Source organism: Azohydromonas sp. (assembly GCF_035325925.1).
GTDB lineage: Bacteria > Pseudomonadota > Gammaproteobacteria > Burkholderiales > Burkholderiaceae_C > Calidifontimicrobium.
Map to the genome: position 1 here is coordinate 3599 of NZ_DAOKZA010000020.1, position 54537 is coordinate 58135.

The following is a 54537-nucleotide window of genomic DNA, read 5'->3' on the forward strand; positions in this document are numbered from 1 at the left end:
CCCCTTCGGCCCGTCCAAGCCCGCGCAGGCGGGCTCGGAGCCGCGGGCCTCAGCCTTGCAGGCCGCGGCCTCGCAGAGCTCGGCCCCTTCGGCCCGTCCAAGCCCGCGCAGGCGGGCTCGGAGCCGCGGGCCTCAGCCCAGCAGGTTGGCGAGGGTCAGCAGCGCGAGCAGCAGCAGCCACAGCACCACCGAGCGCCAGACCAGCGCGACGACGCTTTGCAGGTGGGCGAGCTGCGGCGACATGCCGGGGGTCGAGCCGGCCGCGCCCTCGGCTTCGGCGCCGGCGCCACGCGTGAAGGTCTTTGAACGGTCGGGTGTGACGCCCGGCGCGGCGCTGCCGCCGAGCTGGACCCCCACCGCACCGGCAGCGGCCGCGAGGATGATTCCCTCGTTGTGGTGCGCCCACAGGCCCGCGTCGCGGCGCCAGCCACCCACCGCCTCCTCGAAGTTGCCGACCACCGCGAAGCCGAAGGCGGTCAGCCGCGCCGGCACATGGTCGATCCAGCTGAACAGCTGCTGCGACAGCGCCTTGAGCTGTTCGTTGACCGGAACATCGAGGGTGCGGCTGCGAAATGCCCAGTAGCGGCTCGCGAACTCGGCCATGCGGTAGAGCACCGCGCCGATCGGCCCCAACCCAAGCGCCGACAGCAGCACGAACCAGAAGAACACGCCGAACACGTGCCGATGTGCGGCCAGCAGCGCGTGCTCCAGCACGTGGCGCAGCAACTCGGCGCGCGGCAGCTCGCTGGCATCCAGGTGCCGCCACTCGGCCAGCAGCGCGCGCGCCGCGGCTTCGTCGCCGCGTTCGAGGTGGTCACGAATGCCGCTGAAGTAGTGGCTGAAAGGCCGGAATCCGAGCGTCACGTACAGCACCGCGACGTCCAGCGCCAGCGTGGCCAGCGAACCGAACGGCCGCAGGGCCAGGTGCGCCACCAGCACCAGCAGCGCCGGCGCGCAGACCGCGATCACCCACACCAGCACCGTGTGGTGCCTGCGGCCGGCGTCGAAGTTGCGCCCGGTCCAGCCGACCCAGGCGATCAGCGCGTGGTGCACCCGGTTGTCGCGCGGCAGCGGCTTGAGCTGCTCGAGCACGAGGGCCAGCACGACGGCAAAGAAGCTCATCCGCGTCGATGATAGCGGCGCGCCTCGCACCGCCCGCGCTAGTCGGCGAGGAAGCGGTACAGGTTGCGCAGCATCGCCGCCGTGGCGCCCCAGATGAAGTAGTGCCGTTCGCCGCCCGGTGGCAGCCACGGCATCGACAGGAACTGGCGGCGCACACCGGCAAGCTCGAAGGCGTGGCGGCGGTGGTGAGCCGGCGTCATCAGGAACGACAGCGGCACCTCGAACACCTCGGCGACCTCGAACGGATCCGGCGCCAGCGCGAAGCCCGGGCGAATCAGCGCGACGACCGGAGTCACCTGGTAGCCGGTGATCGTCGTGTACACCGGCAGGCGGCCGACCACCTCGACCTGGGTGCGCGCCAGGCCGACCTCTTCCTCGGCCTCGCGCAGCGCCGCGGCGACGGCGTCGGCGTCGGCCCGCTCCTGCCGCCCGCCGGGAAAGCTGATCTGGCCCGCGTGGTCACGCAGGTGGTCGGTGCGCCGGGTCAGCAGCACCGACAGGCCATGGTCGTGTTCCACCAGCGGCACGAGCACCGCCGCCGGCGACGGCGCGTGCGTGAGTAACTCGCGTGCGTCACCGGCGAGCTCGGGCTGCCAGTCGCGCGGCGCGGCGAAGCGCTCGCGCAGCGCCGACGGCAGCAGGCGCTGGGCCGGCACCGGCGCCAGATGCGCGTCGGTGCCGACGACCGGCACCGACTCGGGATCGAGGATGCGCGCAAACGCAGCGCCGCGCGGCCCCGGCGCGCGCGATCCTTCGTCGTGGCCGGACATGCTGGGAACGCCCGCGCGTGAATCCATAGCCGCGTGGGCGAGGCGGCCGAGGGCCCGGCCCGGGGTCAGGCCAGCTTTTCCTTGATGCGCGCCGACTTGCCGCTGCGCTCGCGCAGGTAGTACAGCTTGGCGCGACGCACGTCCCCGCGGCGCTTGACCTCGATGCCGGCGATCAGCGGGCTGTACAGCTGGAACGTGCGCTCGACGCCCTCGCCGCTGGAGATCTTGCGCACGATGAAGCTGCTGTTCAGCCCGCGGTTGCGCTTGGCGATCACCACGCCTTCGTAGGCCTGCACGCGCTTGCGTGTGCCTTCGACGACGTTGACGCTGACCACCACCGTGTCGCCGGGGGCGAAGGCGGGGATGGTCTTGTTCAGGCGAGCGATTTCTTCCTGCTCGAGGGTGGCGATCAGATCCATGGGTTCTCCGAGACGATCGTGCGGGCGCGGTGGGGAAGTAAGGTGGCGGTCATCGCGCCGGCGCCGGTGGCTGCCGGCAGGCGCTGGCCGCGGTAGTCGCCCCGCAGAGGATCGGAAAGCCTGCCATTATAGGCCGACAGACGCGAGAAAGCGCTCGTCGTCGGCGTCGAGGTGCCCCTGCGCTCGGGCGGCGGCGATCAGGTCCGGCCGGCGGCGCGCCGTCAGTTCGAGCGCGCGTTCGCGCCGCCAGCGTGCGACGCGGGCATGGTGGCCCGACAGCAGCACTTCGGGCACAACGCGGTCACCCTGGTCGGTGTGCAGCACCTCGGGACGCGTGTACTGCGGCCCTTCGAGCAGTCCCCCTTCGACGTCGAAGCTGTCTTGCACGTGCGACCGTGCGTCGTGCAGCACGCCAGGCTGCAGCCGGGCGACGGCGTCGAGCAGCGCGAGCGCCGGCAACTCGCCGCCCGACAGCACGAAGTCGCCCAGGCTGATCTCGAGGTCGACCTCGGCGTCGACGAAGCGCTGGTCGACGCCTTCGTAGCGGCCGCACAGCAGCACCGCACCGGGTCCGTCAGCGAGGCAGCGCACCAGCGCCTGGTCGAGCCGGCGTCCGGTGGGCGTGAAGTGCACCAGCGGCGCCGGGGCGGCCTCGCCGCGGTCGGCGCGCACGTCGGCCAGCGCCCGCAGCAGGGGCACGGCGCGCATGACCATGCCGGGCCCGCCGCCGAACGGGCGGTCGTCGACACGGCGGTACCGCCCTTCGCCGTAGTCGCGCAATGGCCACAACCGCACCTGCACCGGCCCGCCGGCATCGAAGGCGCGACGCGTAACGCCCAGCGACAGATGCGGCGCGAACAATTGAGGAAACAGCGTGATGACGTCGAAGCGCATGCGGCGCGCGATCGCAACGTCAGAAGTCGCCCGACCAGTCGACACCGATGCGCCGCGCGACCAGGTCGACGTCGTCGACGTAGGCGGCGACGAACGGGATCAGGCGCTCGTCGGCGTCCGGTGCGTCCGGACGCACCTGCAGCACCGCGTGGGGTCCGAGGTCCATCAGCCCGTCGACCCGACCCAGGTCGACGCCCTCGCGGTTGACCACGCGGCAGCCGATCAGATCGACCCAGTAGTACTCGCCGGCGCCGGGTTTCGGGAAGCTGGCACGCGAAACGAACACCCGTGCGCCGCGCAATGCCTGCGCGGCATCGCGGTCGCCGATGCCTTCAGCGCCGGCGACGATCGCGTCACCCTGTGCGCGCGCCGACGTGATGCGCAGCTGCGGCACGGTCGCCGCGCCGGGCCCTTCGGCGGGGCGCAGGAACCAGCGCCGACACGACAGCAGCACCTGCGGGGTGGCGGCGTGCGGCTGCACGCGCAGTGCCCCTTTCACGCCCCACGCACCGGCGATGCGGCCGACCTCGACCGCATCGCTCGGAAAGCCATCGCTGCCCGCGTCGTGCGGCACGTCCATCGTGCGCGGACCGCGGGCGCGCCGGCTGTCAGGCGGCGCTGGCCTTGGCCTGTTCGACCAGGCGCGCCACCGTGGGCGACAGCTGCGCGCCGACACCGGTCCAGTAACCGATGCGGTCCATCGCCACGCGCAGCCCCTGTTCGCCACCGGCGGCCACCGGGTTGTAGAAGCCCACGCGCTCGATGAAGCGGCCGTCGCGGCGCGAGCGTGCGTCGGCGACGACGATGTTGAAGAACGGGCGCTTCTTCGCGCCGCCACGTGCCAGTCGGATGACGACCATGTGAGTTGACCTCGATGCGTTCGATGCGTCCGCCGCGCCAGGAGACACGCAGGCCAGGCGGATCTGACCGCGAGCGGCGCACAGCCGGCACGCGGAGGGCTACGGTGTCGTAGATACGCCGCCGCTGCCGCTCGATGTCACTCTCGCGAAGGCGTGGCCGCCACCGAAACCGCTCATTATAAACTCGCGCGCCTTGCCGACACCTGCACCGCCGATGCCTGCCCTCTTGATCCGTCCCAGCGTCGACGGCGACGTCGACGCGATCGCGGCCATCTACGCGCACCACGTGCTCCACGGCAGCGGCACCTTCGAGACCGAGGCGCCCGACCCGATCGAAATGCGGCGACGCCGCGACGACGTGCACGCCAAGGGGCTGCCGTGGCTGGTTGCCGACGATGGCGGCGTGGTCGTCGGCTACGCGTACGCCAACCACTTCCGCCCGCGCCACGCCTACCGCTATTGCCTCGAAGACTCGATCTACCTTCGTCCCGACGCCGCGGGGCGCGGCGTCGGGCGAGCCCTGCTCGCCGAGCTGATCGCGCGGTGCACCGCAGCCGGAGCGCGGCAGGTGCTGGCGTTGATCGGCGATAGCGCCAATCTGGCGTCGATCGGACTGCACCGCGCCTGCGGCTTCGTGTCCTGCGGCCGGATCGACGCCGCGGGCTGGAAGTTCGGCCGCTGGATCGACGTCGTGCTGATGCAGCGCCCGCTCGGCGACGGTGCGCGCAGCCACCCGGGCGAGGCCGCGTGAGCGAGGTGACGCACCGCCGCTCGAAGACGCTGGCGACCTGGGTCGCGGTGGTCGGCGGCACCCTGGGCCTGCACCGCTTCTACCTGTACGGGTTCCGAGACGTGCTCGGCTGGCTGCATCCGCTGCCCACGCTGCTCGGGTTGTGGGGCCTCGAACGCGTCGAGGTCTTCGGCCACGACGACCGCGTCGCCTGGCTGCTGCTGCCGCTGCTCGGGCTGATGGTGTCGCTGGCGATGCTCAGCGCGATCGTCTACGGCCTGACACCCGACGAGAAGTGGGCGGCGCGCCACCACCCCGGCGAGCCGCCACAGCGCACCGGCTGGGGCCCGGTGCTCGGTGTGATTGTCGCGCTGATGGTCGGCGCGGCGGCGCTGATGAGCACGATCGCGTTCGGCGGCCAGCGCTTCTTCGAGTGGCAGGCCGAGCAGGCACGCTCGATCGCCCGCTGATCCACCCTCATCCGGGCAGACGTTCGACGTCCTGCCCGGACACGGCCGCCAGCAGCGTGCGTGCCGCGCCGCGCCCGGGCACCTCGGCGTCGGGCCAGACGTCGACCAGCGGCGCGAGCACGAACGCACGACGGTGCATGCGCGGGTGCGGCACCTGCAGGCCCGGCTCGTCGATCACCGCGCGTCCGTACAGCAGCAGGTCGAGGTCGAGCCGGCGCGGCGCGTTGCGGTACGGCCGCTCACGACCGTGCGCCTGCTCGACCGCGTGCAGTTGCCCGAGCAGTTGCGAAGCCGGCAGCGTGGTCTCGACGACCGCGACCGCGTTGGCGTAGTCGGGGCCGTCGGCGTCCTGCGGCGCGCTGCGGTATGTCGGCGACAGGCGCAGGCCGGCGACGCCGGGCAGCCGCGCGATCGCGTCGGCCGCGGCGAGCAGCGTGGCGCGTGCGTCGCCGAGGTTCGCCCCCAGCCCGATCGCCGCGCGCGTCATCGCACCGGCGTCGTCCCACCGCCGGCGGCGTCGGGCTGCCCTGCTTGTCCTCCGGCGGCCGGCTTGCGGCGTCGACGGCGACGACGCTTCGGTGCCGCAGCGGCGTCGCTGCCGCACTCGGGCGCGTCGGCCGGCGCATGGGCCACCGGCGCGTTCGACGTCGCCGGCTTCGACCGCGCGGCACGACGCGGTGCACCGCGCACCGCTGCCAGCAGCGCCTCGCGCTCCTCGACCGTCCCCAGCGCATAGTCCTCCCACCACTCGGCCAGTTCGGCGTCGACCTCGCCGACGTCGGCGCGCAGGCGCAGGAAGTCGTAGCCCGCGCGAAAGCGCGGCTGCTCGACCAGCGACGCCGCGGTGTTGGCCGCGCGGCGCTCGAAGCGCGGCTGCATCATCCAGACCTCGCGCATGTCGGCGGCCAGCTTGCCGCGGCCGGACACGTCGCCGATGCGCGCGTCGAACACCGCGTCGATGGCCTGCTGCAGGGCAGGCACCGGGTGCTCGCCTTCGGTGCGCCGCTGCGCCCAGCGCGCCTGCACGTCGTGCCACAGCAAGCACGCGAGCAGGAAGCTGGGCGCCACCGCGCGGCCCTCGGCGACGCGCCGGTCGGTGTCTTCGAGCGCGAGGCGGATGAACGCCTGACGGCGCTCGTGCGCCTGGTCGAGCAGCGCGGCGTCGAGGATCGGGAACACGCCGGGCACCAGGCCGTGGCGGCGCAGTTCCTCGACGCTGCGCAGCGCGTGGCCGGTCTGCAGCAGCTTGAACATCTCGTCGAACAGCCGCGACGCCGGCACACCGGCCAGCAGCGGCACCATGCCGGCGATCGGCGCGCGCGTGCGCGGCTCGATCTCGAAGCCCAGCTTGGCCGCGAAACGCACGACGCGCACGATGCGCACCGGGTCCTCGCGGTAGCGCTGCGCCGCGTCGCCGATCATTCGCAGCACGCGCTGGCGCACGTCGGCCAGGCCGCCGTGGTAGTCGACGACGATCTGCGTCGTCGGGTCGTAGTACATCGCGTTGATCGTGAAGTCGCGCCGCGCCGCGTCCTCGACCTGCGGGCCCCAGACGTTGTCGCGCAGCACGCGCCCGCTGGCGTCGACCGCGTGGTGCTTGTCGGCCAGCGCCGCCCGCGAGGTCTTCTCGCCGCCCTCGAGCGCCTCGGCGACGGCGGGGTCGAGGTACGCGCGAAAGGTCGAGACCTCGATCACCTCGTGGTCGCGGCCGCGGCCGAAGATCACGTGCACGATGCGGAAGCGCCGCCCGATGATGAAGGCGCGGCGAAACAGCGCCTTGACCTGCTCGGGCGTCGCGTCGGTGGCGACGTCGAAGTCCTTCGGCCGCACGCCGATCAGCAGGTCGCGCACCGCGCCGCCGACGATGTACGCCGCGTGGCCGGCGTCCTGCAGCGCGCGCACCACCTTCAGCGCGCGCTCGTCGACCAGGTGCGGGTCGATGCCGTGCTCCGCCGCCGGCACTTCGACGCGGCGGCCGAGCGGGATCACCGGCGCCGGTGGGTCGGCCGGCGTCGCGGGCGCGCGCTTGCCGAGCAGCTTGTCGATGAATTTCTTGATCATGCGAAGAGGTTCAGGACGTGCCAGCCGCGTTCCTGCGCGATCGCGGCCAGCGCCGGCGTCGGGTTGGTGGCCACCGGGCGGCTGGCGCGCTCGAGCAGCGGCAGGTCGTTGGTGGAGTCGCTGTAGAAGCTGACCTCGTCGAACTCGCCCCAGCGGCGGCCCAGTCCGGCGAGCCAGTCGTCGACGCGGCGCACCTTGCCTTCGCGAAACGACGGGACGCCGCGCACGCGCCCGGTGACGGCGCCCGTGGCGTCGCGTTCGAGTTCGACGGCGATCAGGTGCTCGACGCCGAACGCGGCGGCGATCGGTGCGGTGACGAACTCGTTGGTCGCGGTGACGATGGCGATCAGGTCGCCTGCGTCGCGGTGCCGGCGCACCAGCGCAAGCGCAGCGTCGTGCAGTTGCGGCGCGACGACCTCCTGCATGAAGCGCTCGCGCGCCGCCAGCGACTCGTCCGGCGGCCGGGCGCGCCAGGCCGAGGTCGCGAAGTCGACGTAGGCGTCGATGTCCAGGCACCCAGCGAGGTAGTCGGCGTAGAAGTTGTCGTTGCGCGCACGCCAGGCCACGCCGTCGGCCCAGCCGATGGCCACCATGAACTCGCCGAACGCGTGGTCCGAATCGACCGGCAGCAGCGTGCCATCGAGGTCGAACAGCGCCAGCCTCATCGTGGCACCTCGCCGGCGTCGGCCAGCACGCGCCGCAGCAGCGGCAGCGTGACGCCGCCGCGCTTCTCGACCCAGGCGTAGTCGTCGAGCCGGTCGAGCCAGTGCACCAGGTGCTTCATGTCGCGGCTGAACCTCGTGAGCAGGTAGTCGATGACCTCGTCACCCAGCGCGATGCCACGCTGCTGCGCGTGCCGGCGCAGCGCCGTGCGCGCCTCGGCGTCGGACAGCGGCTGCAGCGCAAACACCGGCCCCCACCCCAGGCGGGTGCGTAGGTCGTCGCGCAGCGGCAGGTCGACCGGCGGCGCGCGGCCGGCCGCGGCAACCGGCACACCCGCACCCGACGCCTCGACGAACAGCGTGAACGCGGCGTGCTGTCGTTCGGCGTCGAGCGCCTGGCAGTCGTCGATCAGCACCAGGGTCGCCGACGCACCGAGCGTCCACGGCAACGGCGACGCAGCGTCGAAACCCGTGGCGCCATCGCCGTGCGCGTCGGCCAGCGCACGCAGCAGGTGCGTCTTGCCGCAGCCCGCCGGCCCCCACAGGTACACCGGCGCCGACCGTGCACTGGGGCGTGCGAGTTGCCGCAGGACGTGCAGCGCCGCCGCGTTGGCCCCGGGCACGAAGTTCTCGAGGGTCGGACGCGGCGCGGTGCCGATCGGCAGCGGGATCTGCTTCATCGCGGGCGCCGCGCTCATCCGGTGAACAGCGGGCTGTCGACGTACAGGCGGCGCAGGCGGCGCAGCGCGACCAGCCCGACCGCGCTGACCGGCAACGCCACGAGCACGCCGACGAAGCCGAACAGGTGGCCGAACGCGAGCAGCGCGAAGATCACCGCTAGCGGGTTCAGCCCGATGCGCTCGCCGACCATGTACGGCGTGAGCAGGAAGCTCTCGACGAGCTGGCCGAGGCCGTAGACCACCGCGACGGCGGCGACGCCGTACCAGCTGGCGAACTGCAGCAGCCCGGCGAGCAGCGCCATCGCCAGCCCGAGCCCGAAACCGAGGTACGGGATGAATACCGCCAGTCCGGTGAACACGCCCACGGGCAGCGCCAAGTCGAAGCCGAACAGCGCCAGGCCGGCGCTGTAGTAGACGGCCAGGATCAGCATCACGAGCAGCTGGCCGCGCAAGTACTGGCCAAGCACCGCGTCGCACTCGTCGAGAAAGCCGATGGTGCGCTCGCGCAGGCGCGGCGGGATCAGCGCCTGCAGGCGCTGCACCAGGTGCGGCCAGTCCATCAGCAGGAAGAACAGCACGACCGGGATCAGGACGGCATTGCCGATCACGGTCAGCAGGAAGCTGCCACCGATGCGCGCCGATTCCAGCACCGTCGCGGCCCAGTCCTCGACGCGCCCCTCGAACAGGCGCGCGGCCAGGTCCTTCGCGCTCGCCGCGTCGAGGCTGAAGTCGAAGCCGTGCTGCGCCAGCCACGGCGAGACATGCTCGTTGAAGCGCGCGGCCAGCAGCGGCAACTGCTCGCGCAGCAGCGGCACCTCCTTGGTGATCACCGGCACCATCAGCAGCAGCAGCGCAAGCACCGCGACCACGGCCAGCGTCTCCACCAGCAACACCGCCAGCACGCGCGGCCAGCGCCGACGCGCCAGCGCCTCGACCAGCGGGTGAAGTGCGTAGGCCAGCACCGCACCGACGATGAACGGCATCAGCACCGGCGCGAGCAGCCACAGCAGCGCCACGGCCAAGGCGGCCAGCGCGATCCAGCTCAGGGTCTGACGGCGGAACGGGGTACGGGTCATCGGGGGCGATGCGGGCGTCGCGCCGGACGCGGCGGCCACCGGTCGGTGCACGGCGCGTGCGGCCAGGCGCACGCCGGCGCGGATTGTAGGGGCCGGCCTGCAAGCCGGGCGGGCCGTGGCCTGATCAGTGCAGCCGGGGCTGACCCAGTCGACGCAGCTCGAGCAGGCGTTCGCGCAGCGCCGTGGCGTCGTCGGCGCGCGCGCGCTGCCGCAGGTAGATCTCCAGATCGTCGGCCGCTTCGCTGTGGCGGCCCAGCTCGGCGAGCACCAGTGCGCGGTCGCGGCGCTCCTCCCAGGCCTGCGGCAGCAGCACCACCAGCCGCTGCTGCACCGCCAGCAGGCGCGGCCAATCCTCGGCGGTGCGGTGGATCTCCTTGAGGTTGCGCAGCATGCGCGCGACCACCTCGCGCGGCGGCGCTGCCTGCAGGAACAGCCCCAGCGGAACCTCGTCGTCGCCGACCAGACCGTGCTGCCGACGGTACGGCGCGAGCCGCTCGTCCAGTTCCTCGCGCGACAGCGAGCGCCCGCTGAACGGGTCGATGATCACCTCGCCGCGTGGCAGCCGCAGCTTGACCAGGAAGTGCCCGGGAAACGACACGCCACGCGCCACCAGGCCGACCTGCGTGGCCAGTTCGACGTACAGCACCGCGAGCGTGATCGGGATGCCGCGGCGGCGCGCGAGCACGTCGTTGACGTAGCTGTTGCGCGCGTCGTAGTAGTCGTTGAGGTTGCCGGCGAAGCCGAGCTCGTGGAAGAAGTAGCGGTTGAGCAGGCGCAGCCGCTGCAGCGGCGGCGCGTCGGCCGGCAGGCGGCGGCGCAAGCGCTCCGCCAGCGCGTCGACCTCGGCCAGCACGGCCTGCGGATCGAGCTGCGGGTACTCGTCCTGGGCGATCGACACGGCGGCCTCGAACAGCGCAAAGCCCTCGTCGTCGGCGACCAGGCTGGCGAAGTAGGCCAGCGGCGTCACCTCGAAGCGCATCGGCTTGCTCATCGAAGACAGTCTATGCGCGAACCCGGCCGGCGTCAGCCGCGGCGCACGAACTGCCGCAGCCGCAACCCGCCGGCGGCGAGCGCGGCGAAGTACAGCAGCGCGACCCCGCCGAGCACCAGTGCCATCGCGCCGGCACGCTGCCAGGGCTGCGCGCGCAGGCCGATCCAGTCGATGCCCTGCGCCGCCCAGACGAGGGCCAAGGTCAGCACCGCGGTGGCCCCGACGACGCGCAGCGTGAACCCCCCCCAGCCCGGCGCCGGCTGGTACAGGCCGCGTCGGCGCAGCCCGACGTACAGCCAGCCGGCGTTGACCAGCGCGCCCAACCCGATCGACAGCGCCAGGCCGGCGTGGCCGAACAGCGGCACGAACACCGCGTTCATCGCCTGCGTGGCCGCCAGCACCACCACCGCGATCTTCACCGGCGTGCGGATGTCCTGCTGCGCGTAGAACCCTGGCGCCAGCACCTTGACCGCAATCAGCCCGAGCAACCCGACGCCGTAGCCGCGCAGCGCCCACACCGTCTGCGCGACGTCGTGCGCGGAGAACCGACCGTAGTGGTAGAGCACGGCAACGAGCGCCTGCGGGAACACGATCAGCGCTGCCGCACAGGGCAACGCGAGCATCAGCACCAGACGCAGGCCCCAGTCGAGCATCCCCGAGTAGGCGCCGAGGTCGTCACGCGCCTGCGCCGCCGAAAGCTGCGGCAGCAGCACCACGCCGAGCGCGACGCCGAGCAGCGCGGTCGGGAACTCCATCAGGCGGTCGGCATAGGTGAGCCACGACACCGCGCCGACGCCCACGTGCGACGCGATCTGCGTGTTGATCAGCAACGACAGCTGCGCCACCGACACGCCCAGCAGCGCCGGTGCCATCTGCCGCAGCACACGGCGCACGCCCGGGTGGTGCCAGGCGGCACGCAGGCGCGACGGCGCCAGTCCGAAGCGCGGCACGACGCCGATGCGCCGCAGCGCCGGCCACTGCACGGCCAGCTGCAGCAGGCCACCGGCCATGACGCCGACGGCCATGGCGTGGATCGGCACCAGCCCCCAGGCGGCGAAGCGCGGGGCGAGCCACCACGCAGCGGCGATCATCGACAGGTTCAGCAGCACGGGCGTGACCGCCGGCACCGCGAAGCGCTTCCAGGTGTTGAGGATGCCCGCGCACAGCGCGACCAGCGACATGCAGGCGATGTACGGGAACATCAGCCGCGTCATCACCACCGCGTCGTCGAACTGCGACAGGCCGGCGGCCATCAGCCACACCAGCAGCGGCGCCCCGGCGACGCCGACGACCACGGTGGCCAGCAGCGCCCACAGCAGCACGGTGCCCACCGCATCGACGAGCGCGTGCGTCGCGGCGTCGCCGTCGCGCGCCCGCACGGCGGCCAGGATCGGCACGAACGCCTGCGAGAACGCCCCCTCGGCGAACAGCCGGCGCAGCAGGTTCGGGATGCGGAACGCGACGTTGAACGCGTCGGTGGCCGCGCTGGCGCCGAAGCTGGCCGCGATCAGCTGTTCGCGCACCAGGCCGGTGACGCGCGACGCCAGCGTGAGCAGGGAGACGGTGGAGGCGGCCTTGAGCAGGTTCATCGCGGGCGCCGCGGCGTTCGGGGCGGAGGCGGCGGCCGGCGCGAAGGCCGGGTGCGGCGCGCGATTATAGGAAGCGGCCCGGTCCCTGCGCCGTGCCTGCAGGCCGTTGCGGCAGTGCGTGCTAGAATGCGCGGCTTTCCACCCCGGAACCCCTTACAGCATGGCCACATCGTCCCGCGCCAAGAAGAGAACCGTCCGCATCGCGTCGGGCCGCAAGCGCGCGCGCCAGAACGTGAAGCTCAACGCGGCCAACACCGCGCTGCGTTCGAAGTTCCGCACCGTCGTGAAGAACGTGCAGAAGGCTGTCGCCGCCGGCGACAAGGCCAAGGCCACCGAATTGTTCCAGCACGCGCAGAGCGTGATCGACTCGGTGGCGGACAAGGGCATCTTCCACAAGAACAAGGCTGCCCGCCACAAGAGCCGCCTGGCCGCGAAGGTCAAGGCGCTGGCGACGGCTGCCGCCTGATCCGGACACCGGGTGGAACGACGAAGGGCCTGCACTGCAGGCCCTTCGCCATTTCGGGCACGCGGCGTCAGTCGGGTGGCTCGTCGGGCAGCAGGCAGGCCTCGACGGTCTGCAGTTCGTTGTCGCGGGCGAAGTTCAGCACGAAGTCCCACGCCATCGGCTCGACCGCGCGCAGCGCCTCGCTGACGATCACGCACTTCACGCCGTTGATGACGCGCGGCACGCACAGCGGCGAGTAGCCGATGTGCGCGCCGACGCCGGTGCGTGCGCCGCCCGGACGGAACGGCGACATGACGCCGCACAGCCGCTCGGCCCAGTCGCTGGGGCGGAAGGTGCGCCCGTCGCGGGTCACGCCCTGGATGAAGATCTGGCGGGGTTTGGCGGCGGGCAGCGGCATCGGTCGTCGGTGGCCGCAGGCCCGGCAGAGGGACGTCGCGGCGGGGCGTATTGTGCGCGCGAAGTATTGCGCTGCAGCATGGCGCGAGGCTGACGGCGTGTGCCGCGACACCGTCCTCTAGAATCGACTTCGGTCGGCACGGCATCCCGCCGGGGTGAGGTGGCCGGCCGTTGTCGTTAATGGAGCGCCGCCGATGACCGCCTCGCCGCTGATGAACACCTACGGCCGCCTGCCGATCGCGCTGTCGCACGGCCGCGGCTGCCGCGTGTGGGACACCGACGGCCGCGAGTACCTCGACGCGCTGGGCGGCATCGCGGTCAACACGCTCGGCCACGCGCACCCGCGGCTGGTGGGCGCGCTGCAGGACCAGGTCGCCAAGCTGATCCACACGTCCAACTACTACCGCGTGCCGCTGCAGGAGCAACTGGCGGCGAAGCTGGTCGAGATCTCGGGACTGACCAACGTCTTCTTCTGCAACAGCGGCCTCGAAGCCAACGAGGGCGCGCTGAAGATCGCGCGCAAGTTCGGCCACGACAAGGGCATCGATCGGCCGGAGATCGTCGTCTACGAGAAGGCCTTCCACGGCCGCTCGATCGCGACGCTGTCGGCCACCGGCAACCCCAAGGTGCAGGCCGGCTTCGGACCGCTGGTCGAGGGCTTCGTGCGCGTGCCGCTGAACGACCTCGCCGCCGTCGACGAGGTCGCGCGCTCGCGGCCGAACGTGGTCGCGGTGTTCCTCGAGACGATCCAGGGCGAAGGCGGCATCAACCCGGCGCGCTGGGAGTACCTGCAGGGCCTGCGCGCGCTGTGCGACCGCCACGACTGGCTGCTGATGCTCGACGAGGTGCAGTGCGGCATCGGCCGCACCGGCAAGTGGTTCGCGCACCAGTGGGCCGGCATCCGGCCCGACGTGATGCCGCTGGCCAAGGGCCTCGGCTCGGGCGTGCCGGTGGGTGCGATCGTCTGCGGCGAGCGCGCGGCAGGCGTGCTGCAGCCGGGCAACCACGGCACCACGTTCGGCGGCAACCCGCTGGCGATGCGCGCCGGCGTCGAGACCCTGCGCGTGATGGAAGACGACGGTCTGCTCGACAACGCCGCGTGCGTCGGCGCGGCACTGAAGGCCGGGCTCGAGCGCGGACTCGCCGGCGTGACCGGCGTCGTCGAGATCCGCGGCCAGGGGCTGATGCTCGGCATCGAGCTCGACCGCCCCTGCGGCGCGCTGCTGACGCAGGCGATGGAAGCCGGCCTGCTGATCAGCGTCACCGCCGACCGCGTGATCCGCCTGGTGCCGCCGTTGATCATGAACGCCGACGAGGCGGCGCAGGTGGTCGAGCGGCTGTGCCCGCTGATCGAGGCGTTCGTCGCGACGCCCCGGCCATGAAACCCGGCTCGACCCTGATGAAGCACTACCTGCAGTTCAAGGACCTGCGCGTCGAGGAGTACGCCTACCTGCTCGAGCGCACGCGCATCATCAAGACGCGCTTCAAGAACTACGAGAAGTACCAGCCGCTGGCGGATCGCACGCTGGCGATGATCTTCGAGAAGGCCAGCACGCGCACGCGCGTGAGCTTCGAGGCCGGCATGTACCAGATGGGCGGCTCGGTGGTGCACCTGACCACCGGCGACAGCCAGCTCGGCCGCGCCGAGCCGATCGAGGACAGCGCGCGCGTGATCAGCCGCATGGTCGACCTGGTGATGATCCGCACCTACGAGCAGGCCAAGCTCGAGCGCTTCGCGGCGTACTCGCGGGTGCCGGTGATCAACGGGCTGACGAACGAGTTCCACCCCTGCCAGATCCTCGCCGACGTCTACACCTACATCGAGCACCGCGGCCCGATCCGGGGCAAGGTCGTGGCCTGGGTCGGCGACGGCAACAACATGGCCAACACCTGGCTGCAGGCCGCCGAGATCCTGGGTTTCACGGTGCACGTCAGCACGCCGCGCGGCTACGAGGTCGACCCCGCGCTGGCCGGCATCACCGACCGCGGCTGCTACAGAGTCTTCAAGGACCCGATGGACGCCTGCCGCGACGCCCACCTGGTGACCACCGACGTGTGGACCAGCATGGGTTTCGAGGCCGAGAACGAGGCGCGGCAGAAGGCCTTCGCCGACTGGTGCGTCGACGCCGAGATGATGGCCGTCGCGCAGCCCGACGCGCTGTTCATGCACTGCCTTCCGGCCCACCGCGGCGAGGAGGTCACGGCCGAGGTCATCGACGGGGCGCAGTCGGTCGTCTGGGACGAGGCCGAGAACCGCATGCACGTGCAGAAGGCGCTGATGGAGTACCTGCTGCTCGGGCGCATCGGCTGAGCCGCGGTTCGCGGGCCTCGGCGGCGTTCCGTGCTGTCGAGGAGAGCGAGCCCCGCCCCGACGTGGCCCGCAAGCGCGTGGCGTCCCGGGTCGCCCGTCCTGTGGTGGTCAGTCGACCAGGCGGATCTCGACGCGCCGGGCGTGTTCGGCGGTGCCGTCGCCGGTGGTCGACTCGGGGCGGCGCAGCAGCACCTGGTCGGCGAGCGCGCCGCCCGCGCGCAGCGCGTCGCGCACCGCCAGCGCGCGCTGCCTGGCCAGTTCGGCGTTGGCCGCGGGGTCCCCGCTGGCATCGTGAAAACCCGACAGCATCAGCCGGCGCGTCGGCGTCGCCGCCAGCGCCTGCAACGCCTGACCCACGGGTACGTGCGCATCGGCAGGCAGGTCGGCCTGGCCGACCGCGAAGTACAGCGTGGCCACCAGTTCGCCGCCGAGCGGCGCGTCGACCAGCGCGTCGGCGTCGGACGCCTGCGACGCCGTCCCCGCCGGTGCGGCCGCCGCGGCCGCGGCGGGCTTGCCGTGCATGTGGCGCAGCACGACGCCGCCGACGATGCCGACGAGCACGAAGAACAGCACCCCGATCACGACCCACAGGCCAATGCGCGTGCCTTCGTCTTCCTGTTCGAACATGGTGTCTTTCGCTCTGCCGCGTGGCGGCCCGACGGGGAAATTCGACGGGGCGCGATTCTAGCCACCGCCGTGTCGCGGCCGCGAGACAATCGCCGGCCCCGACACTGCAACGACGAGGAAGCGGCGTGACTCCATCGATGGCCTGGACGATCCTGTTGCTGGCCGGCCTGCTCGAGGTGGTGTGGGCGATCGGGCTGAAGTACACGGCGGGCTTCACGCGGCCGCTGCCGACGCTGGTCACTGTCGCCGCGATGGTCGCCAGCGTCGCGCTGCTCGGGCTGGCGATGAAGTCGCTGCCGGTGGGCACCGCGTACGCGGTGTGGGTCGGCGTCGGCGCGGTGGGCACGGTGGTCCTGGGCATCGTGCTGTTCGGCGACCCGGTCAATCTCGTGCGCATGGTCAGCGTCGCGCTGATCGTTGCCGGCATCGTCGGGCTCAAGCTCGCGCCCGCATGAGCGCGCCGGGCCGCTCCCAAGCGCTCATCCGGCAGTGCGCAGCGCGGAGGGCCGTGCCATGAGCGCAGCGCCGGCGGCCCTTGCGGTCACAATGGGGGACGGCGGCGCCCCCGGTCGTCGAACCGTCCACTGACTAGAGGAAGACCCGCTGCATGGCCAAGCCCAACTACTCGTTCGAGAAGCGACAACGCGAACTGGCCAAGAAGAAGAAGAAGGAAGAGAAGGAAGCCGAGAAGCGCGCGCGCAAGGCGGCGGGCGCCGGCGGAGAAGGCGCGGCGGACGACGCCGCCGACACCGGTGACGACGACGGCGGCGACCGCCCCGACGCCCCCGACGCCGGCCAGACCGGCGCCGATCGCCTCGAAGGCGGCGACGTCGAGCGCCAGGGCGGCTGAACGCCGCGCGGCTTTCGCCGGTTCAGCCGAACCGGCCGTGCAGGCGCCAGCCGCCGCCATCGCCTGCGGCCAGCGGCAGCCGCGTGCGGCAGATCCACACCAACACCCCGTCGGCAGTCTGCGCGACGAAGCAGTCGCGCGCCACCGGCGTACCCTGCTCCCACCAGCCGGCTTCGATGCGCTCGGGGCCGGCCAGCAGTTGCAGCGGTGCGCCGTCGAGCCAGGGCACGCCGCCGCGCTCGGGCAGCGGCAGCGGCTCGGGACACAGCCACGACGGGTGGTGAAGAGCCGGCATCGCGGCCGGCGCGGCGGCGTCGGCCTGTGCCGCGAGCGCGCGCGTGGCGTGCTCCGGCCGGTGGTCGGCCACCGCCTCGAGCCGCTGCACGCCCTCGTCGCCCAGGCGTGCACGCAGGCGCTCGAGTAGGCGCACCAACCCTTCGCGCTCGCCGGCGCGGGTCGGGAACAGCTCGCCGCTGGGCGGCGTGCCCGGCACCAGCTGCTGGCAGTGCAGCCGCAGTTCGAGCGTCGGCGCGGGCAGCGTGGTGCGGGCCAGGTGCTCGCGCAGCAGCGTGCGCAGATGGTCGGCGTCGGCGCTCGGCGTGGCCAGCGCGACGTCGAGCGCAGTGTGCGCCGGCTGATCGCGATCGCGGTGGCGCGGCTCGTGCAGCATGCACAACGTGAAGCCGGCCACGCGCGCGTGCTGCGCCTGCGCCCAGGCCACCAGCCGCGCGAGCAGCACGTCGGCGGCGTGCAGCAGCTGTTCGCTGCCATCGGCGCGCGTGGCGAGCTCGAGCCGTGCGTCGAAGCGCGGCGGCAGCGTGACCCATTCGCGCGGGTCGGGGCGCTCGCCGCGGGCGCGGTCGACCTCGTCGAGCAGCGCTTCGCCGAAGCGCCGCGACAGCCCCGCGCGCGGCAGTGCGCGCAAGTCGGCCAGCGTCGCCAGCCCCATGCCCTGCAGCGTCGCCGCGTGCGCGCGCGCGGCGCCGAGCAGCGCCAGCGGCGCCGCGTCGAGCAGTGCACGCAGCGCCGCCATGTCGTGCGCGTGCGGGCCCCGCGCCGGGTCGTCGCGCCAGCGTGCGAGCAGCGCGGCGCCGGCAGCGGTCGGCGCGGCGGCCACCTGCACCCGATGACCGAGCGGTGCCAGCGCCTGGCGCAGCCGCTGCACCAGGCGCTGCAGGCCACCGAACAGGCGCAGGCTGGCGCCCACCTCGAGCAGCACCAGCGCGTCGGCGGCATCGAGTGCAACCGACGGCGTGAACGCCAGCGCCGCGTGCGCGACCGCCGTCAGCGCCTGCGCGTCGCGCCGGGCGCAAGCCTGGCCCAGCCGCAGCTCGGGGGCCAGCGCGAGCGCGGTGGCGCGCCGCAGCCCCGGCTCGATGCCGCGCGCGCGCGCCGCCTCGTTCGCCGCCGCGATGCGCTGCGCGCCGAGCAGCGCCAGCGGCTGCGCGGCGGCGTCAGCGGGCAGGCTGGCCGCGAACGCCTCGAGCGACAGCTGCGGCAGGTGCAGGGCCAGCCACTGCATGTCCCACGCCCTGCGACTTTTCAGGCGACGACGCTGTCGGCGTCGCCGACGCGAACGGCGGCTGCGGAACCCGCGCCCGGCACGACGCGCCGCTGCGCCGCCCGCGACCGTGCCGCCGGCGACAGCACCGGCGGCAGTGCGAGCTGCAGCGTGTGCTGCAGCGGTGCTGCGCGGCGCTTGAGCACGCGCAGCGCGAGCCGGTCGGCACCACCGGCGGCCAGCAGCAGCCGCAGCGGCGCCGGGCTGGGTTGCCGGCACGCGTCGACCTCGCGCAGCACGAAGGCCGGGCCGTCGTGCGCCTGCGCCGCCAGCTGCAGGCGGCGCAGCGTGTCGGCACGCAGCCGCTGCGGCAGCCACGCGAGCACCGCTCCGACATGGCCGCTGCGCAGCGCCTGCTCGAGCGCCCACAGCGTGTCGGCGGCCGGCAGCCGCGCACGCGCGCGGCCACGTGCGCCGTCGCGGCTGCGCACCAGCACCAGCCGCTCGGTGGCGATGCCCAGCGCACGCAAGGTCCAGGCGCAGGGCACGGCCGGTGGGTCGAACCAGACCAGGCTGCGTCCGGCGGCGCCGACCGCGGCCAGCGCCGGCGCGAGCAGCCGCAGTTCGCCGATGCCGGGTTGCGGCAGCAGCAGCTCGGTCAACGCCCGCGCCGGCCAGCCGCCACCGGGCAGTTCGGCGTCGAGCGCAGCGAACCCGGTGGGCAGCGCCGCGCCGTCATGCCGACCGAGCTGGTGCGCGCGCCACAGCGCCGGGTGCAGCGCCTCGGGCGCACACGCCGCAGCGCCCGACGCGGCCACGGCCGGGGGGATGAGGTTGGAGATCGACAGCACCAGAATACTGTAAATTCATACAGTATTCCAGGCAAGTCATCCCCCGGCGTCGGCGTCCAGGCCCACCACCGGGATCAGCCGAGCGCGCGCCGCAGCGCCGCGGCGCACAGCGCCACCGCGGTGTTCGCCTCGTCGATCACGCGCCCCATCGTGATGAAGCCGTGGATCTGGCGTTCGAAGCACACGTACTGCGCCGGCGTGCCGGCACCCGACAGCGCGTCGGCGTACTGCCGGCCCTCGTCGCGCAGCGGGTCGAATCCGGCGGTGAGCACCAGCGCCGGCGGCAGCCGCCCGTGATCGTCGGCCAGCAGCGGCGAGGCGCGCGCGTCGGTCCACTGTGCCGCGTCGGCAATGTAGTGATCGCGGTAGAACGCGATGCTGTCGGCGGTCAGCAGGTAACCCTGGCCATTGCTCGTGTGCGACGGTGCGACCGCACGCATGTCGGTGGCCGGGTAGATCAGCAGTTGGAACGCCGGCAGCGCCTCGCCGGCGTCGCGCAGCACCAGGCACACCACCGCGGCCAGGTTGCCGCCGGCGCTGTCGCCGCCCACCGCCAGCCGCCGCGGGTCGACGCCCAGCGACGCCGCCTGCGCGCGCACCCAGCGCGTGGCCGCCACGCAGTCGTCGACCGCGGCGGGGAACGGGTGCTCGGGGCCCATGCGGTAGTCGACCGCGACCACCGCGCAGCCGCCGGCGTTGGCCAGTTCGCGGCACAGCACGTCGTGCGTATCGAGGTCACCGATGGTCCAGCCGCCGCCGTGGAAGTACACCAGCACCGGCAGCACCGCACCCGGCACACTGCCCGCCGGGCGATACAGGCGCAGCGGGGTCGGCCCGTGCGGACCGTCGGCGTGCAGGTCGCGCGACTGCGCCACCGGCGGCGGGTCGGGCTGCGTGAAGAAGCGGCGCTCGCGGTAGTAGCGGCGCGCCTCGGCGGGCGCCAGCGTGTGCACCGGCGGGATCGCGCGCTCGACGAGCAGGTCGAGCAGCGCGCGGGCTTGGGGGTCGAGCATGGGGTCGGGAGCGGAATCGGCGGGCAGCCGCAGTGTAGGTGCCGCCCCGCCGGGTTCGGCGATGATCGCGCCGATGCCTGCCGACCACCGCGCCTGCCCCTGCGGCAGCACCCTGCCCTATGCACGCTGCTGCGGCCGCTGGCACGCCGGCGCCGAGCGGCTGCGAGCCCCCGACGCCGAGGTGCTGATGCGCTCGCGCTACAGCGCCTACGTGCTCGGCCTGACCGACTACCTGCGCGACACCTGGCACCCGCGCACGCGTCCGCCGACGATCGCACCCGGCGAACCGGGCCTCAAGTGGCTCGGGCTCGAGGTGCGCCGCCACGAGCGCACCGACGCCGACCACGCCTGCGTCGAGTTCGTCGCGCGCAGCCGGCTGCACGGCCGTGCGCACCGCCTGCACGAGACGAGCCGCTTCGAACGCGATGCCGACGGACGCTGGCTCTACGTCGACGGCGACCTGCACCGAAGCGCGGCGCCGGATGCGCTCAGGCGAATTCCTGCCGCACCGCCGGCGACATCAGTCGACGGATGATCCACACCAGCAGCGCGCAGGCGCCGAGCGTGACGACGACGGCCATCACGCGCGCCGCCGTGACGAAGCCGCCGAACACGTCGGCCGCCTGCGGCGGCAGCGGCGCGCCACGCAGTGTGCTGTCGACCACCGACTGCACCACCTCGTGCTGGATCCACAGGCCCATCAGGTTGGCCGCCACGGCGAGCACCAGCAGGCCGATGAACGCGCGTCGCGCCCAGTCCAGGCGCAGCAGCAGGCCCGCCGCGGTGGCCAGCGTCGCCAGCGACAGCGCCAGCCCGGCGCCGACGACCCACGGCAGGTAGCCCATCAGCAGCCCGGTGACCAGCGGCAGCGGCTGGCGCTGCACCGCCGCGTGCGCTCCCGCCATCGAGGCGACCTCGGCGTTCTGCAGCAGCGCCGACACGCTGGCCAGCGCGGCCAGCACGATGAACACCCAGGCGGTGACCGTGACGAACCGTGATCGCGCTCCGACGTTGAGGGTCTGGGTCATGGCGGCGACTCCTGCTGGGGCCGCCCGATGATGCGTGGCGGCCGTGACAGGGATTTTTCGGCTCGCCACGGCCCGCGTCAGTCCCTCGGATGGGTGAAAAGCCCCCGCCGCGTGCGTTATGCCGCGCGCGCCGTGGTCGCATCGACCCGGGCGCAGCCTGCGCACACGCGGCTTAGACTCGCCCCATCCCCATCGCCACCGGACTGCTGCCATGGACCACCGTCGCGCCCCGCACCCGGCCGACCTCGACGTCGACGGCTTCGCCCGGCGCCTGCGCCGCAACCGCTTGCGCCGACGCGACACGCTGTGGCTGTTCGGCGCGGCCACCGCGGTGCCCGCGCTGTCGGGTTGCGCCACGTCGCCGGTCACCGGCGAGACCATCCTCGCCGGCATGACGCCCGAGCAGGAGCGCGCCGTCGACCGGCAGCACGCGCCGCACCAGTTCTCGCAGGACCTCGGCGCGGTGCAGGACGCGGGGATCAACGCCTACGTCGCCGAGGTCGGGTCGCAGCTGCACGCCAACGTGCACCGTCGCGACATGCCCTACAGCTATCGTGTGCTGAACGCGAACTACGTCAACGCCTACACCTTCCCGGGCGGCGCGATGGGCGTCACGCGCGGCATCGTCGCCGAGCTCGACGACGAATCCGAGCTCGCCGCGCTGCTCGGCCACGAACTCGGCCACGTGAACGCGCGCCACGCCGCGCAGCGGCAGGGGCAGGCGCTGCTGGCGCAGGTGGCGGTGGTCGGACTCACCGTGGGCGCGGTCGCGGCCGACTCCGACTGGGCGCCGCTGATCGGCCTGGGCGGACAGATCGGCGCCAGCGCGCTGCTGGCCAGCTACTCGCGCGACAACGAGCGCGAGGCCGATGCGCTCGGGCAGGAGTACATGGTGCGCGCCGGCTACCCGGCGCAGGGCATGGTCGGGCTGCACCGGCTGCTGGTCGAGCAGCACGAGCGCGCGCCGGGGCTGCTCGAGACGATGTTCTCGTCGCACCCGATGAGCCGCGAACGCATGGACACCGCGCAGCGCCTGGCGCAGACGCGCTTCGCGGCCAGCGGCGGCGCGGCGACGCGGCGCGAGCGCTTCATGGACCGCACCGCCGCGCTGCGTGCGCTCAAGCCGGCGATCCAGGCCTGCCAGGCCGGCGAGACGGCGATGGCGAAGAAGGACCTGAACGCCGCGCAGGACCGCTTCGCCGCCGCGCTGCGCCACGCGCCGCGCGACTACGCGGCCAACCTGCGCATGGCGCAGTGCCTGCAGGCGCAGCGCAAGCCGGCCGAGGCGCGCCGCTACGCCGATGCGGCACGCCGCATCTACCCCGAGGAGGCGCAGGCGATGAAGCTGGCCGCCACGCTCAAGCTCGGCGCCGGCGAACCGGCGGCGGCTTTCGACGACCTGCAGCGTTACGACCGCGCGCTGCCGGGCGACCCGGGCATCACCTTCCTGAAAGGCGTCGCGCTCGAGGGCATGGGCAACCAGCGCGCGTCGGCCGAGCACTACGCGGGTTACCTGCGCGTCACGCAGCAGGGGCAGGCAGCGCAGTACGCGGCGTCGCGGCTGCGCAGTTGGGGCTACCTGCGCTGAGCCTGTGGCGCGGCCTTGGCGTCGCCGACGGCGTCGGCCGCGTGCTCGTACCGGCGGCAAGCTCCAGAGCCGCGGCGTCAGCGCGTCCGTCACGACGCCGACGCAGCCGAAGGGAATCGCCGCGCCAGCGAGCATCGGGTTGAGCAGCCCAAAGTACCGCGAGCGAGATGCCCACCGCGTTGTGGGCGAAAGGCCAGGAACGGGTTCTGATCGATCTTGCGACAGGCGCGCCGGGTGATGTCGATCGCCGCGGCCACCAGCGCCGGGTCGCTGCGTATCAGCCTCACGCCTGCTGCGTGCATCCCCACGTCGGTGGCGGTGCTTGTCGCGATGCCGACGTGGGCGGCTGCCAGTGCCGGCGAGCCGATGGCGCCGTCGCCGCCACGCTCGAACTCGTCGGACAACGCCGCCCTGTGCCCCGGGAACACCGCGACGTCGACGCCGTCGATGCCCAGCACACGATCGGCCGCGGCGGTGTTGCCACCTTTGTCGCCGATGTCCATCACCGCCATCACGCCGACGCCGTGAAAGGCCTCGACGGCGTCGCTCGCCGAACGCTTCAGCGTGCCGCCGAAGGTCAGCTGGCCCAGCAGCCTGGGCGCGGCCGCCGCCTTGGCAAGCCACGACACCGTGCGGCCCCCGGCCTGCGGTTCGTCAGCGCGCCCCTCCAGCGTCGACGGGTACACATCAAGCTCGCTCATGAACGAGTGCGACCTAGCCGCGGGTCGCGCCTCTGCACCTTCGCCGCTGTGCCGCGCCGGGCGACGGCACGCGGGTCGCTGGCAGAGAGGCGCGGTCGCGAACGCCACCTTGGCGGTCGCGAGCACCGCCTTCGGCAGTGGGCTTTCGCTGCCACGCTGGACCGCCGCGCCCGCCGCCAGCGCGCGCTGCGGTCGCCGACGGCGAACTTCGCGGCGACGAGTCGCGGCCGGCCCTCGGTCAGCGCCCCGGTCTTGTCGAAGGCGAAGGCGACCGTGCCGAGGCGGTGTGCGACCTCGAGCGCCTCGACGTCCTTGATCAGGATGCCGTGGCGCGCGGCTGCACCGGTGCCCGGCATGATCGCCGCCGGTGTCACCGGACCTGGCGCGCAGCGGCGGTCGATCCCGCGCACGGCCACGGCGTTCAGGCTGACCCACCTCCAGTCGCCGGTCGCGACGCCCCAGCCGGACCCCAGGGTCGTGGCAAGGTCAAGCGGCTGCTGCAGTTCACCCCTCGCTGCGAACGGCGACGTGAGGCGCGAGCGCAACTTCGCTCGCGCAGATGCACCATGTGGTGCAGGCCGGCAGTGCCCTGCGTCCGGGCTTTGCATCGACGGCGGCACGACCGGTGCGGATGCTGGACGCTTCTTGGCCGCGGCGGCGACTCGCCAGCCACGGCCGTGTCTGGCCTACCTGGGCGCCAAGGTGCGGCCGCCCGTCGTGGCCGACAGGATCACCGAGACCGCTTCGGCGTCGGGCAGAAAACGAGCACCCAGCGCGCGCTGCAGCGCCACGATCCGCTGCTGCTGACTCGTCAAGGCCGCAGACAGACCGATCTCGGACTGCTGCGCAGAGCGTTCGGCGTCGAGCAGTTCGAGCAGGTCGGTTCCTCCAGCTTCGTAACGCTTGCGCGCGAGTTGCTCGGCAACGACCGCTTGGCGCGCGCGCTCCTGTAGCAGGGCCAGCCGAAACTGACCCTGCCGCACCTGGGCGAGCGCGCTCTCGACTTCCTCGGTGGCGAGCAGCACGCGCTGCCGATAGGCCAGAAGGGCTTCGCGCTCGCCGGCCTGCGCGACATGCAGCCGCGCGTTGATGCGGGCGTGGTCGAACAGCGGCAGTGACAGTGTCGGTGCGGCAAACCAAGAGACGGCGCCGGCCGCCCCGATCCCCGACACGGACCCTGCCACGACGCCGAGCACGCCTGCGATCGACAAACGGGGCATGAACTCGGCCCGCACCGCTTCGACGTCGAGGGCCAGGGCACGCAAGCGCGCCTCGGCGGCTTGCAGGTCCGGACGTTGCGCTGCCCACTGCGCAGGTTCGGGCAGACGCAACGCCACCGGGCGCGGCGACGTGTCAGCCGCCGAAGGTGCGTCGTAGCCCGACGGCGACACACCCAGCAGGACCGCCAGTCGATGACCCGAAACGGCCAGTGCCGCCTCGAGCGCCGGCAGTTCGGCCTCGGCCCCCGCGAGCGCGGCGCGGGCACGTGCCTCGTCGAGCGGCGCCGAATAGCCTGCCGCCACGCGGCGCAGCACCAGGTCCAGCGTTTCGCGGCGGTTGTCGACCACCCGGCGCGCCAGTGCGACCTGCGTGCGCGTGCCATTCAGCGCGAACCACGCCTGGGCGATCTCGGCGCCGATGGCCAGGCGCATCGCCGCGGCATCGGCCTCGACCGCCTGCGCGCGGGCATCCGCCGCCTGCGCGGCATGGCGCAGCCGGCCGAACAGATCGACTTCCCACGACAGGCTCGCGCCGGCGGAAACGCTCTCGCTGCGCCGGTCGTCGGCCGACGCACCGGGCGCCTCGAAGCGGCTGAGCTGCTGCGCTCGCGCCCCGAGGCCCACGCCACCGGACGGCCCGCGCTCGGCCTGCGCCCCGGCGACAAGGGCGCGCGAGCGCTGCACACGCTCGGCGGCCTGCCGCAGGTCCAGGTTGGCCTCGAGGCCGCGGCGCACCAGCACGTCGAGCACCGGGTCGTCGAACACGGCCCACCAGTCGGGCTGGGCCACGTGGCCGGGCGCGAGGCCCTGCCCCTGGGCGAAGCTCGGCGCCACCTCGGCCGACGTCACCTGGAGCGGCGTCGCCGTGCCGCAGGCCGCCAGCAAGGCGGCCAGCGCGACAGCGGTCAGGCTCGTCTTGATCATGTCCATCTCCTCATTGCACCGTGGCCAGCGCGGCCGCGCGGCGCGCACGGCGCCGCTGCAGCAGCACGTAGAACATCGGCGTGAACAGCAGGCCGGCCACGGTGACGGCCAGCATCCCGGCGAACACCGCCACGCCGACCGCCTGCCGCATCTCGGCGCCGGCCCCGCTGGCGAACACCAGCGGCAGCACGCCCATCACGAAGGCCAGCGAGGTCATCAGGATCGGGCGCAGCCGCAGCCGGGCCGCCTCGACCACGGCCTCCACTGCGTTGGCGCCCTCCTGCTGGCGGCGGCGTGCGAACTCGACGATCAGGATCGCGTTCTTCGTCGCCAGCCCCACCAGCACCACCAGGCCCACCTGCGTGAACAGGTTGTTGTCGCCGCCGGCCAGCCACACGCCGCCCAGGGCGCCCAGGATCACGGTCGGCACGATCGCCAGCACCGCCAGCGGCAGGCCCCAGCTCCCGTAGGCCGCGGCCAGCAGCAGGAAGGCCAGGGCGACCGCGAGAGGGAACACCCACAGGCCGCTGGATCCCTCCTGGATCTGCTGGTAGCTCAGGTCGGTCCACTCGTGGTCGAAGCCCTCGGGCAGGTGCCGCGCGAGGATGGCCTCCATCGCCGCCACCGCCTCGCCCGAGCTGACGCCCGGCGCCGGCATGCCCGACAGATCGGCCGACGCGAAGCCGTTGTAGCGGCCCACCGGGTCGGGGCCGGTGGTCGGATGGCTCGTCACCAGCGCCGCCAGCGGCACCATCTGCCCCTGCGTATTGCGCGTCCACAGCCGGTCCAGCGCGGTGGCGTCGGCACGGAAGGGTGCGTCGGCCTGCACGTTGACCTGCCAGGCGCGGCCCAGGAAGTTGAAGTCGTTCACGTACAGCGAGCCCAGGTAGACCTGCAGCGACTGATAGATCGATTCCAGCGGCACGCCCATCGCGAGCGCCTTCTCGCGGTCGACGTTCAGTGCCAGTTGCGGCACGCCGACCTGGTAGCCGGAGAACAGGCCGACCAGGCGCGGGTCCTTGGCGGCCTCGGCCATCACCGCGCCGAGGGCGGCGTTGAGCGACTCGTGGCCCTGCTGGCGGCGGTCCCGGATCTGCAGCTTGAAGCCACCGGCCTGGCCCAGGCCGGGCACCGGCGGCGGCGGGAACATCGCGACAAAGCCCTCGTCGATGCCCTGGAACCGGCCGTTCAGCGCGCCGGCGATGGCGCCGGCGGCCAGGCTCGCGTCCTTGCGCTGCTCGAACGGGTCGAGCATCGTGAAGATCACGGCGGCGTTCGGGCTGTTGACGAAGCCGTTGATGGAGATGCCAGGGAAGGCGACCACGCTCTCGACGCCGGCTTGCGCCAGCGCGATCTCGGTCACGCGCTTCGTCACCGCCTCGGTGCGGTCCAGCGACGCCCCCGGCGGCAGCTGCACGATGCCGACCAGGTAGTACTTGTCCTGGGCCGGCACGAAGCCCGACGGCACGGTCTTGAAGCTCCACACCGCGCCAGCCACCAGCACGGCGTACAGCACCAAGAGGCGCAGGCCCCGCTGCACGCCGGTGCGTGTGAGCACGCCGTAGCGTTCCGATGCGCGCTCGAAGGCGCGGTTGAACCCGCCGAAGAAACGCTGCAGCGCACCGTGGCCGCCCGTGGCGTGCGGCTTGAGCCACATCGCCGCCAGCGCCGGGCTCGGCGTCAGCGAGTTGATGGCCGACAGCACGGTGGAGATCGCGATCGTCAGCGCGAACTGCCGGTAGAACTGGCCGGACAGCCCGCCCATGAACGCGGTCGGGATGAACACCGCGGCGAGCACGGCGGTGATCACGAGGATCGGTCCGGTCACCTCCTGCATCGCGGTCAGCGCCGCCTCGCGCGGCTTCAGGCCCCGCGCGAGGTGACGCTCGACGTTCTCGACGACGACGATCGCGTCGTCCACGACGATGCCGATCGACAGCACGAGGCCGAACAGGCTCAGCGTGTTCAGCGTGAAGCCGGCCGCGTGCATCACCGCGAGCGTGCCGATCAGCGACACCGGCACCGCCGCGATCGGGATCAGCGACGCGCGCCAGCTCTGCAGGAACAGCAGGACGACGAGCACGACCAGGACCATCGCCTCGGCCAGCGTCTGCACCACGTTCCGGATTGACGCCTTGACGAACAGCGTCGGGTCGTAGGCGATGCGGTGCTCGATGTCCTGCGGGAAGCCCTGCTGCAGCTTCTTCATTTCGGCGCGCACCGCGGCGGCCACCTCGACGGCGCTGGCCGCCGGGTCCTGCACGATCTGGATGCCGACGGCGGGCTGGCCGTCGAGCAGGCTGCGCAGCGAATACGAGCTGGCGCCGAGCTCGGCGCGGGCCACGTCCTTCAGCCGCAGCTGCTCGCCATTCGCGCCGCTCTTCAGCACGATGTCGCCGAAGGCCTCGGGCGAGGTCAGGCGCCCGGCCACCGTCAGCGGCAGCTGGTGCGCGCTGCGCGCGTCGGGCTGCTGGCCGACCGAGCCGGCGGCCACCTGCAGGTTCTGCGCGCGGATCGCGTCGACGACATCGCCGGCCACCAGGCCGCGCGCGGCCATGCGGTCGGGGTCGAGCCACACGCGCAGGCTGTAGTCGCCCGCGCCCCAGACCACGACCTTGCTGACCCCCGGCACGCGCAGCAGCGCGTCGCGCACCTGCAGCTGGGCGAAGTTGGACAGATGCAGCAGGTCGTAGCGGCCCTGCGGCGAGTGCAGGTGAACGACCATCAGCATGTCGGGCGCGACGCTTTCGCTGACCACGCCGAGCTTCTGCACCTCGGCCGGCAGGCGCGGCAGCGCACGCGCGACGCGGTTCTGCGTGTCGGTCTCGGCGCGTGCCGGGTCGGTGTCGGCCGAGAAGGTCAGCGTCAGCAGGTAGCGGCCGTCGCCGCTGGCGTTCGAGCCCATGTACTGCAGGCCCGGCAGGCCGGTGAGCTCGGTCTCCAGCGGCGTGGCCACGGTGTCGGCGATCACCTGTGGGTTGGCGCCGGGGTACGCCGCGCGCACCTGCACGGTGGTCGGCATCACGTTGGGGTACTCGGTCAGCGGCAGCTTGCCCATGGCGAGCAGGCCGGCCAGCAGCAGCACCAGCGACAGCACGATCGCGACGATCGGGCGGTCGACGAAGAGTCTCGCAAGTCGGTTCATGGCAATGCGCTCCGCGGGGGACTAGGAACGGTCGGGCGCGGGGCCCTGCGGCGTCTGCGCGGCCGCGGCGTCGGCCGACTGCGGCTGCACCGTCATGCCCGGGCGCACGCGCATCAGGCCGGAGACGATCACCCGCTCGCCGGCCTGGAGGCCCTCGGTGACGATGCGCTCGCTGCCCTGCGCGGCACCGATGCCGACCGGGCGGTACTCGACCTGGCCCGCCGCATCGACCACCAGCACGAAGCGGCGGCCCTGGTCGGTGCCGATGGCCTTGTCCGGCACCAGCAGCGCCGGCTGCGCGGCGCCGCTGGTGACCTGGGCGCGCACGTATTGCCCCGGCATCAGTCCGGCCACCGGCGCATCGATGCGGGCGCGCAGACGGACGGTGCCGGTCGCAGCGTCGATCGAGTGGTTGCTGAAGTCGATGGGCGCCAGCGCGAGCTCACGCTGGCCGCTGGCGTCGAAGACGCGTGCCTTCCATCCCTTCGCGCCGCGGGACTCGGCCAGGCGCTGCAGCAGGTCGCGGTCGGCCACGTCGATGTGCACGTGCGGCGGGGCGACGCTGACCAGCGTGGTCAGTGCGGTCCCCGTCGCACCGGCCGCGACGACATTGCCGGCGGTTACCAGGGCGCGGCCGACACGGCCGTCGATGGGCGCACGCACGACCGTGAAGTCGCGCTCCAGCTGCGCGGTCTGAACCGCGGCCTCGGCCGCCGCCCGGCGGGCCTGGGCCTCGGCATGCGCCGCGGTGCGGCGCTCGAGTTCCTCGGCGGCGATGGCGCGGTCGGCGTGCAGCGCACGCGCGCGCTCGGCCTCGCCGCTGGTGAGCGACTCGCGGGCCTTCGCAAGCTGCAGCTCGGCGCGTGCACGCGCCAGCGCCGCGTCGTACGGCCGTGGGTCGATCTGGAACAGGGGCTGGCCGGCGCGCACCACGTCGCCTTCCCGGAACAGCACGCCGTCGATCGGCCCGGCCACTCGCGCCCGCAGTTCGACCTGCTGGGCAGCCTCGACACGTGCCACTTGGGTCGACCCGGCATCCACGGTGGTGGCGCGCACGGCTACGACCGGGACCGACGGCGCCGAAGGTGCGGCGACGGTGGCGGCCTGGACATCGGGCACCGCGGGCTGGCACGCCACGAGCACGGCAGCTGCCGCGACGGCAATGGCAGCGACAGCCAGCGTGCCGGAGAAGCTGCGCTGGCGCGAGTTTGAGCTTGTCATGTCGGGCTCCTGAAGGTGGAATGCCGGGATGCTGCGAATTGACGCAATGGCAAGGTCAAGGCCCCGCGTGCCATCGACGAAGTGGTCGCCGCCGCCTGTCGGCGCCGGCCTGCCCTTGACGCCATGACAGCGCGAAGACACCCACGGCAGAGCATCGAAAGCAGCATGACGCCTGCCCCGAGGACCGGCTCCGACGTTCGACCGCCTCGAAACGCACGGCGCGGCGCGCACGGTTGAGCGGTCCGTGCACGCCGTGTCGCGGCCCTTGGTCTCCGAACTTCGCGGGGTCCGCGAAGGCGGCGCGCCGGTCGTCGAGTGCGAAGCATCCATCGGGTACTCCTTGCGCCCGTGGGCCGGCCGCATGACGACGAGTTTGCGTCGACGGCACGGCGCGCACGCGACGATCCGGTCCCGGATCACGCTCGCAGGCGACCCGCGGGCGTCCCCGCGTGGCAGCCTGGAGGACGACCAAAACGGACAGCGTGGCGACACTTTCGGACAAAAATGCAGGCGATGCGCAGGATCGTTCTCACCGGTGTGCCGCCGTTCGAGGTTCAAGACCTTGCCGGCCCACTGGAGGTGTTCGCCCAGTGCGACTACGAGATCGAACTGGTATCGCCGGAGCGCGATGGCTCGACAGCCATCAATCGGGGGCTGCGAGTCACCGGCGGCACCGACTTCCGCAGATTCGATCGTCCCATCGACACGCTCTGGGTGGTGGGCGGGCCGGAGGCTCCCTCGGGCCGTTACGACCCGGTCTACCTGCGCTGGCTGAAGGAGATGTCGTCGCAAGCGCGTCGCGTCGGCGCCAGTTGCCTCGGCACGTTCATCCTCGCCGCATCGGGTGTGCTGGAAGGCCGGCGCGCGGTCACGCACTGGCAGTGGTGCGATCACCTCGCCGAGCGCTACCCGCGCATCGAGCTCGTGCGCGGTTCGATCTTCGTGAAGGACGGCCACATCTACACGTCCGCCGGCATCACCACCGGCATCGACCTCGCTCTGCTCTTTGTCGAAGAGGACTTCGGGCCGCGCAAGGCGCTGACGATCGCGCAGTGGCTCGTGCTCTTCGTGCGGCGGACCGGGAGCTACTCGCAGATCAGCAAGCTGCTCGCCCTTCAATCCAGTGCGATCAAGCCCTTCGACGACCTGGAGAACTGGATCTTCGAGCACCTTGCCGAAGACATCAGCGTCGAGCGCATGGCCGCCAACATGCACATGAGCGCGCGCCAGTTCACTCGCGTCTTTCGCGACGAGAAGGGCACGACGCCGGCTCGCTTCGTCGAGCGCGTGCGTGTCGAGGTGGCACGCAGCCTGCTCGAAGCATCGGGCGTGGGCGTGAAGTCGGTGGCCGCCAAGTGCGGTTTCGGCAGCGCCGACTCGATGCGGCGTTCTTTCCTGCGTGTGGTAGGCACCACGCCCAGCGAAATCGCCGGGGCGCACCGGACACCGGGTACCTTGCGCGGGCCCTGAGGACAGCGCCCAGGCGGTCGGCCTGGCGCAAAGCGTCGGGCCATCGTCCTTTGCTGCTCCGCATGTTTGCGGAAGATGTTGGGGACGGTCCGGCACATCCTTCCGGCCGCAAACGAACCTGGAGGCCATGCCGTGAGAGCTGTCGCCCACGCCGAGCACCATGCCGTGCACTCCCACCACCACCATGAGCGGCAGGCGATGCCTGCGCGGGCCATGCTGACGCGAATGGCGTTCTGGGCCACCTTGCACTGCCTCGCGGGCAGTGCCGTCGGCGAGGTGCTCGGGCTTGTGATCGGCACGGCCCTCGGATGGGGCAACCTGCAGACCATCGGGCTTGCGGTTGGTCTGGCCTTCGTGTTCGGTTACGCCTTCACCATGGTTCCTCTGATCCGCAGCGGCATGGCGTGGCGTACTGCGACCCGGCTCGCGCTAGCGGCCGACACCGCGTCGATCGCGATCATGGAGCTGGTGGACAACGCAGTCATGTGGTTCGTCCCGGGCGCGATGGATGCGCCGCTGACATCACCTCTGTTCTGGGGCGCACTCGCACTCGCGCTCGGCGTCGCGCTGTTCGTCGCCTGGCCCATCAACCGCTGGTTGTTGTCGCGCGGGCGCGGGCATGCGCTGGTACACGCCCACCACGACCCTCATTGACGGTCGTTCGCGCGGCGGCCGAAGACGCAGGGCTTGGCTCGCTTGCGTGCAGATTCGGTGCGCTCCGCAAAGGCGGCGCTCCGCTCCGGAGGGCCTGCTCGGCTTTCGCGGCGACGGTGGCCCAGGCGCTCACCACCGACAGTGCAGCCATGGCGTCGATCCATGTTCGAGGCGGGTGCATCGTCACTGCCCGACCGCCGCCTGCACGGTGCTCGGCGGCTGCGCGTCGGCGGTCGGGGAATCGGGCGTCGAGCGAGCGCTCAAGCAGCACCACCTGCTGGCGTTGTCCGGTCAACGCCGCCCGGCGTCGATCGAGTGGTTGCTGAAGTCGACGTGCGGGGATCCTGCGGATTGCCGCAATGGCAAGGTCAAAGGGCTGATGTCGTGGACCAGACGCCGACAGGGTCAACGCGTAGCCGCTTGACCTTGACGCGAAGGGAAGGCGAAGAGTCCGCCGCACCCTGTTCCAACGGAGCGACGACATGAGCACCAGGACCTTTATCGACTCGCGACCCTTCGGCATCGGCACGCGCACCGAGATCCGCCTCGACGACCGGATCGTGACACTGACCCTGCAGGCCGGCGACCTGCTGCGCACCGAGGGCGGGCTCGTCTGGGCCACGATCGATGGTGGGACCGAGGACATCCTGCTCGGGCGCGGCGACGTACACGTGGTCGTGCGCGACGAGACGATGCGCGTCTCGGCCTTCGGAGCTGCGCGGCTGGAGGTCTACGGCTGCGGGCCGCTGCGGTTCGACGGGCCGAAGTACGAGCTCGCGCCGGCCGTGCTCACGCGCGCATGGCAGGCGGGGATCGCAAGACTGCGCGGGCTTCGGATTCCTGCCCGATCGCAGTTCGGTTCGGCCATCCCCGCCTGACGCGTCCCGCGGCAGCAGTCCGGGCCTTGAGCCGCAGGATCATGCTTCCGCGCGCGCTCCCTCCCGGCGCCGCAGCAGCGCGAACATCGCCGGCACCACGAACAGCGACAACAGCGGCGCCGTGACCATGCCGCCGAGCATCGGCGCGGCGATGCGGCTCATCACCTCCGAGCCGGTGCCGCTGCCCCAGACGATGGGCACCAGGCCGGCCAGGATCACCGCCGCCGTCATTGCCTTCGGCCGCACGCGCAGCACCGCGCCCTCGCGGATCGCGTCGTGCACCACCGCGGCGGTGGCGCGCGCCCCGGCGGCCAGTCGCGCCTGCAGAGCCTGCTTCAGGTACAGCAGCATCACCACGCCGAACTCGGCCGCCACGCCGGCCAGCGCGATGAAGCCGACGCCGGTGGCGATCGACAGGTGATAGCCCATCGCCCACAGGAACCAGACGCCGCCAGTCAGCGCGAAGGGCAGCGTGGCCATGATCAGCACGGCCTCGTCGACGCGCCGGAAGGTCAGGTACAGCAGCACGAAGATGATCATCAGCGTGGCCGGCACGACGATCTTCAGCCGCGCGTTCGCGCGCTCGAGGTACTCGAACTGACCCGAGTAGGCGATGCTCACGCCGGGCGCGAGCTTCACCTCGCGCGCCACCGCCGCACGCAGGTCGGCGGCCACCGACGCCAGGTCGCGGCCCCGGACGTCCACGTACACCCAGCCCGAGGGCCGGGCGTTCTCGCTCTTGAGCATCGGCGGGCCGTCGCTGATCAGCACCTTGGCCACCGTGCCGAGCGTGATCTGCTGGCCCATGGGCGTCAGCACCGGCAGCGCGGCCAGCCGCTCGGGCGTGTCGCGCCACTCGCGCGGGTAGCGCAGGTTGATCGGGAATCGCGCCAGGCCCTCGACGGTTTCCGACACGTTCTCGCCGCCGATGGCGCCGCTGACCACCGCCTGCACGTCGGCGATGTTCAGGCCGTAGCGCGCGGCTGCCGCGCGGTCGATCTGCACGTCGACGTAGCGCCCGCCGGTCAGCCGCTCGGCCAGCGACGACGACACGCCCGGCACCGCCTTCGCCACCCGCTCCACGTCCTGCGCGATGCGGTCGATCACCGCCAGGTCGCCGCCCGTCACCTTCACGCCGATCGGGCTCTTGATGCCGGTGGCGAGCATGTCGATGCGGTTGCGGATCGGCGGAATCCAGATGTTGGCCAGCCCCGGCACCTTCACCGCGGCATCCAGTTCCTCGACCAATTTCTCCGGCGTCATGCCGGGCCGCCACTGCTCGCGGGGTTTCAGCTTGACGGTGGTCTCGAACATCTCCAGCGGTGCCGGGTCGGTGGCGGTCTCGGCGCGGCCGGCCTTGCCGAACACGCGCTCCACCTCGGGCACGGTGCGGATCATGCGGTTGGTGATCTGCAGCAGCTCGGTGGCCTTCTGCGCCGACAGCCCCGGCAGCGCCGACGGCATGTACAGCAGGTCGCCTTCGTCCAGTCGCGGCAGGAACTCGCCGCCCAGCCGCGACAGCGGCCAGGCCGTGCTCGCCGCCAACAGCACGGCGATCACCAGCGTCGCCTTCGGCCAGCGCAGCACCCACTCCAGCGCCGGCCGGTACACCGCGATCAGCGCGCGCGTGATCGGGTTCTTCTGCTCGTCGGGGATGCGGCCGCGGATCCACGCGCCCATCAGCACCGGGATCAGCGTCACCGACAGTGCGGCCGCCGCCGCCATCGCGTAGGTCTTGGTGAAGGCCAGCGGCCCGAACAGCCGGCCTTCCTGCGCCTCCAGCGTGAACACCGGGATGAAGCTCAGCGTGATGATCAGCAGCGAGAAGAACAGCGCCGGGCCGACCTCCTCGGCCGCCTCGGTGATCACCTTCCAGCGTGCCTCGCCTAACAGCGACTGCCCGGGATGCGCGTGCTGCCACGCCTCGAGTTTCTTGTGCGCGTTCTCGATCATCACCACCGCCGCGTCGACCATCGCGCCGACCGCGATCGCGATGCCGCCCAGCGACATGATGTTGGCGTTGATGCCCTGCCAGCGCATGATCAGGAAGGCCGTCATCACCCCCAGCGGCAGCGCGATGATGGCGACGAGCGCCGAGCGCACATGCCACAGGAAGATCGCGCAGACCAGCGCGACGACGATGAACTCCTCGATCAGCTTGCGCGACAGGTTGGCGATGGCGCGCTCGATCAGCGCGCTGCGGTCGTAGGTCGTCACGACCTCCACGCCTGGCGGCAGGCTGGCCTGCAGCTCCGCCAGCTTGTCCTTGACGGCACGGATGGTCTGCTGCGGGTTCGCGCCCGAACGCAGCACCACGACGCCGCCGGTCACCTCGCCCTCGCCGTCCAGCTCGGCGATGCCGCGGCGCATCTCCGGGCCCACCTGCACGGTGGCCACGTCGCCGAGCCGGACCGGGACGCCGCCGCGCGCCGCCAGCGGCACGGCGCGGAAGTCGTCCAGCGTCGTCAGGTAGCCGCTGGCACGCACCATGTACTCGGCCTCGGCCAGCTCCAGCACCGAGCCGCCGGTCTCCTGGTTGCCGGCCACCAGCGCCTCGCGCACCTGCGCGTGCGTGACGCCGTAGGCCGCCAGCTTGAGGGGATCGAGCACGACCTGGACCTGGCGGTTCATGCCGCCCACGGTGGCCACCTCGGCCACGCCGGGCAGGCCCTTGAGCTCGTACTTCAGGAACCAGTCCTGCAGCGCACGCAGCTGCGAGAGGTCGCTGCGGCCGGTGCGGTCGACCAGCGCGTACTGGAAGATCCAGCCGACACCGGTGGCGTCGGGCCCCAGCGACGACTTCGCGCCGGCCGGCAGCCGGCCCTGCACCTGGTTGAGGTATTCGAGCACGCGCGAGCGCGCCCAGTACAGGTCGGTGCCATCGTCGAACAGGATGTAGACGAAGCTGTCGCCGAAGAACGAGAAGCCGCGCACCGTCCGCGCGCCGGGCACCGACAGCATCGTCGTCGCCAGCGGGTAGGTGACCTGGTTCTCGACGATCTGCGGCGCCTGCCCGGGCAGCGTGGTGCGGATGATCACCTGCACGTCCGACAGGTCGGGCAAGGCGTCGACCGGCGTGGTGCGCACGCCCCACAGCCCGGCCGCGGCGAGGAACAGCGTGGCCAGCACCACCAGGAAGCGGTTGGCCACCGACCAGCGGATCAGCGCGGCGATCATCGCGGGGCTCCGGTGGCGCCGTGGCCGGCATGCGGATCGGCCGCGGCCGCAGATGGTTCACGGTCGATGGCCGTGACGACATGCGCGTCGCCCTGCTGGCGGAAGCGGAAGCGCACCGCATCGCCGGGCTCGAGGCCACGCGCAAGGTCGGGCGTGGTGAGCTGGAACGGCATGGTCATCGCCGGCCACTTCAGCGCCGGTACCGGGTCGTGCTCCAGCGTGATCGAGGCGCCTTCGATCTCGACGACCCGGCCGCGGGTGCTGAACTCGCCCGCGGCAGCCTGCGGCCCCGGGGCCGCTGCCGCAGCACCGGATGCGGCGACCGGGGCGGCGACCGCGCCGGGTTCTGCCCGCGACGTCAGCCCCTGCAGGCTGGCTTCGGAGTCGATCAGGAACTGGCCCGAGGCCACCACCTGCTGCCCCGCCGCAAGGCCCCCGAGCACGGCCACCCGGCCGTCGACCTCCGCGCCGAGTTCCACCTCCACCGGCCGGTAGCGGCCCGGCGCATCGATCACGTAGACGAGCGCGCGGCGCCCGGTGCGGATCACCGCCTCACCGGGCACGGTCACCACCTCGGTGCCCTGCCCCGCACCGAGCAGCCGCACCTGGCCGAACATGCCGGCGCGCAGCCGCCCGCCCGGGTTGGGCACCTCGACGCGCACGCGCAGCGTGCGGGTGTCGCGGCTGGCCTCGGGCAGCACGGCGGCCACCTTGCCGCGCAGCACCTCGCCCGGGAACGCGACCAGCCGCAACTCGGCGCGCTGGCCCATGCCCACCGCAGCGGCCATCGCCTCGGGAACGGCCGCCTCGACCCACACCGTGCCCAGGCCGTTGATGCGCGCCAGCGTCATGCCGGCCGACACCGTCATGCCCTGGCGCACCATCAGCTCGGCGATCAGCCCGCCCGACGGCGCCACGATCGTCGTCACGGCCTGCGCCTGTCCGGAGGACTCCATGCGCTCGATCAGGCCGGTCGGCATGCCCAGCAGCGTGAGCCGCGCGCGGGCCGCCTGGATCAATGCCGTGTCGCCCGTGGCGCGCACCGCGAGGTACTCGCGCTGCGCCGCCAGCCAGTCGGGGTGCAGCACCTCGGCCAGCGGGGCGCCTGCGGCGATCACGTCACCCGGCGCGCGGGCGAAGACGCGCTCGACGAAGCCGTTCGCCCGGGCCTGCACGATGCTCACGTCGCGTTCGTTCAGCCCCACCGTGCCGACGACGTCCACCGCCGGCTGCAGCACGCGCAGCTCGGCCGTCGCCACGCGCAGGCCGAGCGACTGCACCGCCTGCGGCGACACCGTCACCGCCGAACCCGTGTCGCCGCCGGCCTCGTCGGCATAACGCGGCACCAGCTGCATGTCCATGAAGGGCGACTTGCCGGGCTTGTCGAAGCGCTGTGTCGGCACCATCGGGTCGTACCAGTACAGCACCTTGCGCTCGGCCGCGCTTGCTGCACTCACCACCGGCTGTGATGCGCTGGCGTGGCTGCCGCCCGACAGCCTCTGCGACAGCGCCCAGCCACCGCCCAGGCCCACCACCAGCATCACCGCGCCGGCGACCAGGGTCTTGTTCGTTCCAATGCTCATGGCCTTACTCCGCGATCAGGGTGGACAGGCGCAGTCGCAGCGCGGCGCGCTGCGCGTCGAGGTCGACGGCGCGCAGCTCGATCTCCAGCGCCTGGCTGCGCGCGGCCAGCACGGCCGAGAGATCGCCGCGGCCGGCCTGGTAGGCGGCCATCGCCAGGGTCACGCGCTCGGCGGCCAGCGGCAGCCCGGCGCTGCGCAGCCGCGCGGCCTGGGCGTCGAGCGCCTGCAGTTCGGCGAGCATGGCGTCGGTCTCGGCGGCATGGCGGCGCAGCAGTTCCTCGCGCTCGGCCTCGATGCGCTCGATCTCGCGCCGCTTGGCGTCGATCTGCGGCTGCTGGCGGCGGTCGCGCTGCCAGGGCAGGTCGAAGCTCAGCTGGAACGACACCATGTCGTCGTAGCGCGGGCGCCGGCTGTAGGCCAGCTCCCAGGACCAGTCGCCGCGTTGCTCGGCATCGGCCTCGGCCATCTCGGCCTGGGCCATCGCGCGCATCGGCGCGAACGGCGCCAGCTCGGCGTGGTGCGGCAGCGCGGCGCGCAGGCGCTCGCCGTCGACCGCGATCGGCGGCGCGTCGCCCTGCAGCGGCGCATCGGCGCGCTCGCCGACCCAGCGGCGCAGTTCCGCGCGCGCCTTGCGCACGTCGCGGGCCAGCTCGTCGGTCCGGTCGGCGATGGCCAGGGCCTCCTGCCGCGCCATCGTCAGCTCCGCCGGCATCGCCGAGCCGGCCGCGATGCGTGCCGGCAGCGTGTCCTGCAGCAGCCGGTTCTCGCGCTCGAGGCCCGCCACCCGCGCCAGCCTGGCCTCTGCGAAGTGCACCGCCAGCCAGGCCAGGCCGGCGTCGCGGCGCACCGCCAGCTCCGTCGCCGTCAGCGTCGCGCGGTCGCGCTCGATGCGTGCCTGCGCCGCCTGCTCGCGCGCGTCGCGCTTGGCGCGGTTGGGCATCTCCTGCATCAGCGCGATGCGCTGCATCGTGCCGCCGTCGCGCGTGGTGCTCCAGCGGTCCGGCCCGGCGATCGGCAGGTTCTCGACGCCGACGGACAGGCGCGGGTCGGGCAAGGCCGAGGCGGCGGGCACGAGGGCCGTCGATCCTGCCAGCGTGGCCTGCTGCGCCCGGAGGGCCGGCGCCACCTGACGGGCCAGCTCGAGCGCCTCGACGTAGCCGAGGGCCGGTCCGGCGGGGTCGGCCCAGGCCAGGCTGCTGCAAAGGGCGACGGCGCCGAGCGCCAGCCGGGTGGTCAATGCGCGGGTGCGAGTGGGCGGCGGGCGCCGCCCGGCGTGCCGCTGCGGCACGCGAACGATGAAACGGGACACGACTCTCTCCTTCGGATCGAACTCAGGGCGGACGAACGCAGCCCGGGCACACCGCGAAGGCGCGCCCGGGCCCGCGAGTCAGTTCCGAAGGACGAGGAAGGAGAGATAGAGCGGGGGTGACCCGACGGGCGGCCCATCGGCCAGCGAGGCGGGCATGCGGGCCGCCAGCTGCGCGGCATCTGCCACGGCGACGATGCCGACCAGCGCCGCGCCCACCGCCATGACCGGCGGCGCGTCCGGCGCCGCCACCTGGCTGTTCACCGAGGTCTTGCCAGCCTCGCAGTGCGCCTTGCACAGCTGTGGCTGGTCCGGGTCCATGCCGGCGGGCATGCCGTCGCAGTCGGGCATGGCCGCCATCGCGACGCCGACATCAGCCGGGGCCGGCGCGAGCTGCGGACAGGCATAGGCCGCCGTGACCAGCTGGGTGAACAGCAGCACGGCGATGAGCCAGCCGGAAAGCCAGGCGCGATGACGGCGCGACGCTCGCATGATGAACAGTCTACGCATCTGCGGCCGCAGCGTCTTGCCCGGGATCAAGTCGGCCGCGGCACGGCCTCAACGCGTGAGGAGGAGTTGCAGGTCGACCGGCTGTGCGGACTTGTTGGTCCACATCCAGCAGTAGTCCTGGTCGAGCGCCACCCGCAGCTGGCCGCTGGCGCTGGCGAGGGCGTCGCGGCGCTCCGGGTAGCGCACCTCCTTGCCCTCGTGGTAATGGACGTTGAAGTTCAACGGTCCGCTGGCATCGAAACGCCAGGCCACCGACTCGGCCTTCACAAGCTTGCCGCACACCTCGGCGAACTTGCCGGGTGCCACCGTCAGACGGCGTTCGAAGCGGCCTTCGCTGCTCCAGGCGATGTCGACGATCTCGGCCTGTGCGGCGGCCGACAGCAGAGCCGCGGAAGACAAGCCCAGGCATCGGGCGCGCAAGGACATGCAGGAACTCCGAAAAGGGATGGCGCACGCGAGATCGAGCGTGCCGGCCGGGGCGATTGTCGAGGGCGCGCCGATCATCGACGAAGACGACCCGGGCAGGGCCGTACCGTGGCCCGGAAGGCCGATCAGGAACCACCCCTGCGCTTCCTGCCGGCCAGCAGCCACGCACCGACAACCGCCAGGGCCGCATAGTTGGCCACCATGAACCAGGGCGTGGTCCACGCGATGCCGTCGAAGCCGCGCTCGGTGAACGGATAGAGCACCGGCACGGCGTAGTAGTCGGCCGAGTGCGTGAACACGTCGATCACGATGTGCGACCACCAGCCGAGCAGCGGAAGCCAGAAGGCATTGCGCAGCGCCCAGAGCAGCGCGGTCACTGCAGCGGCGATCGGGGCGCTGTGCATCACGCAGTGCAGATGGTGCGACAGCAGCTGCACGCCGACGGGCAGCCACGGCTCCTGCCCCGGTGCGGCCAGGGCGTAGCCGCGTACGGCCGCGAAGGTCCCGTCGCCGAACGCCCACCACGCGGCGATGGGCAACAGATGCACGACGTCCGGCAAGGCCGCCAGGGCCAGTGCGGCGGCCACCGTGCCGCGCGCGAGCGCCCGGCGACGGTGGATCACCGCCGCGCCCGCCGCGACCCAGAGCGCGTGCGCGAGGATGTCCATGCCCCGCGCGCGACCTCAGTTCAGCAGCGCCGCGCGGCGCAGCCGGAGTGCATTCGCGATCACCGACGCCGAGCTCAGGCTCATCGCCAGCGCCGCGATCAGCGGCGACAGCAGCCAGCCGGTGAACGGGAACAGCAGCCCGGCGGCCAGCGGCACGCCCAGCGCGTTGTAGACGAAGGCGAAGCCCAGGTTCTGCTTCATGTTGGCGATCGTCGCCTGCGACAGCAGCCGTGCCTGCGCGATGCCGCGCAGGTCACCCTTGACCAGCGTCACCGGGGCGCTGTTCATCGCCACGTCGGTGCCGGTGCCCATCGCCACGCCCACGTCGGCCTGCGCCAGGGCCGGCGCGTCGTTGATGCCGTCGCCGGCCATCGCGACGACCCGTCCCTCGCGCTGCAGCGACTTCACGAGTTCCAGCTTGTCGGCGGGCTTGACCTCGCCGTGCACTTCGTCGATCCCGAGCCGCTGCGCGACCGCCCGCGCCGTGGTCCAGCCGTCGCCGGTGGCCATCACCACGCGCAGGCCGGCCGCGTGCAGGGCCGCCAGGGCCTCCGGCGTGCTCGCCTTCACGGGGTCGGACACCGAGAGCAGCCCTGCGAGGCGGCCGTCCACCGCCAGGTGCATGACGCTCGCGCCTTCCGCGCGCAGCGCCTCCGCCGGCCCGACCAGCGCGTCGACGGCGACACCCTCCTGCTGCATCAGCGCGGTGTTGCCCAGCGCGAGGCGGCGGCCTTCCACGTGGCCGCGCACGCCGATGCCGCTGCCCGACTCGAAGCCCTCGGCCTTGGCCAGTACCAGGCCCTTCGCACGGGCCGCCTGCACGATGGCGTCGGCCAGCGGGTGCTCGCTGCCCTGGTCCAGGCTGGCGGCCAGCCGCAACACCTCGTCGGCCGTGTAGTCGCCGGCGGGCACGGCGCGGTCGAAGGCCGGCCGGCCCTCGGTCAGCGTGCCGGTCTTGTCGACGATGAGCGTGTCGACCTTGCGGAAGTGCTCGATCGCCGCCGCGTCGCGGAACAGGATGCCGCGCGTCGCCGCGCGCCCGGTAGCGACCATGATCGACATCGGTGTCGCCAGCCCCAGCGCACAGGGGCAGGCAATGATCAGCACCGCCACCGCGTTGATCAGGCCGTAGACCCAGCTCGGCTCGGGCCCCCACAGGCCCCAGGCGAAGAAGGTCGCGACCGCGATGGCCACGACGGCCATCACGAACCAGCCGGCCACCAGGTCGGCCATGCGCTGCATCGGCGCCTTCGAGCGCTGCGCCTGCGCCACCATCTGCACGATCTGCGACAGCATGGTCTGCGCGCCGACACGCTCGGAGCGCATCACCAGCGCGCCGCTGGTGTTCAGCGTGGCGCCGATCAGCTTGTCGCCGGGACGCTTGCTCACCGGCAGCGGCTCGCCGGTCAGCATCGACTCGTCGACCGCGCTCGCGCCCTCGGTGACGACGCCGTCGACCGGCACCTTCTCGCCGGGCCGCACGCGCAGCAGGTCGCCGACATGCACATGCGTGAGCGGCACGTCCTCCTCGCGGCCGTCGGCGCCGATGCGGCGCGCCGTCTTGGGCGCCAGGCCCAGCAGCGACTTGATCGCCGCCGAGGTCTGCGAGCGCGCCTTCAGCTCGAGGATCTGGCCCAGCAGCGTCAGCGAGATGATCACCGCGGCCGCCTCGAAGTACACGGCGACGCGACCCATGGACTGGAAGGTGGCCGGGAAGACGCCGGGCGCGACGGTGGCCGCCACGCTGTAGACGAAGGCGGCGCCGGTGCCCAGCCCGATCAGCGTCCACATGTTCGGGCTGCGCTGGCGCACCGACTGCACGCCGCGCACGAAGAAGGGCCAGCCGGCCCACAGCACGATGGGCACCGACAGCACCAGCTCGATCCAGCTCTGCGTGGTCATGTCGAACCACTGCAGGCGGTGGCCGGCCATCGCCAGCACCGTCACGACCACCGTCAGCGGCAGCGTCCACCAGAAACGCCGGCGGAAGTCGGCCAGCTCGGGGTTCTCGTCGTCGTCGAGGCTGGGCAGCACCGGTTCCAGCGTCATGCCGCACTTCGGGCAGTTGCCGGGATGGTCCTGCCGCACCTCGGGGTGCATGGGGCAGGTGTAGATCGTGCCGGCCGGCGCCGCTTCGGCCTGTGGCGGCGGCTCGGGCGATCCGTGGCCTCCCGACTGATCGTGGCCGTGGCCGTGGCCGTGGTCGTGACCGTGATGGTGGTCGTGATCGTGGCCGTGACCGTGGTGGTGGTCGTGGTCCGGGTGAGGCCCGTGGCCGTGGCGGCCGCCCTGCTGCTTGTGCGCCTGCATGTCCATCGCGTCAACCTCCGTGGGCGTTGTGGTCGTGCCCCGGCCTGCCCGACGCCCGATGGCGTCCGTGGCTGCCGTGGCCGTGGAAAAGGTGCATCAGCGGGCAGGCCAGCAGCAGCAGGTACGGCCACAGACCGGCCACATGGCCCCAGTGCTCGCGCAGCAGGTAGAAGGCCAGGATCACGGCCGCCATCAGCAGCGCCACGGTGACGGGCCTGCGGCTGCGCGGTGCCGGCGTTGCGCCGGTGTCGTCGACGGGACGGTTCATATACGGGCTCCTCGATCGGTCGGGCCTCGAAGCGGCGCGAGGCCGGGACGGGTTGTGACGACCATAGACCTTGCCCCGGTGTGAAGGTCAAGGGCCGGCAGGCCAGCCCTTCAGCGGCCGGCCATCCGGTTCAGTTCGTCGTGCCGGGCGCGGATGTCCGGCGGCCACTGCGACTTGATCCACGACAGCACGGCGACGATCTCCTCGTCGCTGAGCACGCCCTCGTAGGCGGGCATCGCCGACACATGGTCCTTCAGGTTGGCGGCCCTGGCCACACCCAGCTTGGTGATGCGGAACAGCAGTTCGTCCGGGTGGTGCCAGGTGTGCCCGCTGGCGTCGTGCGGCGGCGCCGGCAGCAGGCCGTCGGGGCCGCGCTCGCGCCACTGCGGTTGCCCTTCCAGGCGCGCGCCGTGGCAGGCCGCGCAGTGGACCGCGTAGACCCGCTGCCCGAGCGTGGTGACCGCCGCATCGTCCGGCCGCAGGCGAACCGACGAAACCGCGCCGCGGTCGACGCTCCAGAACGCCGCGGCAGCGAGCGCGAGGGCGACCACGGCGGCCGCCAGCGCCGCGACGAACCAGGACTTCCGGGCCGTCGCCATCGCTCAGGGCCGGTCCGCCGGCGGGCCCATGCGGTCCATCATCATCTGCATCATGGACTGCATCATCTCCATGCGCTTTTCCATCATCTGCTGGCGCATGGCCATGTCCATCGGCGCACTCGCAGCGGCGGCCGGGCCCATGCCCCGCATGCCGCCCATGCCCATGCCCATGCCGCCCATGCCACCGGGGCCCATGCCGCCCATCATGGCCATGCCCTCCTGCATCAGCTTCATGTGCTCGGCCATCAGCGCCTGGCGCTCCTGCGGCGTGGCGGCACGCGACATCTTCTCGTGCATCTCGCGCATCCGGCCCATGTGCGCATCCATCATCGCCATGCGGTCGGCCGGTGCCGCGGCCGCTGCCGCACCGGGCGGGTGATGGGCGGCGTGGTCCGGACCACGGGGGCCGGGCGCGGTTTGGGCACAGGCGGCGAGCGTGAAGGCCAGCAAGGCGGCCAGCGACATCGAACGGATGATTGCCATGATCGAACTCCTGTCGGAACGGGGTGAAGTCACCGTCGGGCGACGGCATGTGCGCCGCGCCTCGCGCCAGCGCCGAGGGCGGCACGGGTGCGGGGCGACGGCCGGGCGGGATCGGCCCGCCACCGCGTCGCCCCGGGGGCCAGGGGCTACCGCGTCAGCCGCAGGAAGGCGATGACCACCGACGGGCCCGGTGGGGGCGGCGCCGCGAGCGGGCGCCAGCGCGGGACGGATCGACCCGCCGTGAAGGCCGGCCAGGCCACGACGGCCGTCGCCGGCCACAGGGTCGCGTCGGCAGCGCCCTCGCCCTTGGCGGGCTGGGGCGTCGCCACCAGGCTCTGACCGCCGGCGCAGACCTCCGCGCAGACCTCCTGCGCCGGATCGGACCCCTGCGCCGCGCCAGCTTCGGCAGGTACGTGCGGCGCAAGGGCGCCGGCACCGGCCGGCGCATGGTGTCCACGCGCGGTGGCCGCGCGATCGGCCGGCTGCACGAGGCAGGCATTGGCCCAGCTCGCGAATGCCGCGAACAGCCACACGAAGAGCATCGCCGACGCGACGCGGCGGGGCTGGCGGAGGTGCATCAGGCGGCGCATGGGACGAGGACGACCGGCCCGCAAAGACCGGTCCTGGTCATGCCAGTCGCGACCGTACGCGCCGGATTGACGCAAGGCAAGGTCTGCCAGGCACACCATGCCGGGCCTCGCGCTTCGAGGTCACTTCGCCGGCTCGATGAGCGTCACGACGTAGCTGCCGCCGGACTTCTCGGCGCGGAACTTGACCTTGTCGCCGACCTTCACGTTGTCGAGCAGCGCAGGCTCCTTCACCTGGAAGACCATGGTCATGCCGGGCATGTCGAGGTTCCTGATCTCGCCGTGCCTGAGGGTCAGCTTGCCGGCGCCCTTGTCGATCTTGCGGACCTCACCGTCGGTCATGTCGGCGCCGTCCGCCGCAGCCGTCGGACTGGCGGCATGGTGCGAGGCATGATCGTCGGCTCTCTGCTGCGCGACGGTAGGGCCGGCGAGCAGTGCAGACACCAGGAGTGCGAAGGTGAAACGTTTCATGAGAACTCCGTGATCGATGGGCCCGAAGGGGGCGAGAGGGGGAAGACGAACCGTGGTCATGCGACGGTCAACTTGGGTTGACGTTGATCGTGCCGACCATGCCGGCCTCGTAGTGGCCGGCGATCAGGCAGGCGAACTCGAAGCGACCGGCGCGGTTGAAGGTCCAGACGATCTCGCCGGTCTTCCCCGGTGGCACATGGGCCATGTAGGGCTCGTCGTGCTCCATGTCGGGGAACTTCTTCATCAGCTCGGCGTGCTTCGCGTTCTCTTCCCTGGTGCCGATCACGAACTCGTGCATGACCTTGCCGGCATTGCGATGCACGAAGCGCACCGTCTCGCCGAGGCGCACGTCGATGCGGTCGGGGTCGAAGCGCATCGAGTCGAGCATGCGCACCTCGATGGTCCGCTTCGCCGCCTTCGCGTCGCCGGCGATGCCCCAGTCCATCTGTTCCTTGACGACCGGCCCGGCCTTCTTCGCATGGGCCTTGTCGCCGTGCGAGCGGGCCTGGCCCGCGAGGCCGAACAGGGCGGCGGCGAGGATGGCGTGGCGCCTGCTGGGCTGCATGAGGATGTCCTTTCGGGTGGTTGCGTTGACGGGAGTCGGAGGGACGGTGCTCAATGGCGGCCGTGCCCGCCGATGGGCTTGCGCACGCGGACTTCGACGTCCTGCGCCGGCCGCGCGGCGAGCGGCATCGAGCCGGGTCCTTCGGACTCGAAACGTGACGGCTCGGGCAGGCTGCCGGTGAACTCGTAGGCCACGGTGCCGGGCGGATGCGCGTACCAGCCGGGGTCGCCGTAGTCGCCGCGCTTCTGGTCCTTGCGGACCTTGACGACGCTGAACATGCCGCCCATGCCGACGGCGCCGAACGGGCCCTCGCCGGCCATCATCGGCGCCGTGTTGTCGGGCAGCGGCATCTCCATCTCGGTCATGTCCTTCATCCCGCGCTCGCCCATCACCATGTAATCCGGAATCAGTTTGGTGATCTGGCGCACGACCCCGGAATGGTCGACGCCGATCATCGTCGGCACGTCGTGGCCCATCGCGTTCATCGTGTGGTGGCTCTTGTGGCAGTGGAAGGCCCAGTCGCCCTCCTCGTCGGCCAGGAACTCGATCTGCCGCATCTGGCCCACCGCGACGTCGGTCGTCACCTCGTAGAGCCGGGTGGACTTCGGCGTCGGGCCGCCGTCGGTGCCGGTGACGAGGAACTCGTGGCCGTGCAGGTGGATCGGGTGGTTGGTCATCGTCAGGTTGCCGATGCGGATGCGCACCTTGTCCATGTGGCGCACGACGAGCGGATCGATCCCCGGGAAGATGCGCGAGTTCCAGCTCCACAGGTTGAAGTCGAGCATCGTCATGATCTTCGGCGTCGCGCTGCCGGGATCGATGTCGTAGGCGTTGAGCAGGAAGCAGAAGTCGCGGTCGACGTCGTCGATGAGCGGGTGCCTTCCCTTCGGGTGCGTGACCCAGAAGCCCATCATGCCCATCGCCATCTGCACCATCTCGTCGGCGTGCGGGTGGTACATGAAGGTGCCGGGGCGGCGCGCGACGAACTCGTAGACGTAGGTCTTGCCCGGCGGGATGCCGGGCTGGTTGAGGCCCGTCACGCCGTCCATGCCGTTGGGCAGGCGCTGGCCGTGCCAGTGGATGCTGGTCAGCTCGCCGAGCTTGTTGGTGACGAACAGGCGCACCCGGTCGCCCTCCACCACCTCGATGGTCGGGCCGGGGCTCTGGCCGTTGTAGCCCCACAGGTGGGCCTTGAAGCCGGGCGCCATCTCGCGCACCACGGGCTCGGCGACGAGGTGGAACTCCTTGACGCCGTTGTTCATGCGCCAGGGCAAGGTCCAGCCGTTGAGCGTGACCACCGGGTTGTAGGGCCGCCCGGTACTCGGCACCAGCGGCGGCATGGTGTCGGGCTTGGTCTGGACGACGGGCTCGGGCAGCGCGGCCATGGCCACCTTGCCGACCGCGGTGGCCGTGACGGCGGCCGCGGCCACGCCGGCACCGCCGATGAAGCTTCTTCGGGAGAACATGGTTTGAATGCCTCTTGACTTCGTGTCGTTGCGCTCAGGAATGCGGGCGCGTCAGTGGCTGGGGTCCCCGCCCGCGGCGGCAGCGCCCATCACGGGGGCCGCGGCGGCGCTCAGGCTCAGCTTGCCCACCAGTGCCATGTCGAGGTCGGCCTGTGCGATCCAGTAGTCGCGCAGCGCGTCGATGGCGCCGTTGACGCTGGCGATCTGCGAGCGTGCATCGGCCAGCAGCTCGAACACGCCGATCAGCATGCCGTTGTAGCGCAGCAGGTTCTCCTCGGCGATGCGCGCCTTCAGCGGCACGATCTCGTCGCGCTGGTGCTTCGCGATGTCCCACGCCGAGCGGTAGGCGCCGTAGGCTTCGCGCACCTCGGAGCGGGCATTGATGGCGGTCTCGGCCGCGCGGTGCAGCGCCTGCATGTAGACGGCCTCGGCGCGCGCCACGCGCGCACCACCCCAGTCGAACAGCGGCAGCTCGAAGCCGATTTCCCAGCCCTTCTGCGTCGGCGCCTCGTTCGAGCTGTTGCGCACCAGCCCGAGCTCGAGCACGTTGACGAAGCGCGTCGTGCGCGTCAGGCCCAGGTTGCGCGCCGTCGCCTCGGCGCCGCTGCGGGCCGCCGCCACGTCGAGTCGCTGGGCCAGCGCGGTGCGCTCGACCTCGGGCAGGTCGCGCGGTTGCGCGGGCAGGTCCGGAAGGCGTTCGGGCAGCTGGAACGCGGTCTGCTCGCCCCACAGGCCCATCAGGCGCGTCAGCCGTTCGCGGGCGGTCCGCCGTTGCTGCTCGGCGCGCGCCAGGTTCAGCGCCGCGTCGGCGTAGAAGCCCTGCTCGCGCGCCTGCTGCAGCCTGTTGAAGTTGCCCACCTGCGCCATGCGCCGCGCCAGCTCGGCGCCGGCCTCGGCGGCCTGCATCACCTGGCGGCTGTAGCGCACCGACTCCTCGGCGGCGACGGCCTGCACCCAGGCCTTGCGCGTGTCGGCGGCCAGCGACAGCACCTGCATCGCCACCGTCGTGCGCACTTGTTCGAGGCGGCGCGCCTCGACGCGCTGCACCAGCGGCATCGCGATCAGGCGCGCCAGATTGACGTGCAGGCCGCGTTCGAGCTCGACCTCGTCGCCCTTCGTCATGCGGCCGAAGCTGAATCCCGGGTTGGGCAGGCGACCCGCCTGAACGACCTCGGCCTCGGTGATGCCCAGCTCGGCATAGGCGGCCTGCAGACCGCGGTTGTTCAGCAGCGCGACCTGCACCGCGTCGTCCATGCCCAGCGGCCGGGCCAGCAGTTCGCCCACGCGCCGGTCGATGCGGTCCAGGTCCTCGGGCTGGCGGGCCCACGCGAGCTGGGCCGGGGAGCCCAGACGCTCGGCCGTGAGCTTCTCGACCGCGCCGAATCCGCCGTCGGGGCTGAAGGACGCACATCCGGTCAACGAGACGACGAGGGCCGCCAGCCCGCAGAGCCGGGCCGGTGACGACTGTGCGGAGGAGCGACCAGTCTGGTGCTGTCGGGTCATCGTGGTCCTCTCAATGCATCTCGTGGCCGCCGGGCGCCGGTGTGGTTCGGCCGGCCGGTGTGGAGGCTGCAGGGTCGGGCTGCAGCGCTTCGCGGGAATAGGCCCGCCAGCCACCGATGCGGTTCACCGTCTCGTTGGCCCGCTTCCAGTCGATGCGCTTGTCGTCACCCAGCCGGCGGTAGCCGGCCAGAGACGAGGAGTAGGTGACGGCAGGCACGCGGGCCTGCGCGTCGAGCGGGTCGGCGCGTTCGGTGCTCCCGGGACTGCCCTGGGCATGGGTGATCGACGCCGTCGCCAGCAGCGCCACGACGGGGACGCCTCGGAGCCAGCCGAGCCGAAACTGAGTAAAGACCATGGGCACCTCGCGGAAACTCGACGAACGGTCCTGCGGCCGGGGCACGCAGGCTCGGACTCGGCGCGATCTGCCGGTGGGGAGAAGACGGGATCGGGCCAGTGGACCGTCGGAACAACCGTCAGGTCGACGGCTGCGCGGGCCTCTCGAGCAACCGCGTGACCCCAGGGCGTTGCGCCGCGTCAGGCCAGGAGGGCTCGAGGGGGACGGTCGAGTCTGTCGGGCGGGTGCGAAGCGACCGGTACCGAAGGAGGAGCCCGGAACGAGCGCACCGGGCTCGTGGCGTCGGCGAGCGAGAAGGTGGCGGGCAACGCCAGCGCGGAGCAGCAGGCAGCACATGCGCTGCAGCTGATCGTGCCGTGCGGCGCCACAAGGCCACCTGCGCCTTCTGCCGCCGTCTCGGCCCCGGTGTCCGCCGCAGCGTTCGCCATCACGAAGGGCGCCGCATGGTCGGGCGCCGCGTGTCGATGCGCAGCGTGGCCGGTGGCAGCGTGGTCGTGCCCTGCGTCGCCCGCCGCGTCCGCCCGCGAAGCGGAAGCATCGACGACGCGGGCCTGTGTCATGCGCTCGTGGCTCGGCCCGCAGAACAGCATCACGGACGCGGCCATGCCCTGCACGGGCATGGCGATCACCATGACCCAGACAAGAAGTGCGCGAACGACACGGCTCATGCCGACAGTCTAGCGGAGCGGCCTTGACATTGCGCAGGCCTCAGCGCCGTGCCGCTCGGCCCGCTGTCCGGGCAGCCGCCGCAGAGCCGGGCATGCCGCCAGTCGCAGGCGCAGCGACGGCGACCGACTCGGTGCGCAACGAGCGAGACCCCTCAAGCCTGTCGATGATCGGGCAGTCGGGCCGGTCGTCGCCGTGGCAGCAGTGCACCAGGTGCGCCAGCGTGGCGCGGACCCCCTGCAGATCGGACAGCTTCTGGTCGATCTGCGCGATGTGGGCCTCGGCCAGCGCCCTGACCTGCCGGCTGGACCGACTGCGGTTCTGCCAGAGGTCCAGCAGTTCGCGAATCTGCTCGAGCGAGAACCCGAGGTCCCGCGAGTGGCGGATGAACCGCAGCGTGTTCAGGTCGCGCTCGGTGTATTGCCGGTAGCCCGCCTCCGTGCGGCTGGCCGCCGGCACGAGTCCGACGCGCTCGTAGTGGCGGATCATCTTGGCCGACACGCCCGTGGCGGCTGCGGCCTGGCCGATGTTCATGCCCATGGTGCCCGTGCTCCGTGGTCGAGAGTCCGCTCATTGCGTCGCCGCCCCGCGCCAGCGCCGCAGCGTCAAGGCATTGGCGACGACGCTCACGCTGCTGAAGGCCATCGCTGCGCCGGCGATCACCGGGTTCAGCAGGCCGAAGGCCGCCAGCGGGATGCCCAGCACGTTGTATGCGAAGGCCCAGAACAGCCCCTGCTTGATCTTCGAGTAAGTGCGGCGCGAGACGTCGAAGGCATCGGCCACCAGGCGTGGGTCGCCGCGCATCAGCGTGATGCCGGCGGCCTGCATCGCGACGTCGGTGCCGGTGGACATCGACAACCCCACGTCGGCGGCCACCAGCGACGGCGCGTCGTTCAGGCCGTCGCCGACCATCGCGACGACCTGGCCCTGCTCGCGCCGCTGCTTCACGATGTCCGCCTTGTCGCCCGGCAGCAGTTCGGCGCGGACCTCGTCGACGCCGAGTTCGCGCGCCACCGCCTGGGCGCTGCCGTGATTGTCGCCGGTCAGCATCAGGGTGCGGATGCCCAGCGCGCGCAGCCGCGCCACGGCAGCGGGCGACGCCGGCTTGACGGTGTCGCCGAAGGCCAGCAGGCCGAGCACACGGGCACGCTCACCCGGGCCGTCGGCCGGCGTCAGCAACCAAGCGATGCTGCGGCCCTCGCCTTCCAGGCGCTGCGCCGACATCATCAGCAGGCCCGGCTGCGCACCCGACTCGTTCATCAGCCGCGTGCTGCCCAGCAGCAGGCGCCGGCCGTCGACCACCGCCTCGACGCCGCGGCCCGGCAGCGCGCGGGCGTCGCGCGCCGTCGGCACGGCGACGCCATCGGCCTTGGCCCTGTCCATCACCGCATGGGCCAGCGGATGGTCGCTGGTGCGCTGCAGCGCCGCGGCGAGTTGCAGCACCTGCCCCGCGTCGACCGTCGTGGCCGCCTCGACCGCGACGAGCGACGGCTTGCCCTCGGTCAGCGTGCCGGTCTTGTCGAAGGCCACCGTGGTCACCGAGTGCGCCACCTCCAGCGCCTCGGCGTCCTTGATCAGGATGCCGCGGCGCGCGGCCACGCCGGTGCCGGCCATGATCGCCGTCGGCGTGGCCAGCCCCAGCGCACAGGGGCAGGCGATCACGAGCACGGCCACGGCGCTGAGCAGAGCCTGTTCCCAGTCGCCAGTCGACGCCAGCCAGCCGGCGAACGTCAGCACCGCGATGCCCAGCACCACGGGCACGAAGACCGCGCTGACGCGGTCGACGACGCGCTGGATCGGCGCCTTGGCGGCCTGCGCCGACTCGACCAGGCGGATGATGCGCGCGAGCGTGGTCTCGGCGCCGATCGCGCCGGTGCGCACCTGCAGTACGCCTTCTGCGTTGACCGAGCCGCCGGTGACGGTGTCGCCGATCGCCTTGGCCACCGGCAGGCTCTCGCCGGTGATCAGCGACTCGTCGACATGGCTGCGGCCGTCGACGATCCGGCCATCGACCGGCACGCGTTCCCCGGGGCGGATCACCACCATGTCGCCCACCGCCACCTGCTCCACGGGCGTCGACACCTCGGTGCCGTCGACCAGCACGCGCGCGAGCGTCGGGCGCAGCGCGTTGAGCGCGCGGATCGCGTCGGCCGTCTGCCGCTTGGCGCGCGCCTCGAGCCACTTGCCCAGCAGCACCAGCGTGATGACCGCGGCCGAGGCCTCGAAGTACAGGTGCGGCGTGCCATGGTCGGCGTGCTTCCACAGCAGGTACACCGACAGGCCCCAGGCCGCGCTGGTGCCCAGGGCCACCAGCAGGTCCATGTTGCCGGCGCGGGCCTTCACCGCCTTCCAGCCGGCGCGGTAGAAGCGCGCGCCGAGCCAGAACTGCACCGGCGTGGCCAGCGCGAGCTGCACCCAGCCGCCGGGCATCCAGTGGATGCCGAACAACTGCAGCAGCATCGGCAGCACCAGCGGCAGGGTCAGCACCGAGGCCGCCGCCACCGGCCACCACTCGGGCAGGCGGCGGGTGGGTGCAGGCGGCGCAGCGTCTTCCACCGGCCTGGCCGCGTAGCCGGCCTTGTCGACCGCCGCAGCGAGCGTCGCGAACGACACGTTGCCCAGCGTTTCGACGCTCGCCTTCTCGGTGGCCAGGTTCGCCGACGCGGCCGACACGCCCGGGACCTTGAGCAGCGCCTTCTCGACGCGCGTGACGCAGGAGGCGCAGGTCATGCCCTCGACCTGCAGCTCGACGCGGCGCGTCGGCACTTCGTAGCCGGCCTTGCGCACTGCGGCGGCCAGCGCGTCGGCCGCCACCACGCCGGTGGCCCGGACCGTGGCGTCCTCGGTGGCCAGGTTGACCGCCACGCTCTGCACGCCCGGAAGCGCCTTGAGCGCCTTCTCGACACGCAGCACGCACGAGGCGCAGGTCATGCCCACGATGGGCAGCTTGAATTCCTCGGGCAGGTTCAGGGCAGCGACGGCAGTCATGGCGGGAGTCTCCGGACGGGATGGGTTCGACGTGCCGCCAGCTTCAAGCTTGCCATGATCGGAAGGTCAAGACCCTGCGCCGAGTCTCCCGGACGCCGGCACGGTCGGCGCCCGGCACCGCTTGACCTTCCCTCGATGACAAGGCCCAGAGTCGTCACCTCTCATCCACCCGCTCGCAAGGAGAGCTCCATGATTGCCTTCGAAGTCAACGACATGACCTGCGGCCACTGCGTCGGCACGATCACGAAAGCGCTGAGGTCCGCCGACCCGGGCGCCAAGGTCACGATCGACCTCGCGAAGCACCTCGTGACGGTCGAGGCGGCCGAAGCCGACGCGCAGGACCTGCACGACGCCATCGCCGAGGCGGGCTACACCCCGGTTCGGGCCGCGGCGGCGACGGTCGAGCCTGCGGCCCAGGGCGGCGCCTGCTGCGGACATTGCGGTTGAGGCCGAGCCGCTGTGCAGCCCGGGGCCGGGCAGCGGCGCGGCAGGCATCGTGCCCCGCCCGGCAGGCGGGACGGGACTGGGCGGGCTCAGTGCCCGCCGTGTCGATGGTGCAGCTGCCGGGCCCAGGCCGTCAGGCCGGCGTGGCCCGCCGTCGGCGCCGGTGCCGCAGGTGATCGCGACTTCGCGGCCGCCGGCTTGCGCGCCGATGCCGACCTGCGCAGTGCACCAGGTTCGATCGACCCCGGTGCCGGAGCCGCCGGGCTCTGCGCGGCGAGCTCCGCGAGGATGGTGCAGTGCGGGTCATCGTCGCCGTGGCACGCGGCCACGAGGCGCTCGAGCGCCTGCTTCATCTGCGCCATCTCGCGCATCTTCTGCTCGAGTTCGGCCACGTGCCGTTGCGCGACGGCCTTGACGCTGCGGCTGGCCCGGCGCGCATCGCTCCACAGGCCGAGCAGGTCCGCAATCTGCTCGATCGAGAAGCCCAGCCGGCGCGACTGGCGGATGAAGCGCAGCACCGAGACGTCGCGCTCGGTGTACTGGCGATACCCCGAGTCGGTGCGCGCCGCGGCCGGCACGAGGCCGATCTGCTCGTAGTGGCGGATCATCTTCGTCGAGACGCCGGCCGCTTCGGCGGCCTCGCCGATGTTCATCGCGCGGCTCATGAGCACTCCTCCAGTGTCGGAACGATGCGAATCTGAGGCTTCCCATTGTTGGAAGGTCAAGCCCCCGAGCCCGACGAGGTCTTCGGCGCCGGGCTGGCTGCCGCGTGCGCCGAGCGCCGCCGCAGCGGCGTCCCACGCCATCGACGCAGCCAACGGCGCCACAGGGCGAACCGGTCGCCGACGACAGCCTGCTCCGTGCGCCGGTCCGAGATCGCGCTGGCCTGCACCTTCGACGACCCGGGTTTCACCGCGGACCGCGACTGCGCGCGTCGGCGGGTCCTGGTCGCCGGTGTCGACGATCCACCGCGCGGGTTGCCCGGTCGCGGGAG

57 protein-coding genes are annotated in these 54537 nt (G+C 72.2%); 13 read left to right on the forward strand and 44 right to left on the reverse strand.

Features of this window, described 5'->3' with window-relative positions:
- Positions 1-132 precede the first annotated feature (132 nt).
- The 6 genes from PKC53_RS09395 to rpsP form a co-directional block, all read right to left on the reverse strand.
- Positions 133-1122, reverse strand: a complete 990-nt coding sequence (locus PKC53_RS09395; RefSeq protein ID WP_324428216.1) for a CobD/CbiB family protein — start codon at positions 1120-1122, stop codon at positions 133-135.
- A 38-nt stretch (positions 1123-1160) separates the two neighbouring features.
- Entirely contained in the window at positions 1161-1892 is a 732-nt protein-coding gene (locus PKC53_RS09400) for a CoA pyrophosphatase (protein WP_324428217.1), read from the reverse strand.
- A gap of 65 nt (positions 1893-1957) precedes the next feature.
- The gene (gene rplS / locus PKC53_RS09405; protein WP_324428218.1) at positions 1958-2311 is read right to left on the reverse strand and encodes a 50S ribosomal protein L19; all 354 of its coding nucleotides are present in this window, start codon (positions 2309-2311) and stop codon (positions 1958-1960) included.
- A gap of 126 nt (positions 2312-2437) precedes the next feature.
- Complete coding sequence (gene trmD / locus PKC53_RS09410; RefSeq protein WP_324428219.1) at positions 2438-3205, reverse strand: tRNA (guanosine(37)-N1)-methyltransferase TrmD; 768 nt, start codon at positions 3203-3205, stop codon at positions 2438-2440.
- Positions 3206-3224: 19 nt separating this feature from the next.
- Positions 3225-3785, reverse strand: coding sequence for a ribosome maturation factor RimM (gene rimM / locus PKC53_RS09415; protein ID WP_324428220.1), 561 nt, complete (start codon positions 3783-3785; stop codon positions 3225-3227).
- A 28-nt stretch (positions 3786-3813) separates the two neighbouring features.
- Positions 3814-4065 (reverse strand): 30S ribosomal protein S16, encoded by a 252-nt coding sequence (gene rpsP, locus PKC53_RS09420; RefSeq protein WP_324428221.1) that lies wholly within the window; start codon positions 4063-4065, stop codon positions 3814-3816.
- Positions 4066-4279: 214 nt separating this feature from the next.
- Here rpsP and PKC53_RS09425 point away from each other — a divergent pair, with 214 nt between their 5' ends.
- Together PKC53_RS09425 and PKC53_RS09430 are read left to right on the forward strand one after the other, a co-directional pair.
- A complete protein-coding gene (locus tag PKC53_RS09425) occupies positions 4280-4816 on the forward strand; it encodes a GNAT family N-acetyltransferase (RefSeq protein ID WP_324428222.1) in 537 nt (178 codons plus the stop codon).
- Between the two features lie 5 nt (positions 4817-4821).
- On the forward strand, positions 4822-5265 hold the full coding sequence (locus tag PKC53_RS09430; RefSeq protein ID WP_324428279.1) for a hypothetical protein: 444 nt from the start codon (positions 4822-4824) through the stop codon (positions 5263-5265).
- Between the two features lie 7 nt (positions 5266-5272).
- Here PKC53_RS09430 and folK read toward each other — a convergent pair whose 3' ends face one another.
- The 7 genes from folK to murJ form a co-directional block, all read right to left on the reverse strand.
- Positions 5273-5752 carry a 2-amino-4-hydroxy-6-hydroxymethyldihydropteridine diphosphokinase gene (gene folK / locus PKC53_RS09435; protein ID WP_324428223.1) on the reverse strand — a complete coding sequence of 160 codons (480 nt, stop codon included), beginning with the start codon at positions 5750-5752 and terminating at the stop codon, positions 5273-5275.
- Positions 5749-7326, reverse strand: coding sequence for a polynucleotide adenylyltransferase PcnB (pcnB, locus tag PKC53_RS09440; protein ID WP_324428224.1), 1578 nt, complete (start codon positions 7324-7326; stop codon positions 5749-5751). The genes folK and pcnB overlap by 4 nt, the downstream gene beginning before the upstream one ends.
- Positions 7323-7991: an HAD family hydrolase gene (locus tag PKC53_RS09445; protein ID WP_324428225.1), complete on the reverse strand. Its 669-nt coding sequence runs from the start codon at positions 7989-7991 to the stop codon at positions 7323-7325. The genes pcnB and PKC53_RS09445 overlap by 4 nt, the downstream gene beginning before the upstream one ends.
- On the reverse strand, positions 7988-8668 hold the full coding sequence (hda, locus tag PKC53_RS09450; RefSeq protein WP_324428226.1) for a DnaA regulatory inactivator Hda: 681 nt from the start codon (positions 8666-8668) through the stop codon (positions 7988-7990). The genes PKC53_RS09445 and hda overlap by 4 nt, the downstream gene beginning before the upstream one ends.
- 14 nt (positions 8669-8682) lie before the next feature.
- Positions 8683-9744, reverse strand: coding sequence for an AI-2E family transporter (locus PKC53_RS09455; protein ID WP_324428227.1), 1062 nt, complete (start codon positions 9742-9744; stop codon positions 8683-8685).
- A 124-nt stretch (positions 9745-9868) separates the two neighbouring features.
- Entirely contained in the window at positions 9869-10735 is an 867-nt protein-coding gene (locus PKC53_RS09460) for a tetratricopeptide repeat protein (protein WP_324428228.1), read from the reverse strand.
- A 32-nt stretch (positions 10736-10767) separates the two neighbouring features.
- Positions 10768-12324, reverse strand: a complete 1557-nt coding sequence (murJ, locus tag PKC53_RS09465; RefSeq protein ID WP_324428229.1) for a murein biosynthesis integral membrane protein MurJ — start codon at positions 12322-12324, stop codon at positions 10768-10770.
- Between the two features lie 160 nt (positions 12325-12484).
- Here murJ and rpsT point away from each other — a divergent pair, with 160 nt between their 5' ends.
- On the forward strand, positions 12485-12790 hold the full coding sequence (rpsT, locus tag PKC53_RS09470; protein WP_324428230.1) for a 30S ribosomal protein S20: 306 nt from the start codon (positions 12485-12487) through the stop codon (positions 12788-12790).
- A gap of 67 nt (positions 12791-12857) precedes the next feature.
- Here the strand turns inward: rpsT and PKC53_RS09475 are convergent, their stop codons facing one another.
- On the reverse strand, positions 12858-13187 hold the full coding sequence (locus tag PKC53_RS09475; RefSeq protein ID WP_324428231.1) for a DUF3579 domain-containing protein: 330 nt from the start codon (positions 13185-13187) through the stop codon (positions 12858-12860).
- 193 nt (positions 13188-13380) lie between these two features.
- On the opposite strand from PKC53_RS09475, the gene PKC53_RS09480 reads away from it, so the two are divergent.
- Together PKC53_RS09480 and argF are read left to right on the forward strand one after the other, a co-directional pair.
- A complete protein-coding gene (locus PKC53_RS09480) occupies positions 13381-14568 on the forward strand; it encodes an aspartate aminotransferase family protein (protein ID WP_324428232.1) in 1188 nt (395 codons plus the stop codon).
- Positions 14565-15497: an ornithine carbamoyltransferase gene (gene argF, locus PKC53_RS09485; RefSeq protein WP_324428233.1), complete on the forward strand. Its 933-nt coding sequence runs from the start codon at positions 14565-14567 to the stop codon at positions 15495-15497. The genes PKC53_RS09480 and argF overlap by 4 nt, the downstream gene beginning before the upstream one ends.
- A 108-nt stretch (positions 15498-15605) precedes the next feature.
- Here argF and PKC53_RS09490 read toward each other — a convergent pair whose 3' ends face one another.
- Positions 15606-16124 carry an OmpA family protein gene (locus tag PKC53_RS09490; RefSeq protein WP_324428234.1) on the reverse strand — a complete coding sequence of 173 codons (519 nt, stop codon included), beginning with the start codon at positions 16122-16124 and terminating at the stop codon, positions 15606-15608.
- 137 nt (positions 16125-16261) lie between these two features.
- On the opposite strand from PKC53_RS09490, the gene sugE reads away from it, so the two are divergent.
- Both sugE and PKC53_RS09500 read left to right on the forward strand, forming a co-directional pair.
- Positions 16262-16579, forward strand: coding sequence for a quaternary ammonium compound efflux SMR transporter SugE (gene sugE / locus PKC53_RS09495; RefSeq protein ID WP_324428280.1), 318 nt, complete (start codon positions 16262-16264; stop codon positions 16577-16579).
- A 152-nt stretch (positions 16580-16731) separates the two neighbouring features.
- Positions 16732-16974: a hypothetical protein gene (locus PKC53_RS09500; RefSeq protein ID WP_324428235.1), complete on the forward strand. Its 243-nt coding sequence runs from the start codon at positions 16732-16734 to the stop codon at positions 16972-16974.
- Positions 16975-16996: 22 nt separating this feature from the next.
- On the opposite strand, the gene PKC53_RS09505 is transcribed toward PKC53_RS09500, so the two are convergent.
- From PKC53_RS09505 to PKC53_RS09515, 3 genes are all read right to left on the reverse strand, one after another.
- Positions 16997-18496 (reverse strand): DNA polymerase Y family protein, encoded by a 1500-nt coding sequence (locus PKC53_RS09505; protein WP_324428236.1) that lies wholly within the window; start codon positions 18494-18496, stop codon positions 16997-16999.
- Between the two features lie 20 nt (positions 18497-18516).
- Positions 18517-19326: a translesion DNA synthesis-associated protein ImuA gene (gene imuA / locus PKC53_RS09510; RefSeq protein WP_324428237.1), complete on the reverse strand. Its 810-nt coding sequence runs from the start codon at positions 19324-19326 to the stop codon at positions 18517-18519.
- A gap of 74 nt (positions 19327-19400) precedes the next feature.
- A complete protein-coding gene (locus PKC53_RS09515; protein ID WP_324428238.1) occupies positions 19401-20339 on the reverse strand; it encodes an alpha/beta hydrolase in 939 nt (312 codons plus the stop codon).
- A 61-nt stretch (positions 20340-20400) separates the two neighbouring features.
- On the opposite strand from PKC53_RS09515, the gene PKC53_RS09520 reads away from it, so the two are divergent.
- Positions 20401-20874, forward strand: coding sequence for a YchJ family metal-binding protein (locus PKC53_RS09520; RefSeq protein WP_324428239.1), 474 nt, complete (start codon positions 20401-20403; stop codon positions 20872-20874).
- Here PKC53_RS09520 and PKC53_RS09525 read toward each other — a convergent pair.
- The gene (locus PKC53_RS09525) at positions 20828-21367 is read right to left on the reverse strand and encodes a hypothetical protein (protein WP_324428240.1); all 540 of its coding nucleotides are present in this window, start codon (positions 21365-21367) and stop codon (positions 20828-20830) included. The genes PKC53_RS09520 and PKC53_RS09525 overlap by 47 nt on opposite strands.
- 211 nt (positions 21368-21578) lie before the next feature.
- Between PKC53_RS09525 and PKC53_RS09530 the strand changes: the two genes are divergently transcribed.
- On the forward strand, positions 21579-22955 hold the full coding sequence (locus PKC53_RS09530; protein WP_324428241.1) for a M48 family metalloprotease: 1377 nt from the start codon (positions 21579-21581) through the stop codon (positions 22953-22955).
- Positions 22956-23044: 89 nt separating this feature from the next.
- Here the strand turns inward: PKC53_RS09530 and PKC53_RS09535 are convergent, their stop codons facing one another.
- The 5 genes from PKC53_RS09535 to PKC53_RS09555 form a co-directional block, all read right to left on the reverse strand.
- Positions 23045-23656: a hypothetical protein gene (locus PKC53_RS09535; protein ID WP_324428242.1), complete on the reverse strand. Its 612-nt coding sequence runs from the start codon at positions 23654-23656 to the stop codon at positions 23045-23047.
- Positions 23653-24201 carry a hypothetical protein gene (locus tag PKC53_RS09540; protein ID WP_324428243.1) on the reverse strand — a complete coding sequence of 183 codons (549 nt, stop codon included), beginning with the start codon at positions 24199-24201 and terminating at the stop codon, positions 23653-23655. The genes PKC53_RS09535 and PKC53_RS09540 overlap by 4 nt, the downstream gene beginning before the upstream one ends.
- Positions 24202-24342: 141 nt before the next feature.
- Entirely contained in the window at positions 24343-25806 is a 1464-nt protein-coding gene (locus tag PKC53_RS09545; protein WP_324428244.1) for an efflux transporter outer membrane subunit, read from the reverse strand.
- Between the two features lie 4 nt (positions 25807-25810).
- A complete protein-coding gene (locus tag PKC53_RS09550) occupies positions 25811-28945 on the reverse strand; it encodes a multidrug efflux RND transporter permease subunit (RefSeq protein WP_324428245.1) in 3135 nt (1044 codons plus the stop codon).
- A gap of 21 nt (positions 28946-28966) precedes the next feature.
- Complete coding sequence (locus PKC53_RS09555; RefSeq protein ID WP_324428246.1) at positions 28967-30496, reverse strand: efflux RND transporter periplasmic adaptor subunit; 1530 nt, start codon at positions 30494-30496, stop codon at positions 28967-28969.
- A 183-nt stretch (positions 30497-30679) separates the two neighbouring features.
- Here PKC53_RS09555 and PKC53_RS09560 point away from each other — a divergent pair, with 183 nt between their 5' ends.
- The 3 genes from PKC53_RS09560 (at position 30680) to PKC53_RS09570 (ending at position 33168) form a co-directional block, all read left to right on the forward strand.
- Positions 30680-31636, forward strand: coding sequence for a helix-turn-helix domain-containing protein (locus tag PKC53_RS09560; RefSeq protein ID WP_324428247.1), 957 nt, complete (start codon positions 30680-30682; stop codon positions 31634-31636).
- Positions 31637-31768: 132 nt separating this feature from the next.
- On the forward strand, positions 31769-32290 hold the full coding sequence (locus tag PKC53_RS09565; RefSeq protein WP_324428248.1) for a DUF4396 domain-containing protein: 522 nt from the start codon (positions 31769-31771) through the stop codon (positions 32288-32290).
- Positions 32291-32772: 482 nt separating this feature from the next.
- On the forward strand, positions 32773-33168 hold the full coding sequence (locus PKC53_RS09570; protein ID WP_324428249.1) for a DUF2917 domain-containing protein: 396 nt from the start codon (positions 32773-32775) through the stop codon (positions 33166-33168).
- Positions 33169-33207: 39 nt separating this feature from the next.
- Here the strand turns inward: PKC53_RS09570 and PKC53_RS09575 are convergent, their stop codons facing one another.
- The 19 genes from PKC53_RS09575 to PKC53_RS09665 form a co-directional block, all read right to left on the reverse strand.
- A complete protein-coding gene (locus PKC53_RS09575) occupies positions 33208-36345 on the reverse strand; it encodes an efflux RND transporter permease subunit (protein ID WP_324428250.1) in 3138 nt (1045 codons plus the stop codon).
- On the reverse strand, positions 36342-37928 hold the full coding sequence (locus PKC53_RS09580) for an efflux RND transporter periplasmic adaptor subunit (RefSeq protein WP_324428251.1): 1587 nt from the start codon (positions 37926-37928) through the stop codon (positions 36342-36344). The genes PKC53_RS09575 and PKC53_RS09580 overlap by 4 nt, the downstream gene beginning before the upstream one ends.
- A gap of 4 nt (positions 37929-37932) precedes the next feature.
- The gene (locus PKC53_RS09585) at positions 37933-39237 is read right to left on the reverse strand and encodes a TolC family protein (protein ID WP_324428252.1); all 1305 of its coding nucleotides are present in this window, start codon (positions 39235-39237) and stop codon (positions 37933-37935) included.
- Positions 39238-39315: 78 nt separating this feature from the next.
- Positions 39316-39774 carry a hypothetical protein gene (locus tag PKC53_RS09590; protein WP_324428253.1) on the reverse strand — a complete coding sequence of 153 codons (459 nt, stop codon included), beginning with the start codon at positions 39772-39774 and terminating at the stop codon, positions 39316-39318.
- Positions 39775-39792: 18 nt separating this feature from the next.
- Positions 39793-40335, reverse strand: a complete 543-nt coding sequence (locus tag PKC53_RS09595; protein WP_324428254.1) for a hypothetical protein — start codon at positions 40333-40335, stop codon at positions 39793-39795.
- Positions 40296-40838 (reverse strand): hypothetical protein, encoded by a 543-nt coding sequence (locus tag PKC53_RS09600; RefSeq protein ID WP_324428255.1) that lies wholly within the window; start codon positions 40836-40838, stop codon positions 40296-40298. Before PKC53_RS09600 ends, PKC53_RS09595 begins: the two co-directional genes overlap by 40 nt.
- Positions 40839-40853: 15 nt before the next feature.
- On the reverse strand, positions 40854-43154 hold the full coding sequence (locus PKC53_RS09605; RefSeq protein WP_324428256.1) for a copper-translocating P-type ATPase: 2301 nt from the start codon (positions 43152-43154) through the stop codon (positions 40854-40856).
- A 4-nt stretch (positions 43155-43158) separates the two neighbouring features.
- Positions 43159-43416, reverse strand: coding sequence for a DUF2933 domain-containing protein (locus tag PKC53_RS09610; RefSeq protein WP_324428257.1), 258 nt, complete (start codon positions 43414-43416; stop codon positions 43159-43161).
- A 110-nt stretch (positions 43417-43526) separates the two neighbouring features.
- Entirely contained in the window at positions 43527-44015 is a 489-nt protein-coding gene (locus PKC53_RS09615) for a cytochrome c (protein WP_324428258.1), read from the reverse strand.
- Between the two features lie 3 nt (positions 44016-44018).
- Positions 44019-44480: a hypothetical protein gene (locus PKC53_RS09620; RefSeq protein WP_324428259.1), complete on the reverse strand. Its 462-nt coding sequence runs from the start codon at positions 44478-44480 to the stop codon at positions 44019-44021.
- Positions 44481-44644: 164 nt separating this feature from the next.
- The gene (locus PKC53_RS09625; RefSeq protein ID WP_324428260.1) at positions 44645-45088 is read right to left on the reverse strand and encodes a hypothetical protein; all 444 of its coding nucleotides are present in this window, start codon (positions 45086-45088) and stop codon (positions 44645-44647) included.
- A gap of 120 nt (positions 45089-45208) precedes the next feature.
- The gene (locus PKC53_RS09630; protein WP_324428261.1) at positions 45209-45556 is read right to left on the reverse strand and encodes a copper-binding protein; all 348 of its coding nucleotides are present in this window, start codon (positions 45554-45556) and stop codon (positions 45209-45211) included.
- A 67-nt stretch (positions 45557-45623) separates the two neighbouring features.
- A complete protein-coding gene (locus tag PKC53_RS09635) occupies positions 45624-46121 on the reverse strand; it encodes a cupredoxin family protein (protein WP_324428262.1) in 498 nt (165 codons plus the stop codon).
- A 50-nt stretch (positions 46122-46171) separates the two neighbouring features.
- The gene (locus PKC53_RS09640) at positions 46172-47587 is read right to left on the reverse strand and encodes a copper oxidase (protein WP_324428263.1); all 1416 of its coding nucleotides are present in this window, start codon (positions 47585-47587) and stop codon (positions 46172-46174) included.
- Positions 47588-47638: 51 nt separating this feature from the next.
- Positions 47639-49006: a TolC family protein gene (locus PKC53_RS09645; protein ID WP_324428264.1), complete on the reverse strand. Its 1368-nt coding sequence runs from the start codon at positions 49004-49006 to the stop codon at positions 47639-47641.
- A 94-nt stretch (positions 49007-49100) separates the two neighbouring features.
- Entirely contained in the window at positions 49101-49397 is a 297-nt protein-coding gene (locus tag PKC53_RS09650; RefSeq protein ID WP_324428265.1) for a hypothetical protein, read from the reverse strand.
- A 227-nt stretch (positions 49398-49624) separates the two neighbouring features.
- Positions 49625-50113, reverse strand: a complete 489-nt coding sequence (locus PKC53_RS09655; protein ID WP_324428266.1) for a hypothetical protein — start codon at positions 50111-50113, stop codon at positions 49625-49627.
- 40 nt (positions 50114-50153) lie between these two features.
- Positions 50154-50651 (reverse strand): Cu(I)-responsive transcriptional regulator, encoded by a 498-nt coding sequence (cueR, locus tag PKC53_RS09660; protein WP_324428267.1) that lies wholly within the window; start codon positions 50649-50651, stop codon positions 50154-50156.
- A gap of 30 nt (positions 50652-50681) precedes the next feature.
- Positions 50682-53099, reverse strand: a complete 2418-nt coding sequence (locus tag PKC53_RS09665; protein ID WP_324428268.1) for a heavy metal translocating P-type ATPase — start codon at positions 53097-53099, stop codon at positions 50682-50684.
- A 189-nt stretch (positions 53100-53288) separates the two neighbouring features.
- On the opposite strand from PKC53_RS09665, the gene PKC53_RS09670 reads away from it, so the two are divergent.
- A complete protein-coding gene (locus PKC53_RS09670; protein WP_324428269.1) occupies positions 53289-53546 on the forward strand; it encodes a heavy-metal-associated domain-containing protein in 258 nt (85 codons plus the stop codon).
- Between the two features lie 86 nt (positions 53547-53632).
- Here PKC53_RS09670 and cueR (PKC53_RS09675) read toward each other — a convergent pair whose 3' ends face one another.
- The gene (gene cueR, locus PKC53_RS09675; protein WP_324428270.1) at positions 53633-54208 is read right to left on the reverse strand and encodes a Cu(I)-responsive transcriptional regulator; all 576 of its coding nucleotides are present in this window, start codon (positions 54206-54208) and stop codon (positions 53633-53635) included.
- Between the last annotated feature and the right edge of the window lie 329 nt (positions 54209-54537).

What these genes read in the sequence shown, in the direction of transcription:
- PKC53_RS09395 (WP_324428216.1), bottom strand. Translation starts at nt 1,122, where the DNA reads ATGAGCTTCTTTGCCGTCGTGCTGGCCCTCGTGCTCGAGCAGCTCAAG.
- PKC53_RS09615 (WP_324428258.1), bottom strand. Translation starts at nt 44,015, where the DNA reads ATGGCGACGGCCCGGAAGTCCTGGTTCGTCGCGGCGCTGGCGGCCGCC.
- PKC53_RS09605 (WP_324428256.1), bottom strand. Translation starts at nt 43,154, where the DNA reads ATGGACATGCAGGCGCACAAGCAGCAGGGCGGCCGCCACGGCCACGGG.
- rimM (WP_324428220.1), bottom strand. Translation starts at nt 3,785, where the DNA reads ATGGACGTGCCGCACGACGCGGGCAGCGATGGCTTTCCGAGCGATGCG.
- PKC53_RS09625 (WP_324428260.1), bottom strand. Translation starts at nt 45,088, where the DNA reads ATGCGCCGCCTGATGCACCTCCGCCAGCCCCGCCGCGTCGCGTCGGCG.
- PKC53_RS09490 (WP_324428234.1), bottom strand. Translation starts at nt 16,124, where the DNA reads ATGTTCGAACAGGAAGACGAAGGCACGCGCATTGGCCTGTGGGTCGTG.
- pcnB (WP_324428224.1), bottom strand. Translation starts at nt 7,326, where the DNA reads ATGATCAAGAAATTCATCGACAAGCTGCTCGGCAAGCGCGCGCCCGCG.
- PKC53_RS09600 (WP_324428255.1), bottom strand. Translation starts at nt 40,838, where the DNA reads ATGGACATCCTCGCGCACGCGCTCTGGGTCGCGGCGGGCGCGGCGGTG.
- PKC53_RS09620 (WP_324428259.1), bottom strand. Translation starts at nt 44,480, where the DNA reads ATGTCGCTGGCCGCCTTGCTGGCCTTCACGCTCGCCGCCTGTGCCCAA.
- PKC53_RS09545 (WP_324428244.1), bottom strand. Translation starts at nt 25,806, where the DNA reads ATGGACATGATCAAGACGAGCCTGACCGCTGTCGCGCTGGCCGCCTTG.
- PKC53_RS09630 (WP_324428261.1), bottom strand. Translation starts at nt 45,556, where the DNA reads ATGAAACGTTTCACCTTCGCACTCCTGGTGTCTGCACTGCTCGCCGGC.
- PKC53_RS09425 (WP_324428222.1), top strand. Translation starts at nt 4,280, where the DNA reads ATGCCTGCCCTCTTGATCCGTCCCAGCGTCGACGGCGACGTCGACGCG.
- hda (WP_324428226.1), bottom strand. Translation starts at nt 8,668, where the DNA reads ATGAAGCAGATCCCGCTGCCGATCGGCACCGCGCCGCGTCCGACCCTC.
- PKC53_RS09670 (WP_324428269.1), top strand. Translation starts at nt 53,289, where the DNA reads ATGATTGCCTTCGAAGTCAACGACATGACCTGCGGCCACTGCGTCGGC.
- PKC53_RS09575 (WP_324428250.1), bottom strand. Translation starts at nt 36,345, where the DNA reads ATGATCGCCGCGCTGATCCGCTGGTCGGTGGCCAACCGCTTCCTGGTG.
- cueR (WP_324428267.1), bottom strand. Translation starts at nt 50,651, where the DNA reads ATGGGCATGAACATCGGCCAGGCCGCAGCCGCCACGGGCGTGTCGGCC.
- PKC53_RS09400 (WP_324428217.1), bottom strand. Translation starts at nt 1,892, where the DNA reads ATGTCCGGCCACGACGAAGGATCGCGCGCGCCGGGGCCGCGCGGCGCT.
- trmD (WP_324428219.1), bottom strand. Translation starts at nt 3,205, where the DNA reads ATGCGCTTCGACGTCATCACGCTGTTTCCTCAATTGTTCGCGCCGCAT.
- PKC53_RS09610 (WP_324428257.1), bottom strand. Translation starts at nt 43,416, where the DNA reads ATGAACCGTCCCGTCGACGACACCGGCGCAACGCCGGCACCGCGCAGC.
- PKC53_RS09445 (WP_324428225.1), bottom strand. Translation starts at nt 7,991, where the DNA reads ATGAGGCTGGCGCTGTTCGACCTCGATGGCACGCTGCTGCCGGTCGAT.
- PKC53_RS09635 (WP_324428262.1), bottom strand. Translation starts at nt 46,121, where the DNA reads ATGCAGCCCAGCAGGCGCCACGCCATCCTCGCCGCCGCCCTGTTCGGC.
- PKC53_RS09460 (WP_324428228.1), bottom strand. Translation starts at nt 10,735, where the DNA reads ATGAGCAAGCCGATGCGCTTCGAGGTGACGCCGCTGGCCTACTTCGCC.
- PKC53_RS09550 (WP_324428245.1), bottom strand. Translation starts at nt 28,945, where the DNA reads ATGAACCGACTTGCGAGACTCTTCGTCGACCGCCCGATCGTCGCGATC.
- PKC53_RS09505 (WP_324428236.1), bottom strand. Translation starts at nt 18,496, where the DNA reads ATGCAGTGGCTGGCCCTGCACCTGCCGCAGCTGTCGCTCGAGGCGTTC.
- PKC53_RS09480 (WP_324428232.1), top strand. Translation starts at nt 13,381, where the DNA reads ATGACCGCCTCGCCGCTGATGAACACCTACGGCCGCCTGCCGATCGCG.
- PKC53_RS09520 (WP_324428239.1), top strand. Translation starts at nt 20,401, where the DNA reads ATGATCGCGCCGATGCCTGCCGACCACCGCGCCTGCCCCTGCGGCAGC.
- PKC53_RS09500 (WP_324428235.1), top strand. Translation starts at nt 16,732, where the DNA reads ATGGCCAAGCCCAACTACTCGTTCGAGAAGCGACAACGCGAACTGGCC.
- argF (WP_324428233.1), top strand. Translation starts at nt 14,565, where the DNA reads ATGAAACCCGGCTCGACCCTGATGAAGCACTACCTGCAGTTCAAGGAC.
- murJ (WP_324428229.1), bottom strand. Translation starts at nt 12,324, where the DNA reads ATGAACCTGCTCAAGGCCGCCTCCACCGTCTCCCTGCTCACGCTGGCG.
- rplS (WP_324428218.1), bottom strand. Translation starts at nt 2,311, where the DNA reads ATGGATCTGATCGCCACCCTCGAGCAGGAAGAAATCGCTCGCCTGAAC.
- PKC53_RS09525 (WP_324428240.1), bottom strand. Translation starts at nt 21,367, where the DNA reads ATGACCCAGACCCTCAACGTCGGAGCGCGATCACGGTTCGTCACGGTC.
- PKC53_RS09535 (WP_324428242.1), bottom strand. Translation starts at nt 23,656, where the DNA reads ATGAGCGAGCTTGATGTGTACCCGTCGACGCTGGAGGGGCGCGCTGAC.
- PKC53_RS09640 (WP_324428263.1), bottom strand. Translation starts at nt 47,587, where the DNA reads ATGTTCTCCCGAAGAAGCTTCATCGGCGGTGCCGGCGTGGCCGCGGCC.
- PKC53_RS09515 (WP_324428238.1), bottom strand. Translation starts at nt 20,339, where the DNA reads ATGCTCGACCCCCAAGCCCGCGCGCTGCTCGACCTGCTCGTCGAGCGC.
- rpsP (WP_324428221.1), bottom strand. Translation starts at nt 4,065, where the DNA reads ATGGTCGTCATCCGACTGGCACGTGGCGGCGCGAAGAAGCGCCCGTTC.
- folK (WP_324428223.1), bottom strand. Translation starts at nt 5,752, where the DNA reads ATGACGCGCGCGGCGATCGGGCTGGGGGCGAACCTCGGCGACGCACGC.
- PKC53_RS09580 (WP_324428251.1), bottom strand. Translation starts at nt 37,928, where the DNA reads ATGAGCATTGGAACGAACAAGACCCTGGTCGCCGGCGCGGTGATGCTG.
- PKC53_RS09555 (WP_324428246.1), bottom strand. Translation starts at nt 30,496, where the DNA reads ATGGATGCTTCGCACTCGACGACCGGCGCGCCGCCTTCGCGGACCCCG.
- rpsT (WP_324428230.1), top strand. Translation starts at nt 12,485, where the DNA reads ATGGCCACATCGTCCCGCGCCAAGAAGAGAACCGTCCGCATCGCGTCG.
- sugE (WP_324428280.1), top strand. Translation starts at nt 16,262, where the DNA reads ATGGCCTGGACGATCCTGTTGCTGGCCGGCCTGCTCGAGGTGGTGTGG.
- PKC53_RS09655 (WP_324428266.1), bottom strand. Translation starts at nt 50,113, where the DNA reads ATGAGCCGTGTCGTTCGCGCACTTCTTGTCTGGGTCATGGTGATCGCC.
- PKC53_RS09665 (WP_324428268.1), bottom strand. Translation starts at nt 53,099, where the DNA reads ATGACTGCCGTCGCTGCCCTGAACCTGCCCGAGGAATTCAAGCTGCCC.
- PKC53_RS09455 (WP_324428227.1), bottom strand. Translation starts at nt 9,744, where the DNA reads ATGACCCGTACCCCGTTCCGCCGTCAGACCCTGAGCTGGATCGCGCTG.
- PKC53_RS09475 (WP_324428231.1), bottom strand. Translation starts at nt 13,187, where the DNA reads ATGCCGCTGCCCGCCGCCAAACCCCGCCAGATCTTCATCCAGGGCGTG.
- PKC53_RS09570 (WP_324428249.1), top strand. Translation starts at nt 32,773, where the DNA reads ATGAGCACCAGGACCTTTATCGACTCGCGACCCTTCGGCATCGGCACG.
- PKC53_RS09530 (WP_324428241.1), top strand. Translation starts at nt 21,579, where the DNA reads ATGGACCACCGTCGCGCCCCGCACCCGGCCGACCTCGACGTCGACGGC.
- PKC53_RS09560 (WP_324428247.1), top strand. Translation starts at nt 30,680, where the DNA reads ATGCGCAGGATCGTTCTCACCGGTGTGCCGCCGTTCGAGGTTCAAGAC.
- cueR (WP_324428270.1), bottom strand. Translation starts at nt 54,208, where the DNA reads ATGAGCCGCGCGATGAACATCGGCGAGGCCGCCGAAGCGGCCGGCGTC.